At 46.3% G+C, this 55,888-nt stretch carries 64 protein-coding genes (2 of these 64 running past the window's edge); 18 read left to right on the top strand and 46 right to left on the bottom strand.

Annotation, left to right across the window (positions count from 1 at the left end):
- The 27 genes from truA to rplC all read right to left on the bottom strand — a co-directional run.
- On the bottom strand, window positions 1-115 hold the 5' end (the start) of the coding sequence (truA, locus tag JGK07_RS03615; protein WP_293175974.1) for a tRNA pseudouridine(38-40) synthase TruA. It extends 728 nt beyond the left edge of the window; the window shows 115 of its 843 coding nt (coding positions 1-115); its start codon is at window positions 113-115; its stop codon lies beyond the left edge, outside the window.
- A 29-nt stretch (window positions 116-144) separates the two neighbouring features.
- The gene (gene rplQ / locus JGK07_RS03620; RefSeq protein WP_293133831.1) at window positions 145-495 is read right to left on the bottom strand and encodes a 50S ribosomal protein L17; all 351 of its coding nucleotides are present in this window, start codon (window positions 493-495) and stop codon (window positions 145-147) included.
- A 131-nt stretch (window positions 496-626) separates the two neighbouring features.
- Complete coding sequence (locus tag JGK07_RS03625) at window positions 627-1,571, bottom strand: DNA-directed RNA polymerase subunit alpha (protein ID WP_293133983.1); 945 nt, start codon at window positions 1,569-1,571, stop codon at window positions 627-629.
- A gap of 174 nt (window positions 1,572-1,745) precedes the next feature.
- Window positions 1,746-2,147 carry a 30S ribosomal protein S11 gene (gene rpsK / locus JGK07_RS03630; RefSeq protein WP_265233150.1) on the bottom strand — a complete coding sequence of 134 codons (402 nt, stop codon included), beginning with the start codon at window positions 2,145-2,147 and terminating at the stop codon, window positions 1,746-1,748.
- 87 nt (window positions 2,148-2,234) lie between these two features.
- Entirely contained in the window at window positions 2,235-2,618 is a 384-nt protein-coding gene (rpsM, locus tag JGK07_RS03635; protein WP_293175976.1) for a 30S ribosomal protein S13, read from the bottom strand.
- A gap of 88 nt (window positions 2,619-2,706) precedes the next feature.
- Window positions 2,707-2,820, bottom strand: a complete 114-nt coding sequence (gene rpmJ / locus JGK07_RS03640; protein WP_015178722.1) for a 50S ribosomal protein L36 — start codon at window positions 2,818-2,820, stop codon at window positions 2,707-2,709.
- A 362-nt stretch (window positions 2,821-3,182) separates the two neighbouring features.
- Complete coding sequence (infA, locus tag JGK07_RS03645) at window positions 3,183-3,407, bottom strand: translation initiation factor IF-1 (RefSeq protein WP_006276978.1); 225 nt, start codon at window positions 3,405-3,407, stop codon at window positions 3,183-3,185.
- Between the two features lie 413 nt (window positions 3,408-3,820).
- A complete protein-coding gene (locus JGK07_RS03650) occupies window positions 3,821-4,402 on the bottom strand; it encodes an adenylate kinase (protein WP_293175978.1) in 582 nt (193 codons plus the stop codon).
- Between the two features lie 5 nt (window positions 4,403-4,407).
- Window positions 4,408-5,712, bottom strand: a complete 1,305-nt coding sequence (secY, locus tag JGK07_RS03655) for a preprotein translocase subunit SecY (RefSeq protein WP_293175980.1) — start codon at window positions 5,710-5,712, stop codon at window positions 4,408-4,410.
- Window positions 5,713-5,815: 103 nt separating this feature from the next.
- Window positions 5,816-6,262: a 50S ribosomal protein L15 gene (gene rplO, locus JGK07_RS03660; protein ID WP_293133857.1), complete on the bottom strand. Its 447-nt coding sequence runs from the start codon at window positions 6,260-6,262 to the stop codon at window positions 5,816-5,818.
- Between the two features lie 136 nt (window positions 6,263-6,398).
- Window positions 6,399-6,944, bottom strand: coding sequence for a 30S ribosomal protein S5 (rpsE, locus tag JGK07_RS03665; RefSeq protein ID WP_293175982.1), 546 nt, complete (start codon window positions 6,942-6,944; stop codon window positions 6,399-6,401).
- A 144-nt stretch (window positions 6,945-7,088) separates the two neighbouring features.
- The gene (rplR, locus tag JGK07_RS03670; protein WP_293175984.1) at window positions 7,089-7,451 is read right to left on the bottom strand and encodes a 50S ribosomal protein L18; all 363 of its coding nucleotides are present in this window, start codon (window positions 7,449-7,451) and stop codon (window positions 7,089-7,091) included.
- Between the two features lie 2 nt (window positions 7,452-7,453).
- Window positions 7,454-8,002: a 50S ribosomal protein L6 gene (gene rplF, locus JGK07_RS03675; RefSeq protein WP_293133866.1), complete on the bottom strand. Its 549-nt coding sequence runs from the start codon at window positions 8,000-8,002 to the stop codon at window positions 7,454-7,456.
- Window positions 8,003-8,251: 249 nt separating this feature from the next.
- Window positions 8,252-8,656, bottom strand: a complete 405-nt coding sequence (gene rpsH, locus JGK07_RS03680) for a 30S ribosomal protein S8 (RefSeq protein WP_194010353.1) — start codon at window positions 8,654-8,656, stop codon at window positions 8,252-8,254.
- Window positions 8,657-8,679: 23 nt separating this feature from the next.
- Complete coding sequence (gene rplE / locus JGK07_RS03685) at window positions 8,680-9,225, bottom strand: 50S ribosomal protein L5 (RefSeq protein ID WP_293150725.1); 546 nt, start codon at window positions 9,223-9,225, stop codon at window positions 8,680-8,682.
- Window positions 9,226-9,352: 127 nt separating this feature from the next.
- A complete protein-coding gene (gene rplX / locus JGK07_RS03690; RefSeq protein WP_293175986.1) occupies window positions 9,353-9,715 on the bottom strand; it encodes a 50S ribosomal protein L24 in 363 nt (120 codons plus the stop codon).
- A 1-nt stretch (window position 9,716) separates the two neighbouring features.
- Window positions 9,717-10,085, bottom strand: a complete 369-nt coding sequence (rplN, locus tag JGK07_RS03695; protein ID WP_193973611.1) for a 50S ribosomal protein L14 — start codon at window positions 10,083-10,085, stop codon at window positions 9,717-9,719.
- Between the two features lie 130 nt (window positions 10,086-10,215).
- Window positions 10,216-10,464 carry a 30S ribosomal protein S17 gene (gene rpsQ, locus JGK07_RS03700; protein ID WP_293175988.1) on the bottom strand — a complete coding sequence of 83 codons (249 nt, stop codon included), beginning with the start codon at window positions 10,462-10,464 and terminating at the stop codon, window positions 10,216-10,218.
- Window positions 10,465-10,535: 71 nt separating this feature from the next.
- Window positions 10,536-10,778, bottom strand: coding sequence for a 50S ribosomal protein L29 (rpmC, locus tag JGK07_RS03705; protein ID WP_293133890.1), 243 nt, complete (start codon window positions 10,776-10,778; stop codon window positions 10,536-10,538).
- A gap of 136 nt (window positions 10,779-10,914) precedes the next feature.
- A complete protein-coding gene (gene rplP, locus JGK07_RS03710; protein WP_293175990.1) occupies window positions 10,915-11,334 on the bottom strand; it encodes a 50S ribosomal protein L16 in 420 nt (139 codons plus the stop codon).
- A 105-nt stretch (window positions 11,335-11,439) separates the two neighbouring features.
- The gene (rpsC, locus tag JGK07_RS03715; RefSeq protein ID WP_293133893.1) at window positions 11,440-12,168 is read right to left on the bottom strand and encodes a 30S ribosomal protein S3; all 729 of its coding nucleotides are present in this window, start codon (window positions 12,166-12,168) and stop codon (window positions 11,440-11,442) included.
- Window positions 12,169-12,283: 115 nt separating this feature from the next.
- The gene (rplV, locus tag JGK07_RS03720) at window positions 12,284-12,643 is read right to left on the bottom strand and encodes a 50S ribosomal protein L22 (RefSeq protein ID WP_193973606.1); all 360 of its coding nucleotides are present in this window, start codon (window positions 12,641-12,643) and stop codon (window positions 12,284-12,286) included.
- A 97-nt stretch (window positions 12,644-12,740) separates the two neighbouring features.
- On the bottom strand, window positions 12,741-13,022 hold the full coding sequence (gene rpsS, locus JGK07_RS03725) for a 30S ribosomal protein S19 (RefSeq protein WP_041623488.1): 282 nt from the start codon (window positions 13,020-13,022) through the stop codon (window positions 12,741-12,743).
- Window positions 13,023-13,153: 131 nt separating this feature from the next.
- Window positions 13,154-14,017, bottom strand: coding sequence for a 50S ribosomal protein L2 (gene rplB / locus JGK07_RS03730; protein ID WP_293175992.1), 864 nt, complete (start codon window positions 14,015-14,017; stop codon window positions 13,154-13,156).
- Between the two features lie 155 nt (window positions 14,018-14,172).
- Window positions 14,173-14,481: a 50S ribosomal protein L23 gene (locus JGK07_RS03735; RefSeq protein ID WP_293133910.1), complete on the bottom strand. Its 309-nt coding sequence runs from the start codon at window positions 14,479-14,481 to the stop codon at window positions 14,173-14,175.
- On the bottom strand, window positions 14,474-15,106 hold the full coding sequence (gene rplD / locus JGK07_RS03740) for a 50S ribosomal protein L4 (protein ID WP_293175994.1): 633 nt from the start codon (window positions 15,104-15,106) through the stop codon (window positions 14,474-14,476). The genes JGK07_RS03735 and rplD overlap by 8 nt, the downstream gene beginning before the upstream one ends.
- Before the next feature lie 137 nt (window positions 15,107-15,243).
- On the bottom strand, window positions 15,244-15,879 hold the full coding sequence (gene rplC / locus JGK07_RS03745; protein WP_293133914.1) for a 50S ribosomal protein L3: 636 nt from the start codon (window positions 15,877-15,879) through the stop codon (window positions 15,244-15,246).
- Window positions 15,880-16,311: 432 nt separating this feature from the next.
- On the opposite strand from rplC, the gene JGK07_RS03750 reads away from it, so the two are divergent.
- From JGK07_RS03750 to JGK07_RS03760, 3 genes are all read left to right on the top strand, one after another.
- Window positions 16,312-16,788, top strand: a complete 477-nt coding sequence (locus JGK07_RS03750; RefSeq protein WP_293133916.1) for an NAD(P)H-quinone oxidoreductase subunit N — start codon at window positions 16,312-16,314, stop codon at window positions 16,786-16,788.
- A 122-nt stretch (window positions 16,789-16,910) separates the two neighbouring features.
- Complete coding sequence (locus tag JGK07_RS03755) at window positions 16,911-17,516, top strand: VWA domain-containing protein (RefSeq protein ID WP_293133918.1); 606 nt, start codon at window positions 16,911-16,913, stop codon at window positions 17,514-17,516.
- Between the two features lie 76 nt (window positions 17,517-17,592).
- Window positions 17,593-18,096 (top strand): hypothetical protein, encoded by a 504-nt coding sequence (locus JGK07_RS03760; protein ID WP_293175996.1) that lies wholly within the window; start codon window positions 17,593-17,595, stop codon window positions 18,094-18,096.
- A 122-nt stretch (window positions 18,097-18,218) separates the two neighbouring features.
- Here the strand turns inward: JGK07_RS03760 and JGK07_RS03765 are convergent, their stop codons facing one another.
- The 4 genes from JGK07_RS03765 to JGK07_RS03780 all read right to left on the bottom strand — a co-directional run bounded on the left by JGK07_RS03765 (window position 18,219) and on the right by JGK07_RS03780 (window position 22,484).
- The gene (locus JGK07_RS03765) at window positions 18,219-18,770 is read right to left on the bottom strand and encodes a dCMP deaminase family protein (RefSeq protein WP_293176028.1); all 552 of its coding nucleotides are present in this window, start codon (window positions 18,768-18,770) and stop codon (window positions 18,219-18,221) included.
- 457 nt (window positions 18,771-19,227) lie between these two features.
- Window positions 19,228-20,097: a hypothetical protein gene (locus tag JGK07_RS03770; RefSeq protein ID WP_293175998.1), complete on the bottom strand. Its 870-nt coding sequence runs from the start codon at window positions 20,095-20,097 to the stop codon at window positions 19,228-19,230.
- A gap of 38 nt (window positions 20,098-20,135) precedes the next feature.
- On the bottom strand, window positions 20,136-21,572 hold the full coding sequence (locus JGK07_RS03775) for a thymidylate synthase (protein ID WP_293290738.1): 1,437 nt from the start codon (window positions 21,570-21,572) through the stop codon (window positions 20,136-20,138).
- 288 nt (window positions 21,573-21,860) lie between these two features.
- Window positions 21,861-22,484, bottom strand: a complete 624-nt coding sequence (locus JGK07_RS03780; protein ID WP_293189576.1) for a Uma2 family endonuclease — start codon at window positions 22,482-22,484, stop codon at window positions 21,861-21,863.
- A 77-nt stretch (window positions 22,485-22,561) separates the two neighbouring features.
- On the opposite strand from JGK07_RS03780, the gene JGK07_RS03785 reads away from it, so the two are divergent.
- The 3 genes from JGK07_RS03785 to JGK07_RS03795 all read left to right on the top strand — a co-directional run bounded on the left by JGK07_RS03785 (window position 22,562) and on the right by JGK07_RS03795 (window position 25,265).
- Window positions 22,562-23,137 (top strand): HD domain-containing protein, encoded by a 576-nt coding sequence (locus JGK07_RS03785; protein ID WP_293189575.1) that lies wholly within the window; start codon window positions 22,562-22,564, stop codon window positions 23,135-23,137.
- Window positions 23,138-23,278: 141 nt separating this feature from the next.
- On the top strand, window positions 23,279-24,412 hold the full coding sequence (locus JGK07_RS03790; protein ID WP_293176006.1) for an ABC transporter ATP-binding protein: 1,134 nt from the start codon (window positions 23,279-23,281) through the stop codon (window positions 24,410-24,412).
- Window positions 24,413-24,854: 442 nt separating this feature from the next.
- The gene (locus JGK07_RS03795) at window positions 24,855-25,265 is read left to right on the top strand and encodes a hypothetical protein (protein WP_293176008.1); all 411 of its coding nucleotides are present in this window, start codon (window positions 24,855-24,857) and stop codon (window positions 25,263-25,265) included.
- 86 nt (window positions 25,266-25,351) lie between these two features.
- On the opposite strand, the gene JGK07_RS03800 is transcribed toward JGK07_RS03795, so the two are convergent.
- The 3 genes from JGK07_RS03800 to rbfA form a co-directional block, all read right to left on the bottom strand.
- Entirely contained in the window at window positions 25,352-25,582 is a 231-nt protein-coding gene (locus JGK07_RS03800; protein ID WP_293150704.1) for a DUF4327 family protein, read from the bottom strand.
- A 356-nt stretch (window positions 25,583-25,938) separates the two neighbouring features.
- Window positions 25,939-27,585, bottom strand: a complete 1,647-nt coding sequence (locus tag JGK07_RS03805; protein ID WP_293241345.1) for a glycoside hydrolase family 3 N-terminal domain-containing protein — start codon at window positions 27,583-27,585, stop codon at window positions 25,939-25,941.
- Window positions 27,586-27,697: 112 nt separating this feature from the next.
- The gene (rbfA, locus tag JGK07_RS03810; RefSeq protein ID WP_293217163.1) at window positions 27,698-28,153 is read right to left on the bottom strand and encodes a 30S ribosome-binding factor RbfA; all 456 of its coding nucleotides are present in this window, start codon (window positions 28,151-28,153) and stop codon (window positions 27,698-27,700) included.
- Between the two features lie 148 nt (window positions 28,154-28,301).
- Here rbfA and sipA point away from each other — a divergent pair, with 148 nt between their 5' ends.
- Window positions 28,302-28,523: a regulatory protein SipA gene (gene sipA, locus JGK07_RS03815; RefSeq protein WP_293176014.1), complete on the top strand. Its 222-nt coding sequence runs from the start codon at window positions 28,302-28,304 to the stop codon at window positions 28,521-28,523.
- 268 nt (window positions 28,524-28,791) lie between these two features.
- On the opposite strand, the gene JGK07_RS03820 is transcribed toward sipA, so the two are convergent.
- Window positions 28,792-32,115 (bottom strand): EAL domain-containing protein, encoded by a 3,324-nt coding sequence (locus tag JGK07_RS03820; protein ID WP_293241347.1) that lies wholly within the window; start codon window positions 32,113-32,115, stop codon window positions 28,792-28,794.
- Between the two features lie 571 nt (window positions 32,116-32,686).
- On the opposite strand from JGK07_RS03820, the gene JGK07_RS03825 reads away from it, so the two are divergent.
- A complete protein-coding gene (locus tag JGK07_RS03825) occupies window positions 32,687-33,127 on the top strand; it encodes a pentapeptide repeat-containing protein (RefSeq protein WP_293223802.1) in 441 nt (146 codons plus the stop codon).
- Window positions 33,128-33,305: 178 nt separating this feature from the next.
- On the opposite strand, the gene crtH is transcribed toward JGK07_RS03825, so the two are convergent.
- A complete protein-coding gene (crtH, locus tag JGK07_RS03830) occupies window positions 33,306-34,850 on the bottom strand; it encodes a carotenoid isomerase (RefSeq protein WP_293176020.1) in 1,545 nt (514 codons plus the stop codon).
- A 501-nt stretch (window positions 34,851-35,351) separates the two neighbouring features.
- Between crtH and upp the strand changes: the two genes are divergently transcribed.
- From upp to JGK07_RS03845, 3 genes are all read left to right on the top strand, one after another.
- A complete protein-coding gene (gene upp / locus JGK07_RS03835; RefSeq protein ID WP_293176030.1) occupies window positions 35,352-36,002 on the top strand; it encodes a uracil phosphoribosyltransferase in 651 nt (216 codons plus the stop codon).
- A 217-nt stretch (window positions 36,003-36,219) separates the two neighbouring features.
- Window positions 36,220-36,690: a TMEM165/GDT1 family protein gene (locus JGK07_RS03840; RefSeq protein WP_293176022.1), complete on the top strand. Its 471-nt coding sequence runs from the start codon at window positions 36,220-36,222 to the stop codon at window positions 36,688-36,690.
- 189 nt (window positions 36,691-36,879) lie between these two features.
- Entirely contained in the window at window positions 36,880-37,182 is a 303-nt protein-coding gene (locus JGK07_RS03845; protein ID WP_293176024.1) for a TMEM165/GDT1 family protein, read from the top strand.
- 79 nt (window positions 37,183-37,261) lie between these two features.
- Here the strand turns inward: JGK07_RS03845 and JGK07_RS03850 are convergent, their stop codons facing one another.
- Window positions 37,262-37,768, bottom strand: coding sequence for a DUF4149 domain-containing protein (locus JGK07_RS03850; protein ID WP_293176026.1), 507 nt, complete (start codon window positions 37,766-37,768; stop codon window positions 37,262-37,264).
- A 265-nt stretch (window positions 37,769-38,033) separates the two neighbouring features.
- Between JGK07_RS03850 and JGK07_RS03855 the strand changes: the two genes are divergently transcribed.
- A complete protein-coding gene (locus tag JGK07_RS03855) occupies window positions 38,034-38,354 on the top strand; it encodes a nucleotidyltransferase domain-containing protein (RefSeq protein WP_293185527.1) in 321 nt (106 codons plus the stop codon).
- A gap of 281 nt (window positions 38,355-38,635) precedes the next feature.
- The gene (locus JGK07_RS03860; protein ID WP_293185529.1) at window positions 38,636-39,895 is read left to right on the top strand and encodes an MFS transporter; all 1,260 of its coding nucleotides are present in this window, start codon (window positions 38,636-38,638) and stop codon (window positions 39,893-39,895) included.
- Between the two features lie 163 nt (window positions 39,896-40,058).
- On the opposite strand, the gene hisIE is transcribed toward JGK07_RS03860, so the two are convergent.
- On the bottom strand, window positions 40,059-40,709 hold the full coding sequence (gene hisIE / locus JGK07_RS03865) for a bifunctional phosphoribosyl-AMP cyclohydrolase/phosphoribosyl-ATP diphosphatase HisIE (RefSeq protein WP_293189573.1): 651 nt from the start codon (window positions 40,707-40,709) through the stop codon (window positions 40,059-40,061).
- 326 nt (window positions 40,710-41,035) lie between these two features.
- Between hisIE and hemL the strand changes: the two genes are divergently transcribed.
- Window positions 41,036-42,334, top strand: a complete 1,299-nt coding sequence (hemL, locus tag JGK07_RS03870; RefSeq protein WP_293185532.1) for a glutamate-1-semialdehyde 2,1-aminomutase — start codon at window positions 41,036-41,038, stop codon at window positions 42,332-42,334.
- A gap of 392 nt (window positions 42,335-42,726) precedes the next feature.
- Here the strand turns inward: hemL and JGK07_RS03875 are convergent, their stop codons facing one another.
- The 4 genes from JGK07_RS03875 to JGK07_RS03890 form a co-directional block, all read right to left on the bottom strand.
- Entirely contained in the window at window positions 42,727-43,782 is a 1,056-nt protein-coding gene (locus JGK07_RS03875; protein ID WP_293185533.1) for a tetratricopeptide repeat protein, read from the bottom strand.
- A gap of 467 nt (window positions 43,783-44,249) precedes the next feature.
- Entirely contained in the window at window positions 44,250-45,026 is a 777-nt protein-coding gene (locus JGK07_RS03880; RefSeq protein ID WP_293185534.1) for a BMC domain-containing protein, read from the bottom strand.
- A 340-nt stretch (window positions 45,027-45,366) separates the two neighbouring features.
- Window positions 45,367-46,062, bottom strand: a complete 696-nt coding sequence (locus JGK07_RS03885) for a carbon dioxide concentrating mechanism protein (protein ID WP_293185535.1) — start codon at window positions 46,060-46,062, stop codon at window positions 45,367-45,369.
- Between the two features lie 359 nt (window positions 46,063-46,421).
- Window positions 46,422-48,050 carry a ribulose bisphosphate carboxylase small subunit gene (locus JGK07_RS03890; RefSeq protein WP_293185537.1) on the bottom strand — a complete coding sequence of 543 codons (1,629 nt, stop codon included), beginning with the start codon at window positions 48,048-48,050 and terminating at the stop codon, window positions 46,422-46,424.
- Window positions 48,051-48,093: 43 nt separating this feature from the next.
- Between JGK07_RS03890 and JGK07_RS03895 the strand changes: the two genes are divergently transcribed.
- Window positions 48,094-48,258, top strand: coding sequence for a hypothetical protein (locus tag JGK07_RS03895; protein WP_293223798.1), 165 nt, complete (start codon window positions 48,094-48,096; stop codon window positions 48,256-48,258).
- Here the strand turns inward: JGK07_RS03895 and JGK07_RS03900 are convergent.
- The 3 genes from JGK07_RS03900 to JGK07_RS03910 form a co-directional block, all read right to left on the bottom strand.
- Entirely contained in the window at window positions 48,255-48,560 is a 306-nt protein-coding gene (locus JGK07_RS03900; protein ID WP_293185538.1) for a EutN/CcmL family microcompartment protein, read from the bottom strand. The two genes, JGK07_RS03895 and JGK07_RS03900, sit on opposite strands and share 4 nt — an antisense overlap.
- 421 nt (window positions 48,561-48,981) lie before the next feature.
- Entirely contained in the window at window positions 48,982-49,323 is a 342-nt protein-coding gene (locus tag JGK07_RS03905) for a carbon dioxide-concentrating mechanism protein CcmK (protein WP_006635058.1), read from the bottom strand.
- A 108-nt stretch (window positions 49,324-49,431) separates the two neighbouring features.
- A complete protein-coding gene (locus tag JGK07_RS03910) occupies window positions 49,432-49,743 on the bottom strand; it encodes a carbon dioxide-concentrating mechanism protein CcmK (RefSeq protein ID WP_006635059.1) in 312 nt (103 codons plus the stop codon).
- 626 nt (window positions 49,744-50,369) lie between these two features.
- Between JGK07_RS03910 and JGK07_RS03915 the strand changes: the two genes are divergently transcribed.
- From JGK07_RS03915 to JGK07_RS03925, 3 genes are all read left to right on the top strand, one after another.
- Window positions 50,370-52,244 carry an NAD(P)H-quinone oxidoreductase subunit F gene (locus JGK07_RS03915; protein ID WP_293185539.1) on the top strand — a complete coding sequence of 625 codons (1,875 nt, stop codon included), beginning with the start codon at window positions 50,370-50,372 and terminating at the stop codon, window positions 52,242-52,244.
- Window positions 52,245-52,661: 417 nt separating this feature from the next.
- Entirely contained in the window at window positions 52,662-54,176 is a 1,515-nt protein-coding gene (locus tag JGK07_RS03920) for an NADH-quinone oxidoreductase subunit M (protein WP_293189627.1), read from the top strand.
- A gap of 174 nt (window positions 54,177-54,350) precedes the next feature.
- Window positions 54,351-55,517: a CO2 hydration protein gene (locus JGK07_RS03925; protein WP_293241350.1), complete on the top strand. Its 1,167-nt coding sequence runs from the start codon at window positions 54,351-54,353 to the stop codon at window positions 55,515-55,517.
- A 271-nt stretch (window positions 55,518-55,788) separates the two neighbouring features.
- Here the strand turns inward: JGK07_RS03925 and JGK07_RS03930 are convergent, their stop codons facing one another.
- On the bottom strand, window positions 55,789-55,888 hold the final stretch of the coding sequence (locus JGK07_RS03930; protein WP_293189565.1) for a XisI protein. Its footprint extends 233 nt past the window's final position; 100 of the gene's 333 nt are visible here — the last part of the coding sequence; its start codon lies beyond the right edge, outside the window — the gene reads right to left on this strand; it ends in the stop codon at window positions 55,789-55,791.

Consider the following 55,888-nt stretch of genomic DNA (forward strand, 5'->3'; position numbering starts at 1 on the left):
GCTGGTTCGGCTGTCGCTGCCAACCGTGAAAGTCAGTGCCGAGGTATTGGATTACCAAAGCAATGCGTTGTGTCGATCGGGCATTTTCGATTGGGGATTTTGGATTGTCAGTCATAAATCAAAAATCTCCCACCCAAAATTGCATTAAACCAGTTCAACGATCGCCATTTCGGAATTGTCTCCTTGGCGGGGGACAGTTCGCACTACGCGGGTGTAGCCCCCGTTGCGCGAGCCGTACCGTTCTTGGGCAGCCTCAAACAAGGCGTGTACTAACTGTTTGTCATAGATATAGCCCATAGCTTGCCGGCGAGCGGCCAAGGAGCCATCTTTGGCCAAGGTAATCATTCTGTCCGCTTCTGGACGCAGCGCTTTGGCGCGGGCGAGAGTGGTAGTGATTTTACCGTGGCGGATTAATTCGGTGGTCAGCGAGCGCAACATGGCGCGGCGCTGGTCAGCCGGTTTGTTTAGTTGGGGGACGCGACAGCGGTGACGCATAGCAGTTGGTAATTGGTAATTGGTAATTGGGCGCGGGGATAGACAGTCTGCGAACTCGGGGGTGAATTCTTCTTGGTTCTGAAGAACTCACGCACTGAAAATGCAGAACTTTTTTACCCGTTACCCGTTGATTAACTTTTAGCTGATTTTTCCTGTGGCAAAGTAATGCCCAAGCGTTTTTGTAAAGCTTCAATCACTTCTTCTGCGGACTTCTGCCCGAAGTTCTTAATCTCGAGCAAGTCTTCTTGGGTATAATCCAATAAGTCTGCAACTGAGTTGATCTGAGCCCGCTTGAGACAGTTGTAAGCCCGGACTGACAACTGCAATTCTTCGATCGGAATTTGGCTCGTAGGATCGGCCTCACCTGGATACTCGGGTTTGAGAGAATCTTGGGTGATGTCTTTGAGAGGTGCAAATAAATCTACCAGGATGTGTGCAGATTGACTCAGAGCTTCTTGAGGAGTCACGCTGCCATCAGTCCAGATTTCCATAACCAGCCGGTCTTTCTCAGAACTGCCACCGAGCCGAGCATCTTCCACGCTGTAGTTGACTCTGCGAATCGGCATAAAGATGGCGTCAATTTGGAGAAAATCCAAAGCCGACCCATCATCGCGACTGCGGTCTACTGCTCGATATCCGATGCCTTTTTCAATTCTGAATTCCATTTCCAGAACAGATCCCGGTGAGAGAGTCGCAATGTACTGCGATTTATCGATCAATTCCACCTCAGAGGGCAAATCGAATCGATCGGCAGTAACTGTAACTGGCCCCTCAATCCGCAACCTACCGATTTGTGGCTGCTGGGAATGAGTTTTTAGAACAACCTCTTTCATGTTCAGGAGAATTTCCAGAACGTCCTCACGTACCCCTTCGATCGTGGCAAACTCGTGATTGACGCCCGCGATGCGGACTGAAGTTACTGCTGTTCCTTCCAAATTTGACAGCAGAACTCGCCGGAGCGCATTCCCAACAGTTGTTCCCTGACCGCGATCGAGCGGTTCTAGAACAAATTTTCCGTACTGACTGCGGTCTTTGTCAGTGTTAGACTCTATACATTCAATTTGAAACTGCGCCACGGAGTGACCTCCCTTTTCCACTTTGGATTTTTGATTTTGGATTTTAGATTGCAGAGCATACCCCTGAACGGATTTCGGATTTTGGATGGACGGGGCAACAGTTAGAACCATTAGTTTTTGACTTTAAGCAGTTAGCCAATATCCAAAATCTAAAATCTAAAATCTCAAATCGTTTTAGACTCTACGCCGCTTGGGAGGGCGACAGCCGTTGTGAGGAATTGGGGTAACATCTCTAATCAGGGTAATTTCCAGTCCCGCCCCTTGCAAGGCCCGAATTGCAGTTTCTCGACCTGCTCCCGGCCCGCTTACCATTACTTCTATTTGGCGCATTCCCTGGTCATTGGCTCTGCGGGCTGCACTTTCTGCTGCTGTTTGAGCTGCAAAGGGAGTACCCTTTTTAGCTCCTTTGAAACCGCTGGAACCTGCTGATGCCCAGGATATTACTTCGCCATTTAGGTCGGTAATAGTCACAATCGTATTGTTAAAGGTAGACTGGATGTAGCCTACCCCATTCGGTACGTTACGCTTCTGCTTTTTTGCACCAGATTTCTTGCCTGTTTGTTGTCGTGGCGGCATATTAGTCTCTTTATCGTTTTCATTGAATTACTCTCCCCAAAGGCGGGGAAACAGTCAGCAGGAACATAAATTTCCTGCAAACTGCTGTTATTTCTTGGACGGTGCTTTTTTCTTGCCCGCCACTGTACGGCGGACGCCGCGACGGGTTCTGGCGTTGGTACGGGTTCGTTGACCCCGCACCGGCAGACCCAAACGGTGACGCCGACCGCGGTAAGTCCCGATATCCATCAGGCGCTTGATGTTCATTGACTCCCAGCGCCGGAGGTCTCCTTCGATTTGGTAGGTGCTTTCTACATGAGCCCGTAGAGTAGTCACGTCGGCCTCTGTTAAATCCTTGACGCGAGTGTCAGGATTTACGCCTGTTGCAGCGATAATTTTTTGGGCCCGCGACAGACCTATTCCGTAAATGTATGTCAGACCTATTTCGACGCGCTTATCGCGTGGAAGGTCTACACCGGCAATCCGTGCCACACTTTTTGTCTCCCTAGTTTTCCTATTTGGCTACAATATTGAATTAGGCAGCACCTGCGTGCATTGCCCAGCCCAATTTTCCCGTTTTCTAACCTTGGCGCTGTTTGTGTTTCGGGTTAGTACATATCACCATCACTCGACCGCGACGGCGGATGACGCGACATTTTTCACAAATTTTTTTGACAGATGCTCGAACTTTCATCTTTCTTCCTGCCTGGAGAACCCCGCTCTACCGGAGAGCACGCACGCTGGCCCGTAGAGCGGTGGGAGGAGAGGCTGGGCAAGGTGTAGGCCTCTCCTCGATTAAATTGTATAAAGTGCGGGTTGTTTTTTGAAGGAGATCGCTTGCACCCACTCCCATTGCTGGGTAAAGTTCGCTTGCGCCAGAATGTTGGCGATCGATACTTAAACGGCGTAGCAATGACTTAACCCGGTACGCCGCTGGGTTGTTGACGCCCTTCTCGGCAACACTACAAACGTAGCATTATAGCATAAATTTGAAGCTTTTTACCAAATTCTCTCTAATTAAACTTAGAATTAGTTTTTAGAAAGTTTTATCTAAGCCTATTTTTTCCGAAGGCGATAAGTAATCCTGCCTTTGGTCAAGTCGTAGGGAGTTAATTCAACTTTGACGCGATCGCCAGGCAGAATTTTGATGTAGTTGCGGCGGATCTTGCCGGAAATGTGAGCTAGCACGTTAAACCCATTATCTAGGTCAACGCGAAACATCGCATTCGGCAGTGATTCCGTCACTGTCCCTTCCATTTCAATTAAATCTTGCTTAGACAATTTGGTATTTACCTCAACTCTACATTTGATTAACTAGGAGTGTCCCAGCGTTTGCTTCAAAACCTATTTACCAAGTAAGGAGCGGCCGATTTTAGATTTTAGATTTTAGATTTACTCCACAGATGCATCAAAGGAGCAGGAACTTCGGTCTAAAATTTGGGATCTCGACGATTGTCGGTGGCTTGTATCCGTTTTGGGCGGGTTGAAGGCGAACGGGGCAATAATTCGGGTAACTCGATCGACTGCTTGACTCAATTAACCCCTTGCTTCAGCTTTACTTGAGTAAAGTTGTAGCAAGTAAAATCGAGTTCAATCCTGTTTCTAGCAACCCTCACAAAACCTGATAGCACAAAAAGCTCCTAGTTAACATATCTTAGCAAAAGCTGGTGAGTAACAAGCTGTATTGCGAGGGTTCAAGAGTCGCCAGAGAGCGCTTGTTGCAGTTCTGCGGTGACTACTTCCATATCGCGATCGCCATCAACCGCAACTAACTGTTCGCGAGCGCTATAAAACTCAATCAAAGGCTCAGTTTGCTCGCGATAAACTTGCAACCGGCGCCGGATCGTCTCCTCATTGTCATCCTGGCGGCCCCGCGACAGCAGGCGAGTCACCAAAACATTGTCAGGTACGTCCAAATTGACAGCTCGCAGATCGCAATCCTTTCCAGACTTACTTCCCTCAGTACCAACATCACACAGCAGTTTGTCAAAAAACGCTGCCTGCGCCACAGTACGGGGAAATCCGTCGAGAATCCAGCCCGCACCAGCATCTGGTTCATTCATGCGTTCTTGGACGATATCCATCAATAACTCGTCGGGAACCAACTCACCAGCATCCATGTAGGATTTAGCTTTTACACCCAAGGGAGTTTTCGCCACCACGCAGGCGCGAAGGATGTCACCCGTAGAAATGTGGGGTATTTTCCAGAGAGCGGCTAAAACCTGAGCCTGAGTTCCCTTTCCCGCCCCTGGAGGCCCCATAAAAATCAATTGCATTGCGATTACTTCACCATTCCTTCATATCGCTGGGAGATGACGTAAGTTTGAATTTGCTTGGCAGTTTCGATCGCCACACCCACTAGAATCAGTAGGGAAGTTGCACCAAACCCTCTAAAAGTTTGGACGCCGATCGCGCTTTCGACAGCCGTTGGTACAATAGCTACCAGACCGAGAAAAATCGCTCCCAAGAAAGTCAAACGGTTCAAAACCTTCTCCACATAATCGCTGGTTTTCTGACCGGGACGAATCCCAGGAATACTGGCACCCATTTTCTTCAAGTTCTGAGACATATCTACGGGGTTGACAATCAACGAAGCGTAGAAATAGCTGAAGAACAGAATCAAAGTCAGATAAAACAGCGCGTAAGCCCAAGGCGCAGGGCCGTTCGGACTCAACACATTAGCAACTTGAACCAAAAACGGCTGATTGAGAGACTGAGCAAGGAAAGAAGGCACAATCAACACCGAAGATGCAAAAATAATCGGCATCACTCCGCCTTGATTCAAGCGCAGGGGTAGATAACTGCGACTCTCCCGATAAACTTTGCGACCGACTTGGCGGCGGGCAGAAATAATCGGAATGCGGCGAGTACCTTCCTGAACAAAAACAATCCCGACAATCGTCACCAAAAAGACCAGCAGCAGAACAACTACGCGGCCGACAACTTGCGTGTCGCCACTTTGAGCCAATTCAAAAGTTTGTCCCAAAGAGCGCGGTAAAACCGACACAATGTTGATAAAAATCAACAGTGATGCTCCGTTTCCAATACCTCGCTCCGTCACCACTTCCGATATCCACATCACAAACATCGACCCTGCTGTCAGAGCCAAAGCAGTCTGGGGGATGAAAAAAGCCGATGGAGTCTGAGCAAAAGGGCTGACCCAAATCGCAATGCCAATGCTTTGCAGAATAGCCCAGCCCAAAGAAACGTAGCGAGTAATTTGAGAAATCTTGCGCCGCCCTGCTTCGCCGTCATTTTTCTGCATATCTTCTAAACTTGGCAGAGCCGCAGTTAGGAGTTGCACAATAATTGAAGCATTGATGTAGGGCAAAATCCCCAGCGCGAAAATCCCCAAAGCTGACAGCCCGCCTCCTGAAAACAAGTCCAAAAAGCCAATTAAAGGGCTATTTTGGACGTTTTGGGCAAAGGCGGCGCGATCGATGCCGGGGACTGGCAAGTGAACACCCAGGCGCACTAAAATCAATAAGCCAATGGTGACGAGGATGCGGCCCCGCAAACCAGCAGCTTGAGCCATCTGCATGAACGTCTCTTGTGCAGTTGGCGCTTTCTCTTTACTAACGTCCATAGTTACGATTTTGGATTTTAGATTTGGGATTTTCGACTAAATCATTTTCTGATAGCAAGAAGAGAGGATTTGAGATTTGGACAAACTCTCAAACCTCAAATCTTCACGCAACTACTTCGCAACTTCCGCCGGCGGCTTCAATTTTGGTGCGAGCACCTGCGGTAAAGGCCGCCGCGCGCACTTGCAGAGCCACATTCAGTTCGCCATCTCCTAAGATTTTCAGCGGCCCGTCGTCAGTAGTGACAATTTTTGCTTCGATCAAAGAGGTGAGAGTAACTTCTGTGTTTGCTGGCAGTGATGCTAATTTACTTACATTAATGGTAGTGTACTCTTTCCGGTTCACTAAAGGGAAGCTCTTCAGCTTGGGCAGGCGGCGGTAAAGAGGATTTTGACCACCTTCAAAACCGGGTCTAGTGCCGCTACCGGCTCTAGCTTTTTGACCGCGCATCCCTTTACCGGAACTCGCGCCTTGACCGGCAGAAATACCTCTACCCAAGCGACGCGGGCGTTTTGTGGAACCCGCTTTTGGTCGGGCGTCTTGCAATCTCATAGTTTTGATAGTTGGTAATTGGTAATTGGTAATTGGTAATTGGTAGTTTTGAGTTTTGAGTTTTGAGGAATGAAAGATTTTTATTCAAAACTCAATACTTAATACTCAAAACTGACAATTTCCAGTTCCCTAGTCCTTAACCGTAGAGGTTTTCTACTGGAATTCCGCGCTCTTGAGCAACTTCGGATAAGGTGCGAAGAGTGGAAAGGGCGTTGACTGCGGCTCTAGCGTTGTTTAAAGGATTTCCTGAACCTAGCTGTTTGGCTAAGATGTTGCGGACTCCTGCTAGTTCGAGAACAGTTCGCACTGCTCCCCCTGCAATTACCCCGGTTCCGGGTGCTGCTGGACGCATCATAACTTTGGCTCCGCCACCTGCACCGTTGATCGGGTGAGGGATGGAGTTTGATTTGGTGAGGGGAACTTCAATTAGGTGCTTTTTGCCGTCAGCGACGCCTTTTTTAACGGCACCGATTACGTCGCTAGCTTTGCCGACTCCCACTCCAACTTGACCGCGTTCGTTGCCGATAATGACTATGGCGCGGAAGCTGAGTTTTTTACCGCCTTTAACTACTTTGGTAACGCGACGAATCTGAACAACCCGTTCTTGCCATTCGGATTCTTTTTCGCGCCCTTTGTTGTTATTGCTTTTTTTCTTGTTGCGCTGTTCTTTTTGTTCTGCCATGTTTTGTCCTTGGGGAATTGAGGATTAGTAATTGGTAGTTGGTATAGAGAAATTAACAATTAGGAATTAAGAATTTTGTTATAGATTCTCTTTTCCTTCTTCCTTCTTCCTTCTTCCTTCTTCCTTCTTCCTTCTTGCTTCTTCCTAAAAGTCTAACCCGGCTTCGCGAGCTGCGTCGGCGAGGGCTTTAACGCGACCGTGATAGAGGTTGCCTCCGCGATCGAATACGACTTTGACTATGCCAGCGCTGGAACACCGTTTGGCAATCAACTGACCGACTTGGGTGCTGGCGTTGCAGTTGGCTCCCGAACTGAGTTCGGCTTTCAATTCTGGATCGAGGGTTGACGCAGCAGCCAAAGTGTGCTGTGCCGTGTCGTCGATTACCTGGACGTAGATGTGATTGGACGATCGAAATACCGCTAATCTGGGACGTTCGGCGGTGCCGAATACCTTGCGCCGCACGCGGCGGTGTCTGCGGTGGACTGATTCTTTGCGAGTAAGCTTCATTGTTACTTCTTACCTGTTTTGCCTGTTTTACCAGCTTTGCGCCGGACGACTTCGCCGCTGTAGCGAATGCCTTTGCCCTTGTAAACTTCGGGCGGACGCACCGCGCGGATGCGGGCTGCTGTGTTGCCTACGAGTTCTTTGTCAATACCGGAGACAATGACGTTGGTGTTGCCTTCAACTGCCATGGTGATGCCTTCTGGAGGAGGCATTTCAACGGGCTTGCTGTAACCGACGTTTAAAATCAGGTTCCGTCCTTGAACCTGTGCCCGATAACCTGTGCCGATAATTTCCAGACGACGCTGAAAGCCTTGGGATACACCTTCGACCATGTTGGCGACAAGGGTGCGACAGAGGCCGTGCAATTGTCTGGCGACGCGAGATTCGTCCCGGCGGGTAACGAGTAAAGTCTCGCCTTCCATTCCTAGGAGGATTTCGGCGGGGATTACTCGGGAAAGTTCACCTTTAGGGCCTTTGACGGCTACTTTTTGACCGTCTAGGGTGATGGTGACTTTTGTGGGGATGCTAATCGGACGCTTGCCAATTCGCGACATAGTTTTTGTCCTTTGTTTTTAGTTTTTAGTGTTTGATTATTAGTATCTAGTTATTAGTCTTTAGCGATCGACTTTTGAGTGTTTTTCCATGGTATGCGTGATTAATGACTCGTAATAAACAAGTACAATTCGCCGACACTCATGAGTGGATAATCCCCAAATCTTAGACTTTTGTTTAAGCTTGCAGATTGAATGCTGCAAGTTAATCTAAAATCTAAAATCGACTGACTAATGACTAATGACTAATGACTACCAAACATAACAAAGCACTTCACCGCCTAAACCTTGGCGTCGAGCTTCTCGATCGGTCATAATGCCGCTGGAGGTGGAGATAATGGCAATGCCAATTCCGCCTAATACTCTGGGCAGTTCTTTGCGGTTCGAGTAAACGCGCAGTCCTGGTTTGCTGACTCGCTTAAGTGCCGTGATAATGGGCTTGCGAGTTTTACCTTTGTACTTTAGAGAAAGCACTATAGTTCGCTTTACGCCTTCTGGTTCTGCTTCTTCAAATTCGCTGATAAAGCCTTCGTTTTTGAGAACTTGGGCGATGCTACGGGTCATTTTTGTAGCTGGAATTTGTGTTGTTTGGTGGCGCGCCATGCAAGAATTGCGAATGCGCGTCAACATATCTGCTATGGTATCGTTAGCTGCCATGTGAAAGATCCTTACTCTACTGCTTAGTTGTCCCGGAAGGGCATTCCCATTTCTTTGAGCAAGGCGCGTCCTTCTTCGTCGGTGTTTGCTGTGGTGATAATTGAAATGTCCATGCCTCGAATTTGATCGATGCGGTCATATTCTATTTCTGGAAAGATTAGCTGTTCTCTCAGACCCAAGCTGTAGTTGCCGCGCCCGTCAAAGCTTTTGGGACTGATGCCGCGGAAGTCGCGGATGCGTGGGAGTGCGAGGTTGATGAGCCGATCGAGAAAATCGTACATCCGATCGCCCCGCAGCGTCACCATCACGCCGACTGGTACTCCTTTGCGGATTTTGAAGCCTGCGATCGCTTTTTTCGCGCGAGTCACCACTGGTTTTTGTCCGGTGATGATGGCAATTTCATTCAGCGACGAATCCAGTGCCTTAGCATTTTGAGAAGCTTCTCCCAAACCGCGGTTAACGGTAACTTTGATAAGTTTGGGAACCTGATGGATATTAGTATATTTAAACTGATCCATCAGTGTGGGAACGATTTTACCTTGATAAAGAACTTTGAGTTTGTCCGGCATAGTTTTGGTGTTTCGTTAACTGTCCCTGGGCTTGGTCAGGGAATTGTTCTTTGTCAGTTGTCAGTTGATAGTTGTCAGTTGTTAGTTGCCAATTAAGGACTAATGACTAATGACTGAGGACTAATGACTAATTATCGAGGATTTCTCCGGTTTTTTTGAGTTGTCGCAGTTTGCGGCCGTCTTCACTAAATGTATAGCAGACGCGGCTGGCGACTTTCTCTTTTTCGGAATAGTGCATCACATTTGAGCTGTGAATGGGAGCCTCAAAGGTGACGATTTTTCCCGATTCCCCTTCTTGTTGGGGTTTGACGTGCTTGGTTCGGATATTTACGCCTTTAACAATTACTTTGCTGACTTTAGGATATGTCTTTAAGATTTGTCCGACTTTTCCTTTCTCTTTGCCAGTAATTATTTGCACGGTGTCGCCTGCTTTGACGTGCATTCTGTAGCGCTGCGGTTCGCTAGTTGGTTTACCCTTTTTTCCGTACATTTTAAAGTACCTCTGGGGCTAAGGAAACGATTTTAGTAAAGTTTTTGTCGCGCAGTTCGCGGGCTACTGGGCCGAAAACGCGAGTGCCTTTGGGGTTGCCTTCGGGATTGATAATCACGGCTGCATTGTCGTCAAAACGAATGCTCATGCCGCTGTCGCGACGCAAGGCTTTGCGGGTTCTGACAATGACGGCTCTGACGACATCGGATTTTTTGACTGCCATATTGGGGATGGCGTCTTTGACGACGGCAATGATGACATCGCCGACTCCGCCGTAGCGACGGTTGCCGCCTCCCAATACGCGGATGCACATGAGCTTGCGGGCTCCGCTATTGTCGGCGACATTGAGGTATGTCTGGGGTTGAATCATGGTGATTGGGGAAAAGGTAATTTGATGCTTGCTAACTGCTAAGTGCTAATTGCTGCTAATTGATGGTTAATCACAGGGTCGATCGATCGAGAAAGCCGATCGCACTACGCGAGCAATTAGAAATTAACTGTTAACCCTTTGTTGCACCGAAAATCTCAGCAACCGTCCAGCGTTTGGTTTTGCTCAGAGGGCGAGTTTCAGTGATGCGGACACGATCGCCCGATTTGCACTTATTTTCTTCGTCGTGAGCTTTGTAGCGCTTGGTGCGGACTACGATTTTGCCGTATTTGGTGTGGGAGGAGCGGTTTTCGATCGCTACCACGACGGTTTTGTTCATTTTGTCGCTGACTACTACGCCAACTCGTTCTTTAACTGCCATACCTACCTATTGTTGTTGTGCAATTGAGTTTTTTTGAACTACTGTGCGAACCTCGGCTCGGCTGCTGCTAACTACTCGCTGACTGCGGTGGGAGCAGACTTGAGAGCTGCCTCAGCAGCGATTTGGCGTTCGCGTTCAACTGTCATTAATTGAGCCAGCCGGTGTTTGGCGTGCTTGAACAGGTGAGGCTTTTCCATGCGGCCGGTAGCTTGCTGAAGCCGCAAGTCCATTAGTTGGCGCTTGACGGCTAAAATTTGCTCTGCTACTGCTGCATCGCTTAATTCTCTAGCTTCTTTAATCTTGGTCAAAGACATAGTTGTGTGCTTTATCGTTAGCGGTCTAGTGAAGACAGAATTCTTTCTGATGCTGAAGACCGAAGGGAAAAAAAGTTGTACGTGCCAGATTTTAAATTTCTGACGAATGCAGACCTAATTCTACCTTCGATCGCCACTATGACGGGCTTTCTTCGCGGGTGATGAACTTGGTTTTAATCGGTAATTTGAAAGATGCCAAACGCATTGCTTCGCGGGCAATTTCTTCAGTGACGCCACCAATTTCAAACATAATCCGACCGGGTTTGACGACGGCCACCCAAAATTCCGGTGCGCCTTTACCAGAACCCATCCGGGTTTCTGCTGCGCGCTGGGTGACTGGTTTGTCGGGGAAAATGCGAATCCAGATTTTGCCACCCCGGCGGATATAGCGGGTCATGGCACGCCGTCCGGCTTCTATTTGGCGGGAAGTGATCCAGGCTGGTTCGACGGCTTGGAGGGCAAAGTCGCCAAAGCTAACTGAGCTGCCGCGGGTGGAAATACCGCTCATTCGCCCGCGCTGTTGTTTGCGGAATTTTGTTCTTTTAGGGCTTAACATGACTGGGGAATTCAGTAATTGGTAATCGGTATAGCGGACAGCACGAACTTACTCGCCCGGGATCTGTCAACTGTCAACTGTCAACTGTCAATTGTCAATTGACTGTTAGCCTTCGTTCGATCGATCTTCAAAGTTCTGACGGCGGCGCTTTTGTTTGGTGCGGGGCACGGCTGCATTTGGTGCGGCTTCTTGTTCCTGTCCGGGAATAATTTCGCCTTTGAAAACCCAAACTTTAATCCCGAGAATACCGTAGATGGTTTGAGCGGTGCAGTAGGAATAGTCGATGTCGGCCCGCAGGGTGTGCAAGGGGACTCGGCCTTCGCGCGTCCATTCTGTACGGGCGATTTCTGCGCCGTTGAGGCGTCCGCTAACTTGAATTTTGATGCCTTGAATGCCGACTTTTTGAGCGCGGGTGATTGCTTGGCGGACTACTCGGCGGAAGGATACGCGCCGTTCTAGTTGCTGGGCGATATATTCTGCGATCAGTGTGGCATCGGCGTCTACGCGCTGAACTTCAACGACGTTGATGCGAATTTGGCGGTTGTTGCCGAGTTGCTGCTGCAAACCGACGCGCAAAGTTTCGATACCTGCTCCGCCACGGCCTACGACTACGCCTGGTCTGGCGGTGAAGACTTCTAGGTCGATTTGATCGGCTTTGCGCTCAATTCTGACCGAGGAAATACCAGCATTACTGAGGGTTTTGCGGACGTACTTGCGAATTTTGAAGTCTTCTTGCAAGAGTTCTGGATAGTTTTTCGGGTCAGCAAACCAGCGAGAGCGGTGCTCTTGGGTAATGCCGAGACGAAAACCAATTGGATGTATTTTTTGGCCCATAATATTTGATGAGTTAATTGGTAATTCGTAATTGGTAACTGGTAATTGGTAATTGATGATTACCGATTTTTGGTCAACTTTAAGCTGTTTATTACCTATTACGTTTTTCCGTGGTTTAGTCTTCTAAAAGCGGAGCAACTATTACCGTAATGTGGCAAGTTGGCTTGCGGATTTGGTAGGCGCGACCTTGAGCGCGGGGTCTAAAGCGTTTGAGGACTGGGCCTTGGTCTGCGTAAGCTTGAGAGACTACGAGCTTGGTTTTGTCCAATCCTGCGTTGTGTTCGGCGTTGGCTACTGCCGATCGCAAAACTTTAACGATTGGTTCGCAGGCGCGGTAGGGCATGAATTCGAGTAAAATCAGCGCTTCTTGGTAGCTTTTGCCGCGAATTTGGTCGAGGACTCGGCGCACTTTGAAGGGCGATGTCCGGATGTAACGGGCGATCGCCTTAATTTCGGATGTGGTATCTATAACCATTTCGATTTGGGTAAGTAGGTAATTGGCAATTGGGAAAAAGGTAATTGGTAATTGAATGAAAAAATTTCGATTACCTATTACCTGTCACCTAATTTGGCTATCTTTTCGCCTTTTTATCACCACTTTTCGCGTGACCTCTAAAGGTGCGAGTGGGGGAGAATTCTCCGAGTTTGTGACCTACCATTTGGTCTGTCAGGTAGACTGGGACGTGCTGTCTGCCGTTGTGAACTGCGATCGTGTGACCTACCATTTGAGGCAGGATTGTGGAAGATCGCGACCAAGTTTTAATTACTTGTTTTTGGCCTGCGGCGTTGAGTTTTTCAATCTTTGTCATCAGATGATCTGCGACAAATGGGCCTTTTTTTAACGATCGAGACATGGTTTTGGTAATTAGTAATTAGTAGTTGGAATTGAATAGGGAAGAAAGTTGCAGGAATAAAAGAGTACGGACAACTTTTTCGTTGTTCCTTCTTCCTTCTTCCTTCTTCCTTCTTCCTTCTTCCTTCTTCCTTAACTTTGTCTGCCGCCCTTCCCACGCTTGGAAGATTTGCGACGGCGCCGGACGATTAAAGCGTCGCTGCGCTTGTTTTTGCTTCGAGTTTTGGCACCCAATGCTGGTTTGCCCCAAGGAGTCATAGGCCCCGGACGCCCGATGGGCGCTCTGCCTTCGCCACCACCGTGCGGGTGATCCACCGGGTTCATTACACTACCGCGAACGGTTGGTCTGCGACCTTTCCAGCGGGTACGGCCTGCTTTACCAAGGCTGATGTTTCTGGCGTCTGTGTTGCCAACTTGACCGATCGTAGCGTAGCAGTCGGCGCGGACTTTCCGTTGTTCGCCGGATGGCAGTTTGAGGGTGACGTAGCTACCTTCTTTTGCCATTAGCTGAGCGCTGGAGCCTGCGGAACGGACGATTTGTCCGCCTTTTCCTGGTACTAGCTCGACGTTGTGGACGCTGGTACCGAGGGGAATGTTCTTCAGGGGTAGGGCGTTGCCAATTTCGATCGGCGCGTCTGGGCCTGAGACAATTACTGTACCGACGTTTAAGTTGAGCGGGTGCAGGATGTACCGTTTTTCGCCGTCTTTGTAGAACAAAAGGGCGATGCGGGCGTTGCGGTTGGGGTCATATTCGATCGCCTTGACGGTAGCAGGAATGCTGTGTTTGTCGCGGCGGAAGTCGATCGTTCTATAAAGCCGTTTGTGACCGCCTCCCCGGTGGCGACAGGTAATGACGCCTCGGTTGTTGCGGCCTTGTTTGGTGTGCTTGTTGCTAGTTAGAGACTTTTCAGGCTCTGACTTGGTAATCTCAGCGAAGTCCGAGACGGTATGTTCCCGGGTGCTGGAGGTATAAGGTCGGTAAGAACGAATGCCCATAATCGCTTTTAGATTTTAGATTTTAGACTTGGGATTTTGGACTTGACAGTTTTGGATTTTAGATTTGGGATTAAGTTAACTTGCGAGTTTCCTGGATGGGAAGTTTGCATCAGTTAACTGGAATCTAAAATCTAAAATCTAAAATCCAAAATTGGCTAAACTTCTGGGAATAGGAGTTTGCGGATCGAGTCTCCGTCTAGCAGAGTTACTGTTGCTCGCTTGTAGCAAGGTTTAAAGCCGACGAATTTACCTACTCGGCGCTTTTTTCGCGGCGGGTTTTGGGTGTTGACGCCAATGACTTTGACCTTAAATAGTTCTTCGATTGCAGCTTTGATTTGAGGCTTGGTCGCTTTTGGCGCTACGTCAAATGTGAATTGATTTAATTCCATCATTCGGGTAGCTTTCTCGGTGAGAATCGGACGCTGGATCAAATCTGCGTAGTCGCGGGGGTCGATTTTACTCACCGTAAATCTCCTGAATTTTTGCTATGGCTGTAGAGGTGACGATTATTTTGTCAGCCGCGAGAACGTCGTAAACATTCAGAGAAGTTGCCAAGATGACGTTGACTAATTCGATGTTGCGTCCTGACAGGTAAACGTTGAGTTGCGGTTCTGGCAAGATTAACAGAACTTTTTTATGGGCTTCGATACCCCAACGGGCGATCGCACTTAGCAATTCTTTGCTTTTCGGTCTCGGAAATTGCTCTGCAAATTCTTCAACCACAATGATGTCTTCGGTACGGCTAAAGAATGCTGTCCGCAAAGCGAGACGGCGTTCTTTTTTGTTCATTTTGACTTCAAAGTCTCTGGGTTTCGGTCCGAAGATGACACCGCCGCCCCGCCACAACGGAGAACGGATCGAACCTGCTCTGGCTCGACCTGTGCCTTTTTGACGCCAGGGTTTGCGGCCGCCGCCTCTAACTTCCGATCGAGTTTTGGTGCAAGCATTCCCTTGACGGGCGTTGACCATTTGCCGTCTCAAGGCTCTGTGAACGATGTGAGACGCATTTTCTTCTTTGGCTACGCGAAGCTCTAAAGTTGTTTCTCCAACTTCTTCGCCTTGCCAATTTCGCACTACACAGTTAACCATATCTTTTGTCCTTTTTCCTTTGTCAGTTGTTGGTTGTTAGTTGTTAGTTGTCAGTTGTTGGTTGTTATTTGTTGATTGTTAGTTGTTAGTTGTTGCTAATAACCAATAACCAATAACAAATAACCAATAACCAATAACTACCACCCAACTTTTTTCTCAGGAACAACATTGACTAAGGCGCCAGCTTTTCCGGGAACTGCTCCCTTGATCAGCAACAAATTCTGCTCTGCATCCACCCGGACAATTGTCAGTTTGCGGACGGTAACTTGAACGTTGCCCATGCGTCCTGCCATTCTTTTACCGGGATAGACGCGTCCGGGAGTGGTTCCAGGTCCGATCGATCCAGGTTCGCGGTGATTCTTAGAACCGTGAGACATGGGGCCGCGTTTGAAGTTGTGGCGCTTTTGAAAGCCTGCAAAACCTTTACCGATGCTGGTACCGATGACATCTACGATTTGTCCCGGTGTAAAAGCGTCTGCTTTTACTTGTTGGCCTAATTCAAAGGAACTGGTATCTTCCAAGCGGTATTCGTGCAAGTGGCGCAATGGATTCGCCCCCGACTTGGCAAGGTGTCCCAATTCTGGCTTGTTGAGAGCCTTTGGTTTTACTTCTTCGTATCCAATCTGAATGGCAGTGTAGCCATCAGTTTGTTTAGTTTTGATTTGAGTTACTGTACAAGGCCCTGCTTGTATGACGGTGACGGGGATTGCTCTCCCTTCAGCGTCAAACACTTGAGTCATGCCTAGTTTAGTGCCAAGAATGCCTACAGACACGGATTTTTTTCCTTTTATTTACGCAAGAGGTTTCGGATTGCGAAGTTTACGTCAATCCGCTTGCTCTTGTGCAGAAACATCTATTTCAGTGTTCCTGCAATTAACTGTTATCAACCAACAGCTTTCCTCGGTGTTTAAAATTTGAGTTTTAAATTTGGGAGCGAGCTTGTGGAAGTCTTGCAAGGGTTGAGATTCTAGGTTTTTTACCTATTCGATCTCCGAGTTTAATGTCGGTCTTGCTTATTTGGGCTAGGACTTGAATAGCAAGCTACTCAGTATCCTTTCACAGCGCCAGTTAACAATATTACATGAAGTGTTTGTTATTTGTCAAGGCCTTTTTTGATAACTTTTCGCCTCAGCTTTAGCATTTATAATACTTTAAGCTCGCAATGGGCGATCGACCAAATTTTAAACAGCAGGCTAGACAAATTTATGGGACTGATTACAACTGGTGCGGATATGATTCGGGATTTGGAAAAGTCGGGGTCGCTAGCCCTGTACGTTCCTTTAGAGGGAGGATTTGAGGGCCGTTACCTGCGACGGCTGCGGGCTGCCGGCTACGGTGCGTACACGATTACGGCGCGGGGTTTGGGCGATTTGGCGATGTATTTGACCGGAGTTCACGGGGTGCGACCGCCGCATTTGGGCAAGAAAACTACTGGCAATGAAGGGGCTGTGGGTTACACCTACTACGTACCTCCAATGTTGCAAACTCAATTAGATAATTTGCCGCCGAAATCTAAAGGACTGGTGCTTTGGATTATTGAAGGGCAGGTTTTGTCGAGTCAGGAAGTTGAGTATTTGACTGTTTTGCCGACGCTAGAGCCGCGAGTTAAAATAGCAGTAGAGATGGGGGGCGATCGAGCTTTTAGCTGGAAGCCGCTTAAAAACGCTTTAGTTGCAGCTTAAATTCGGGTATTTGCGATCGCAAATCAACTAAAAAACGCAGCGAGCAAAATCAAGCTCAACCGCTTATGCTCGCTGGTTTTGCTCTTTTTTGGAAAAACTTCTTAATTAACAGGAAAAATCTTATGCTTCAGAACCGCGATTATACAATCATCATTGACAAAAGCGGCAGTATGTACACCAAAGACCAGATGGGAGGAAAAAGTCGCTGGGCGCTGATGCAAGAATCGACTGTCGCACTGGCGAATAAATGCGAAGAACTTGACCCAGACGGCATCACAGTTTACGTTTTTTCTGGTCGCTTCAAACGCTACGAAAATGTAACATCAGCTAAAGTAGTGCAAATCTTCCAAGAAAACGAACCTTCCGGGACTACAAATTTGGCTGCGGTGCTGCTAGATTCTCTCAACAATTATTTTCAGCGCAAAGCATCCGGTAAGACCAAGCCAAATGGCGAAACCATATTAGTGGTGACGGACGGCGAACCGGACGATCGCAAGGAAGTAATGAAAACAATTATAGAGGCATCGCGGAAGCTCGATCGAGATGAAGAGCTGGCGATTTCCTTCATTCAAGTAGGGAATGCCCCGGAAGCGACTAAGTTTCTCAAGATATTGGATGACGAACTGCAAAGCGCCGGAGCTAAATTCGATATCGTTGATACAGTGACGATGGATGATATCGAAGGAATGACCCTGACGGAAGTATTGCTGAATGCAATAACTGATTGAGGAGGCTGCGGGTTGTTTGCGGGACTATATTTGTGCCTGGTTGCTGGGCAGGATTTTTTAAAGGGGGTTTTAAGTCATGGAATCGATCGATCGCCTGTTAGCTGAACTTAGGGCAGAATATCAAGCATCTCAAAAAAATCGCGACGCGCCAAGTCAGCCGCCAGTGGAAGCACAACCGCTTTCCCAACCAGCAGCAGTGCCGTCAAATCAAACTTTTAAAACAGCAGATATCAAGTATTCTGGTACTTTTGACAAGGATTTAGCTGAAATCAAGGCTGAATACGAAGCACAAAATAAAGCTCAGGAAGTGGCTGCACAACAACCGCTTCAGCCTCTGCACGAAGCAGAAAATAAACCTCAGGAAGTGACGGCACTAGCACCGAAGCCAGCAGAAAAGATTGTGCAGTCAGAGTTAGACGTACAAACGCACAGGCAGAAAGTTAGGCAAGCTCAGGTTTGGCTGAAGAATTTGGATAAAAATTCCGATGAGAGATATTGGTTCGATCAGTTTGCTTTTAAGTATAGTTCGAGGATAGATGCGGCGATCGACTATTTGCAAGCTGTGAATGAGTTTGATTGAAAAGGTTTGTAGTGAGGACTTTAGTCCTTCTTTAATGCGGACTGAAGTCCTCACTACCAACCCAAGAGAGAAGGTTTGTAGTGAGGACTTTAGTCCTTCTTGAATGCGGACTAAAGTCCTGACTACGAACCGAATGGTCGATCGTCTTTTGGAACAGATGTAGGATTCAGCAGAAATGAAGCCGATCTTTTTGCTGTACTTTCAGATAGCTTAATTTGTTTGAATTCAACAATACCATCGGCTATAAAAGAATCTCTCAAGGCCGCCTTTTCTCCGCTGTTAAAAACAGTTTCGTAAAATACTTCGCGAATGCCGGCGGAAATAATTAATTTCAAACAATAAATGCAGGGTTCTAAAGTCACATAAATGCTAGCTCCAGCCGTAGATATGCCGTGTTTGGCAGCAGTGGCGATCGCATTTGCTTCAGCGTGAACCGCCCGCGACGGCAAAGTTTTGCTAGCATCGCAACTGCTCAAACCCGGATAGCAGAAGCCTTGAGCCGTGCAGTGTACCGAACCTGAGGGGGAACCGTTGTAACCCGTAGCTAAAACTTGCCTGTTTTTAGCGATTACCGCGCCGACGGGAAATGCCAGACAAGTCGATCGCGTTGCGGCCAATTTTGCCAACATCAAAAAGTATTCATCCCAATTTGGTCTTTGATAGGTTTTATTCATAAGCTGCTGTATTTTTTTCTGTTCCAAAACGTTTTTAAGTTGGTTCAAAGCATCTTCATAAGTCTGAAACTGAACTTCAGCAATTACTGTAGGGATACCCAGTGGAAATCTTGATATAACTTTATCTTTTTCATAAATAATCACAATAGGAATATTATTCATTTCAGCATAAGCTAGCTCCATTCCCACACCAAAAGAGAAGGAGCCAAGGTAAGCAATGACTAAATCTGATGTACTAACTTGATGTTTGTCTCTCTCAAATACTTGGCTAGGACTAATGTCAGGGTTATTGATGGGATCGGTATACATATGTGGAACATACGCTTGAAAACCTATTTCTTGGCAAAGCAGACCAATGGCTTCATAGAAACTCTTGACTTCTGCTGGTTTCTCAATTCCTGTTAAAGCACCAGATATATATACTTTGTTCATTGATTTTTACGCTTTCTCAACAGTATTATTTTGGAACAGAGGTTGCTTTAGGGGTGGGTGCTATTTGTGTCTTTGGTGTGATGATTGGTTTTGGATCAAAAGAAGGTGGTGAAGAAGGTTTCAAAACTGCTACCCATGTCCCAATTGCTCCCCCAATTGCTGCTAATGCCGCGACAATCGTAGCCCAAACCATCGGTTCCCACTGTGGCAAATACTTAAAAACTAAACGGTAGCGAATAGATTTCTGTTTAAGCTCATCCTTGGCTTTTTTATATTCAGACGATTGCTCTAACGCTTTTAAAATATCATTTTTATCTCCTTTTCTCCACAGATTTTGTGAATCGTTTAACCAGCTTCTAAGTTCCGGCGGTGTTGGATAGTCTTCAGGAATAGCATCATGAAGCTTACCAGGATCGTCTCTATATGCCGAAGAAAAAGAAGATTTTGAACTCAACCTATGAATTCTTAAATATGCAATAGTATCACCTACTTTAATCTGTATATCGTTGTCTGATAAATTATGAAGAGCTATAGCCATCACACCTCCATAATTAGGATTAACTCTTGTTCCAAGATGTCCTATTCCCTGTGACACTAATTTTACTTGTGAATGAATTACTCCACATAAATAATTGTTAACAAATACTGACTCATTAGTCCATATTATAGCTGTTTTTCGGCTGGGAATTTTAATAAGTTTATTATCCTGCCGATCTTTTAAAAGCAAGGTTTGTTTCTGTTGAGTTTGTTGATCTATGTTAAATGTATAAGCATATTCACTTGCCGTTAGGCGTAAACAGCAACCTCTGATGCTATGTTCTTTCCCTTTAAAAGGATAAATAAATATCCCTCTACCTAGCTCATTGATAATATCCCACTCGCTTAGAACCGACATAAACTATTTCCTATGCTTTAACTTTACGACGCTTAGATTTATTGATCCTGAATATATTTTTTGCCAGTTGCAATGCAGCCAAAAGCCTTCTGGATTTCTAGCCCTAAGTAACCTGAATGTTCAGGCTGTATTGCCGGAGAATTAGCACAAATTTCTCGTAATAGCTTGAGAGGATCTCTGCCACTATAATGCTTGGTAATTTCACCACTACCAGGAGTTGTTTGGGAAACAACTATTTTTTTATCCTCCAATTTGATGATGAAGTTTCCCACTGAATCGCAATCAGAATAACTTGGATCGAAATAACGTCTACGTTCTGCATCAACTATTTTTTGATAGTGCTGGTTGATAATCCGGTCAACTGAATCGAAAGTATCATCGTAGATATGAGCACTCTGACTAATCGTAATCAGTGGACCCATCTTTAGATCGTACTCCGATCGATCGGCGATCGCGTCTCGAATGTGTTCTTGCAATTTTCGCAATCCTATAGCGTTAGCAGGCCAGGCGCTAAACATATCGTTACTGCGGAAAGTAGCAGTCATTGACAGTTCGTTATCCACAACTCTTAGCCAGATATGGTTAAGGCATGGACTGCCACCTGAATCGTGATCGGCTACATCCCACAGCGACATAACTGCACTAGCAGCGTCAATCTCACCTATTAATTTATTAATAACTTGTTCAATCTGGTCGCGTCCATTAAACCAAGAACGAAGACGCTGCCCATAAGTGTATTTAACACCTTCTCGTTTCACTGAATCATCTAATATTTGTGAAGTGTATTCTTGAACAAAAGGACGGTCAATGGGCAGATAATTTGGTTCGGGGAAATAAAAGCCTGGTGGCTCATTTTTCACCACAGCTATTAAATCAATTAATTCTTGCCATTTGCCATCGTAGCCAGTCGGTCGAATTGTACCTGTTGTTTTGATGCGATGAATAATTTTAACCCAAGTTTCTGCAATAGTTGTTCCTTCTATCCGATGACCGTAACGCGGTCCAGGTTGAATAGTAGGAACGATTTCAGAGATAGGAAATTCTAAGTAATTACCCCACGGTTCAAGTATGTTCTGTTGTGAGTAAGACTTGACAGAGGCTACAGCTTCAGAAATGGATTTTGCTTCTACAGGTTCCTCTATCGATTGTCGTAATTGTTCCAAAGCACTAGCTGGAATTTCAATATCAATATACCCAGTAATAGGAGAATTAATCACCCAACATTTTCGTCCGGTATCACTGGTTCCTTCTGTAAACCCATTACGGAAGAAGTCCAGCAGGCATTTACATCCACCAGCATTGAGGTCTTCTTTTGTAGCGTTCATGATTACTAAAAAGCGGACATGGGGATTGAATAAAAGATTCCGAATCAGAAAGCTAATTCCACGAGTTGAACTGTACAACTGTCCAATCACAGCAAACTCATGGGCGTGAAGGTGTTTGGCGATCGCTTGCTTTACAGTCCATCCAGTCACTACAGCGGTTTGACCAGTTCCGCAAATCAGTTGGTTTGGCTTGTGTAGTGGTTTGTACTGGAATAGGGTTGCCTGCTGACTCATTACTGTGATGGTGACTACAAGTCAAAAAAAACTGCTAGAACAGCTTAACAAACTTTGAGGACATTTTTGCTAAAATTTTACCAAGATTTTTATGAATGAACCGCATGGTAGAGGGGGCAGAGGGTGCAGTGGAGGAGAAGAGAGAGATTAAGCAATCATTAATTTCAATAAAATCTGAATATTTAGCAAAACAATTTAAGTTTTTTAAATGAGTAGTTCGTTGACAGCTACGCTAAAACCTGCAAGTACAGTTTGAGTGTTAACAACTTCATCTGCATTAAACAACAGCCAGCGTTCCCCGGCATTCACAAATATTAATCTAGCTTCAGGAAAAAGCAGCCAGACTTCTTGACAGCCCGACTCCAAATATTCGTGAGCTTTTGCAAATAATTCTTCGCCGCTATCTTCGGGAGAAGCAACTTCTGCTATCAAGGGAAAACTTTGGGAAAATGCTGTAAAATTGCCTGATTGTGGCAGCAGTTCGGGAGTAATGTAAGCGATATCTGGTCGGCGGCCCTGCTTGTTAGTGCGACAAAGTATTTCGGTCAGAACTTCTCCTCCCTGTCCGCTGGAATTTTGGTAATTTCTCCAGGATGTAGATAGTTTAGATTGAGCCAAACTGTGTTTGAATGTCATTCCTGTTTTCTCTACTAAGTTGCCGTCAACCCATTCCATTCTATCAGGCGGTTTGACTAAAAAATCTTCGAGAGATATGATTGTTTGTGGATCAGATTTGGGTTGAATTTGTGGTGTATTTTCTAATTCGGGCGGTGATTCTGGCTGTGATTTTTTGTCGGCATTTTTTGGTATGATTATAGTAGCTGTCACGATCGCAACCTCTCTTTGAATATTTTAAGTTTACAGGAGATTAGCCTTTGATGACTGGATTAAATAAGGTAACTTCTATGATACTATCAAACCGATTTTCTGAAGCCCTCACCTATGCCGCCGAATTGCACGCAACTCAAGTCCGCAAAGGTTCTGGTGTTCCGTATATCGCTCATTTATTGGGTACTGCTAGTATAGCTTTGGAATACGGGGCTTCGGAAGATGAGGCGATCGCAGCTTTGCTTCATGATGCGATCGAAGATCGAGGCGGCCCCACCACCCGCGAAGCCATCCGCAACCACTTTGGGGATATCGTCACAGCGATTGTAGACGGCTGTACCGACAGCGATGCGACGGCGAAACCCCCTTGGCGCGATCGCAAACAAGCTTATATCGATCGCATTTCTCAAGCTTCCCACTCCGTCAGATTGGTCTCGGCGGCTGATAAACTTTATAATGCGCGATCGATCCTGAAAGATTACCGTGAATTAGGCGATCGCGTTTGGGAACGCTTCAAAGGCAAAAAAGATGGTACTCTCTGGTATTACAATTCTTTAGTAGAAGCATTACGCCAAGCTGAATCTACACCAATCGTTGAAGAATTAGCCCGCACAGTTTTAGAATTGAACAAGCTTTCCGAAGATAAAAGGTAAAAGCCATAGGACTAATGCCAACTGGCACATATCGTAGGTGCGTCAAATCTGGAACCCTAGATAATCGTTGTATAACTTCGTCTGACGCACCCTAGAGGTCTAGCAGATAACTAATAACCAGTAACCAATAACTACTAACAAATGGCAAACGTTCGCTTAGAAAATATTACTAGACGCTACCAAAATGTCACCGCGATTGAAAACATCAGTTTCAAAATCCCGGATGGAGAATTTTGGGTATTAGTCGGGCCCTCCGGCTGCGGAAAGTCTACAATTATGCGGACAATTGCAGGTTTGGAAACTGCAACTTCTGGCAATCTTTATATTGGAGATAATTTAGTTAATAACATTCCGGCGAGACAGCGCGATGTCGCAATGGTATTTCAAAATTACGCGCTTTACCCGCACATGACTGTCGCCGAAAATTTGGCTTTTGGATTGCGGATGCGGAATGTTGATGCTGCAAAAATTAAAGAAAGAGTCGAAATTGTAGCCCGATCGCTCTCGATCGATCACCTCCTCAACCGCAAGCCGAAACAGCTATCAGGCGGACAGCAGCAGCGGGTAGCACTCGGAAGGGCGATCGCCCGCGAACCCAAAGTATTTCTTTTAGACGAACCGCTTTCCAACCTCGACGCCCAACTGCGAGACGACACTAGGGCCGAACTCAAACAACTCCATCAAAGGCTGGGAATTACCACAGTTTATGTCACCCACGACCAAGTGGAAGCGATGACTTTAGCTGATAAAATTGTAGTTTTAAATGGAGGCAAAATTCAGCAAATCGGAGACCCGCAAAGCATTTACGCTAAACCAGCTAATCGGATGGTTGCCACATTTTTAGGCAATCCTGCTATGAACATTTTACCTGCAATTTATGCAAACGAATCTTTTCAGGTAGGAAGTCAATCTTTAGCCTGTCCGCCCTCGATTCATAAAAGATTGCAGGCGAAAGAAGGACAAGCATTTGATTTGGGAATTCGTCCAGAAAATATAGAAATCTTTACGCCACAAACAGCAGAAGAGGATGATTTCAATAGGGATATTTGGGCTTTAGAAAAAGTCCCTCTCGATGTAGAGGTAAAAGTAGTTGAACCTCTGGGGCGAGAAATTTTAATCCGGGCGAGTTTACCTGCGTTGGGTGCTGAAACTACTGTACAGTTACAAGTACCGGCGGGTGTTCGCTTGCGTCCGGGCGATCGGCTGACGGTACAGCTTGACTTCGATCGACTATTTATTTTTGACCCATCCACCGGCGAGGCGCTGTATCCCTAACCGCATTAAATCTCAAAGGTCAAATAGATTTGATTTATGCACTTGCAACCTCAGAAACCCGGTTTCTACGAATATTTCTCGTTTCTCGTTGCAAATTTTTCTCAGAAACTGGGTTTCTAGCCCCGGCTTTCTGCGATCGCAGTCGGTAACTCCTGTTCCATCTCAAATCTCAAATCTCAAATCTCAAATCGCTCGACTGTTCCATCCACAGGCTAGGTCTCAGTCTTCTTCACAAAACTTTACACTTGACGTTTCGGAATTTACGCAGTAATGATAGAATGATTGTATTGCGAAAAAAAATCATCCCTCTAAAGGCGTACTTTTGTGAACGGGCATCGCGACCAACAACTTCGCATCTGCGCTCGAAAAGCGGCAATCCCGCCGCATAGGGATTAACTGGCGAACCAAAAACTCCGAAAAACTTTCTAGCGGCATTTCTTAGATGAATCCCGATAACCTGCCTCAAATGCTGCAAACTGGATTTCACCTAACTTTAGGTGCAACTTCCTTTTTACTTGAGACACTGCAAGATCCCCAGAAGCGAGAAGAAAATCTGGACAAACTTCGTCAGTCGGATTTAAGTCCACTAGCTTCGGAGTTGGTTGAAAAAGGAGAAATGACCGATCGAGAAGCCCGTAATTTTGTCGATACTATTTTCTCTCAACCAGGCGATCGGGAGAATGCACGCAGCGAGGAATCCGGATCGCATCAGCAATCGGATACAGCAACTGACACTCCTCCCGAGTTGGTTGTACAGCCTGATGTAAAACTAGAGATTCAAGAATTAACTGCACAGATGGCAGCGCTCAGAATAGAGTTGGAAAATTTGCGCGCTGAAAATTACCCTGATTAAAGGATCAAGCATCTTTAACACAGCCCGAATTTAGTTGGAAACCCACTTGCAAACCCACTTGCAAACTTATTAAACAGAACCACAATTTAGTCGTTGTCCCAGTTTTCAGTACCGATTAAGTCGGCGATGCGATCGCGCAACAAGAAATCGCATTTTTCCAATTCTCCTTCTACGCAAGCCCATTCTCGGGGCGGAATGAACTGACACAGTGTGTAAATAGGCTGTTGCCTGCTGAGTACGCCTTCATGGACGAGGTGGCGTGCTTCGTCTTGGATAACATCTAAAGAGTATTGGATTCTGATAGTTGACTGAATCATAATGCGCCCTCAAGGTTTTACTACTAAAAAATTATGGCCCTGTTAATAATATAATCCAAACTTAGGATTATGGAAGTTAATTTTTTTTCTGTATACTGAGATACTGTTTGCAGATTAATTTGAAAAACTTATAGAGATGATGAGCGAGCAATGGGATCTGCTTGGGGATTTTGAGACGTGGCAGATATTCCAGGCTAACACGCGAATATACGGCAAAGCTTCATTCAGGACTTAGAAAGTTGCGACAGATTCCCGGTTTCTGGATGCTGCGCCGCAAAAGCAAAATTTTTGACAGAAACCGGGTGGATCGATTTAAGTGCTGATGAAGCCAAGGAAAGACTCAGCAGTCTGGCAGATCAAGCATTCCCCGTTTTGTTAATGCCGAACAGCAACTCTAGAGTGAGAGATTGCGCTGCGGGCATTTGTCCGAAACAAAATATATAAGGAATAGTCGGAGGCAAGTGCGGCAAAAATTGTTCTAAAACGTAGGGACTTCCGTAAACTACCACAGCTTGCAGTTCTCCCGTCTTTAATAAATTCTTAAACCAATCTTGAGCCGCTTGGGTCAATCCGGCACTACCTCGGAAGCAATTGCCGCGAATGAAAATTTGCAGCAGTGTCGGAGAAAAATGCTCTGCGCTTGAATTATGACTCAAATCGCCTGTCCGATCGTCAATTAGTTGCAATTCGTAACCAAACTGTTCGGGAATAGCGATCGCCGGAGTGTGTTTTCCCAAAAACTCGCAACCCAAAACATCATCTACCACAATCAAATTCCGCAAAATTTGCTTGTCCGAGGGTTTTTTAGCCACTAAAGGCAAAGCGCCACCAAATTTTAAAGAATCTCGCAAAATATCGGCAGCCGTCGCCCTTGCCTCTGCTGTTGCCAGCAAAATTAAGTCGCTGGAACTCCCACCCTTGCTCAGAGGCGGTTGAGGGGGGTCGAATTTGGGATTTGTCGCTGTTTGGTCGATCGACAAACCCACTTTAATTTTCGCCTTCCAGATTCGATTGACAGATTCCTTGATTTGTGCTATGTCGAGTCGCCCTTGAGTGACAGCTTCGCAGACAGCCAGAATCGCCCCTTCTGGGTCAAGCGGCATCAGCAAAACATCAGCACCAGCCTCAGCGGCCAAAACAGCAGCTTCATTAGCGCCGTACTTATTGGCGATCGCGCCCATCACCAAAGCATCCGTTACAATCAAACCATCAAATCCCAACTCTTCCCGCAGCTTCCCGATCAAAATTTTGCGAGAAAGAGTAGCCGGAAACTGGTCATCCCAAGCCGGAATCAGCAAGTGAGCACTCATCACAGCATCGACCCCGGCGGCGATCGCCCCTACAAAAGGAGGCAACTCGATCTCAGCCAATCGATCGGGCGAATGCGACAAAACCGGCAATTCCAAGTGAGAATCAACCGCCGTATCTCCGTGGCCGGGAAAATGCTTAGCCGTAGTTAAAATCGGGTGTTCACCTGCACCGCGAATAAAAGCACTTGCCAATTTTCCGACAATTTCCGATGTCTCACCAAAAGCGCGGACGTTAATCACAGGATTGTCGGGATTGTTGTTAACATCGACCACCGGTGCGAGAATCCAATTGAGACCGATCGCCCTAGCTTCGATCGCAGTCACAGCCCCCATTTGTTCGGCATAGCGATCTGCCTTACCTGCATCGTGCCGCGCAATTTCAGCAATAGCCATCGGCGGCCCAAACCAAGTCGCTCCGGCGAACCGCTGGCCGACACCTTCCTCAATATCAGCAGCCAGCAGCAGCGGAAATTTTGCCCAAGACTGCAATTGGTGCGATCGAACAGCCAATTCCGCAGCACTTCCCCCCACCAAAATTACCCCACCCACGCCCAAATTTTCCAGATAATAGCGGAGTTTGTCGGCCGTTGGTTCCCAGGCTCGATAGCGAATTTGGTGGTCAAACAAGTAGCCTGAAGCGCGCACCACGAACATCTGGGCTACAAGTTCGGGTAAGGAAAGATTGTCAATCATTCGATTTTAGATTTGGGAATTGGGAATTGGGAATTGGGAATTGGGAATTGGGCATTGGAATCATAGATTTGGACACTCGCATTACATAATTCCAATGCCACCGGACTTGAGATTAATCCTCGTCTTCTTCTAAATCATCATCATCATCATCATCATCATTTGCCAATTTTTCGCCATCATCCGTCAATTCTTCGTTGTCAAACATACCTGGTTTGCGATCGGCAGAAAGCTGATTCAGCAGTATCACCATTTTATCACCCCGTTCCAGGGAACGGTCTTCGAGAAATATCACTTCCGGCGTCCGACGCAGTTGTACCCGCTGGCCTAACTGGTTGCGGACATAGCTAGTTGCCGATTTCAAACCTTCCATAGTCTCGGCCTTGGCCTCATCAGTACCGTAAATGCTGACAAAGATTTTTGTATGCTGAAGGTCTCCCGAAACAATGACATCGGTAACGCTAACCATACCTGCACCGACTCGATCGTCCTTAATGCCGTTGATCAACATCAGGCTGACTTCCCGCTTAATCATTGAAGCTACGCGCTCTATGCGACGACTTGTAGCCATACCAATTATCCCCTACTTTTATATCAGCCATTTTCTATCAATTCTTAGTTTGACACAAAGCCGTAGGCGGGAGTTCTGCCAAAAGTACGCCACAATGAATTTTGGCTAACCTAGCCGTGTCCCGATCGCCAATAAAAACATAAAAACTATGGATAAAGAATTTACCATCGGTCAAAAAGTCCGAGTTGTGGCGATGCCACCTTTCGTGAAAACTGCCGAACCGATGCCGATGCTGCGGCCTGCGAATGTAATTGCGATCGGGGCCCAGGGTGTTGTGATCGATCGGCGTCCCGGCAATTATTGGGGCATTCGATTTGAAAAAGGTGCTTTTCTCTTAGACAGTCAGTACATTGAAGCTGCTATCAGTTGACTGTTGGCAGTTGGCAGTTGACAGGAAAGCAGTTGGCGGTTGGCTTGTTGAATAGTTGTCATTGGTAATTGGGAATTGGTAATTGGGAAATTCTCCCTCTTCCTTCTCTCAACGGGAGCATCTCAGTTTTGCAAGAAGCATTTTTTCTTACAGTGCGAGCGTCCCCGCTCGCGTGTGTACAAGCACGCGAGCGGGGACGCTCGCACTATAGCAAAACTGAGATGCTCCCCTCTCAACTGTCAACTGTCAACTGTCAACTGTCAACTATTCAAGAAGCTAACTTGGTCTCAAAACCCAAAGAATCAACCGAAAATTCTCCCAAAACTTCCTCTACAATAGGAGAGCCAAAAGTAAAAGTTTGAGGCTTTCCCAAATAATAACCTTGACCGTAATCTACCCCAAGTTCCTTGAGTTTATCCATAACTGCTTGACTTTCCACATACTCGGCAATAGTTTTAATTCCCATGGCGTGGGCAATTTTGGTAATAGCTTCAACCATGACAATATCAATAGGATTCTCGGCAAGATTCTTAATAAAATTGCCATCTATTTTGATATAGTCAACAGGCAAATTTTTCAGGTAAGCAAAAGAAGACATCCCGCTACCGAAGTCGTCCAAGGCAAACTGGCAGCCGAGTTCCTTGAGTTTCCAAATTAAGCAGGCTGCTTTGCTGAGATTCGCGATCGCCACGGTTTCGGTAATTTCAAAACAAATTATTTCCGGCGGTATTTGATAGAGAGAAAACTGCTCTTGAATAAAGTCGATGAATTTTTCTTCGTTAATGCTGTCCCCAGAAAGGTTGATCGCATAAAGGCTAGAATATTTGTCAAATGAAGCTTGTGAATTAGACAAGGGGCAGCAAGCAGGTAAGGTAACTATATTATCGTCTGCCCCGTGGTTTTGGACTAAGAGATTTGCCGTGAAAATTTGAGATAAATTGCTAAATAAAGTGCGAATTACCCAGCGATCGATCGCGTGCATCAAGTTATAGCGTTCGGCTGCCGGAATAAATGCCATCGGTGAGACTAACTGACCGCTTTCAAGCTGGAGGCGGAGGAGGATTTCGCAGTGGGTGCCGGTGGTGGGGAGATCTCGCAAATGTACGATCGGCTGAGAGTACAAGCGAAACCGATTATCTTCTAAAGCTTGATTGATTTCGACCACCCACTGGGTTTCGCCGTGCTGTTTGATTAATTCGCGATCGCCCGGTTGATAAACCTGCACCCGATTGCGGCCTTTATTTTTAGCAGCATAGCAGGCTAGATCTGCCGCGCTCAACACCGCAGAAGTCGATACTGTTTTGCGATTAATTGCCACCAAACCGATACTGACGCCGATCGCAAAAGTTTTGTCCTGCCACGCAAACCGAAATTCCTGAATGTTTTGCAGTAGCAATTTTGCAACATCTAAGCCCTGTTCTGGCGGACAATTGTACAGGAGTACAGCAAACTCATCGCCGCCCAGGCGCGCCAAAATATCGGTTTTGCGGATATTGCTTTTAAGTAGCTGGCTGACTTGGCGCAGCAGTTCGTCGCCTGCAACGTGACCAGAAGTATCGTTAACTATTTTGAAGCGATCGAGATCCAGGTAAAGCATCACGTGTTCTTGACCGTAACCTTGAGAACTGTGCAGGGCGTGTTCTAGCTGGTACTCAAATTCGTGACGGTTAACCAATTGCGTCAGGGGGTCGTGAGTTGCCTGCCAGGTGAGTTGTCGCGCTTGAGTTCGCACTTGGGTGACATCTCGAAATACAACGACGGCCCCGACAATTGTGCCGTTGCTGGCGTGGATGGGGGCGACGCAATGGTCGATCGCAAATTCGCGGTTGTGGCGGGCAATCAGCAAGCTGTTGTGTCCTTGGTCAACAATCCGACCTTCGTACAAAGCAATTTGAGCGATATTTTTGATCGGCATCCGAGTAGTTTCGTCAACTATTCTCAACACGCCCGCGAGGGGCAAACCTTTAGCTTCTGAGGTTGACCAACCCGTGAGTTTTTCGGCAACTGGATTGAGGGTAGAAATGTAGCCGTGGCTGTCAGTAGCAATTACTGCATCGCCGATCGATTGCAGAGTAACTTGAGCTAGTTCTTTTTCCTTAAAAAAAGCTTGTTCCATGCGCTTGCGATCGCTAATATCCCGCTGCACGGATACCCAGTGAGTCAGGTTTCCCGACTCGTCAGCAATGGGTACGCTGTTGAGTTCCACCCAATAAGTTGAACCGTCTTTGCGGTAGTTGATCAATTCCAAGCGCAGGGGTTCTCGGCGAGAGAAAGCGCGGCGAATTTTGGCAACTTGAGCGCCATCGCTGTCGGGCCCGCGCAGACAACTCGGTGTTTGGCCGATAATTTCTGCGGGCCGATAACCGGTCATTTGGGTAAAAGCTTCGTTGACATAGATGATGGTGGGATCGGAGATATCGCTGTATCCCGCATCCATAATTACGATCGCATCGTTAGCGTTAACTACGGCAGATTCTAACAGTTGCAGCCGCACCTCTGCCTGCTTGCGGGTAACGATTTCCTGTTCCAGTCGGCTGTTAGTCAAGCTCAAAGATGCGATCGCTTTTTGCAATTCGCTAGTCTGTTCTTGGACGCTGGCGTGCAAAATATCGATCGCCCCGGACATTTCCATCGGGTCAAGTACGCTCAGTAAAGTGCTTTGAGTAACTATTCCCAGCAGTTCTCCGCCTTCGGCAGTGACTACTAACCTGCGGACTAAACGCTGCTGCATTTCCTGATGAGCCACCCAAAGCGAGTCTTCTGGCTTGAGACTAAATAAAGGGCTACTCATTACAGTTTCGGCGATCGTCTGCGACAAATCTATATCTAAAGCTTGAAATTCGACAATATCCCGTTCCGTGACTATACCTAGAGGAATTGGGAACGACAAATTCATCGATAATTCTGTTGGCGCTGTAATTACCACGCAGCTAACGCGGTGCTGCGCCATCAACTCGGCTAAACTCATAACTGACGAGGTAACAGGCGCTTGAATAACTTGTGCAGTCATTACTTCTTTCACCAGGCGCATTTTTAAGATATTTGCCGGTTCCACCATGCCTTGGCGAATGCTTTCTGGCGTAATTACTCCTAAAAGTTGACCGTCACTGTCTAATATTGGCAAATGGTGAATTCGTTGTTGCCCCAACAGAATTAAGGCGCTAAAAATGTCTCTATCTTCACCTTTCGTCAGAGTTGCAGCAGGCTGCTGCATAACTTCTGCGATCGTAACATTTTTTAAGTTTTTGCCCGATGCAATCAAATCGACGAGATCCCTCTCGGTGAAGATTCCTTGCAATTGGGAATTTTGAGCAGATTGGGAGTCGGATTTTTCGAGGGATTGTTCGACGACAAAGACGCAGATACCTCTGGCGTCTCTGAGGGCGCTTGAGGTGAGGGGATTTGGGATTTCTGTGAGTTGCGGGTAGATATCGGTGGGTGGAATGTCTGCGTTTAGAGAGCAACTTCCGCGCCGTTGGCCCATCAGGGTAATGACTTCTGCTAATGGGGTATCGGGCGCAACTGTCAAGGGGTAGCGGTCAATTACTTGATCTAAAGTCGGCAGATGCTTGGAGGAATCATTTTTTATCATAGGATTTAATTCATTTTGGCGATCGTCGCACAGACTCTACCACAGTCATAAAAAGCCCTGCTTTCCATGCAGTGCGTGGATTTTTACAGCGCTGCTGAGACATAATTAAATTTTTTTGTTAAAAATCCACCCGATCTGTGGTTGGCGAACTGGCCGGTGACAGCTCTGCCTCTACCTCTAAAGTTATAACCGTATATGGATTTTAAGTGTGCAAATTCTGTCCAATGACAGTTTTATTAACAAATATGTATTGGGGGAACTTTTTTCGATAGAATCAACCTATAACATCATTCATCACTAATCATATCCATCTTTAGAAGCAAACGTCTGTTTGCTGTCCGGGCTAACCTAGAAAAGGTAACTACAAAAACAGACCGTATTAAGTTCGGCAGTGTTAAGTTTTACGATATTAAGTTTTGCGAGCTTTTCTAGACCACCTGCCAGTTGCGGAGGACAATGAATATCACAGCAGGTCTGTGAATTCGATCGCAAATTTGCGAAAACGACCGTGGTAAGCTTGTAGATATAAACAGAAGAACTTAAACACCAAGTCTGGCGAGGAAAAGGGATTATGAAACGCCATCTATTAGCCGCAACTTTTTTAATTACTCCCCTACTGTTGGCCGGGCCCGCTAGCGCTGCAAATCCCGCTCACGTCAAGCAGCTACTCTCCACTGGGCAATGCTTTGGGTGTGACTTGTCAGGAGCAAATTTGGCGGAGGCTCATTTGATTGGTGCAGATTTGAGAGAAGCGAATTTGCAAGGCGCAAACCTCTCCAATGCTAACCTCGAAGGCGCTGACTTGACCGGCGCTAACTTGACGGGTGCCAACTTAACCGCAGTTTTCCTGACTAACGCCAGTTTAAATGGCGCAGATCTCGATCGGGCAAATCTGACAGCCGCCATCATCAACACCACTGACGTATCAGGCGCATCAATGGAAAACATGACTATTACTGATGCCAAAATCTACAATACCCAAATCGGCGTAGGCGGCAGCTACGAGCAGTAAACTCTTTTAAATAATGCGAAGTGCCAATTTTAAGTTAAAAAACCCGGTTTCTCTCCAGAAACCGGGTTTTTAGTCTTTAGGTTTGTAGTGAGGACTTCAGTCCTATCTTGTTGGATAAGGACTGAAGTCCTCACTACAAACCTGATTGGGGTTATTTTAAATGTGACGAACCCTACCACTAAAAACCCAAATCCACAGCAATTCGATGGGCGCAAGCAAACCCAGAAAATGCCACCGCATTTAAACCCTGTCCGGGAAACGTACTATCGCCGACACAATACAAACCTGGCATAGAAGTTCGATTAAACGGCATTCCCAACAAACCCATTAACTTCTGGCGGGGAATCGGCCCGTAAGTTCCATCTTCGCGGCCCAAAAAGCGGCGGTGAGAACGCGCCGTCCCAACTTCCATATAATCCAAACCAGCATCTAAACCCGGAAAAATCTTTTCTAATCTGTCAATAATTCTGCCGCCAGCCTCTTCTTTTTTATCCTCGTATTCCTGTGGCGAAAGTCCTTCCCACTCTTCCATCCAACTCGAAGTAAAAGCATGAACAATGTGATATCCTGCCGGAGCTAAATCTGGGTCGAGTACCGTCGGAATTGATACTAAAATAGTTCCTTCTGGCGCTTCCATTTTGTCCCAATCTTCTAACAAAATGTGGTGGCAGGCAGTACCAGCAGGGATGACGCTGGCTTCTACTCCTAAATGCAAGCTCAAGAAACTGGGGGCTTTTTGATAGCGCTGCTGCCATTTCTTCTCGCTAGCTGGCATCTCTTCAGCAGGCAGCAGTTTCTCAAAAGTATCCCAGCGGGTGGCGTTAGAAACTATCCGCTTTGCCCGGTAAACTTCGCCGGTTACTAGCTCGACTCCGACAGCGCGACCGTTTTCTGTGATAATTTTTTTGGCTTTAGCTTTGTACTGAATTTTGCCGCCGCATTTTTCTAATCCTTCTACTAATTTTTGGGCAATTTGACCGACTCCGCCTTTGGGATAATTGATGCCGCCGTAATGTCTGTCAGAAAATACCATTCCGGCGTTAATCATCGGCGTTAAGTCTGCGGGTACTACAGACCAGTAGTAGCATTCCATGTCGATAAATTTCAGCAAAGTCGGGTCTTTTATGTAGCGCCGCGCTATGTCGCCAGTATTTTGAGGGAGATATTTTACTAATCCCAAACAGGCTAAAGGATTCTGAAAAAAGACTCGAACTAGATATCCAGGTTCTTCTAGGGATAGCAATTCCATGCCGTTGAGGCAGTTGAATACGTTCCAGCATTCGCCGTAAAATTTCTGGATGCCTTCGCGCTCGTGAGGAAACCTGTCAATTAATTCTTGCAAGTATTTGTCATAAGGCTGGGGAACTTCCAGATCGAGACCTGAGGGTAGGTGATAGTGAAGCTGTACCGGATCGGGGATTGTTTCTAGGGTGACGTTGACGGCTTTGAGGGCGCGGGTGAGGAGGTTGGTGGTGCCGCGCTGTCCGAACCCAAATATCATGGAGGCTCCGACATCAAATCTGTAGCCTTCTCGATCGAAATATCCAGCACTACCCCCCGGAATTGTGTAGCTTTCGAGCACCAAAACTTTGGCCTTCTTGGCTGCTAGCTGGGTTGCAGTCACGAGTCCGCCAATGCCGGAACCGATGACTATCACATCAAACTCTTGCTCTGTCGGGCGGGAGTTGGCGGAGAATAACTGGGATTGGGTAGGGGCTGACATTAGGTTAAAAATCTTAATATTTCTACAATTTTACAGTCGATCGCTCCAGAAGGAAGAAGTCCTTAGTCCTTAGTCATTAGTCAGCAGTCATTAGTTATTTGTTAGTGGCTACCAATTCCCGATGCTATAAGGCCCAATGCCCTGTTTGGCCAATGCCCAATTACCAATTCCCCGTGCCCCTGCTTCAAAAAAAATGCGGGAACAGTCTACCATTGCCGACTGCCCCCGTCTGCCTATCCTTTGAGAGGAGAACACTAAAAATTACTATAGCCTTGTTGCTAATTTATGTCAATACTATTGAAAATATATTTCAATAAAGTGACGAAGGTCTACAAACAAAGAGACTTATAGGATTTTAGATTTTAGATTCAAAGAATGGAAGATTGTGATAAGTTGCACAGAGCGATCGTTAGCGAAGTCCGCCCCTACGGGGGGCTACGCCAACGAAAACGATCGCACCGCATCAAATCCTTCAAATCTAGCAATTTCCCCAATTTCCTCATGCCCCTGCAACTGCGCGTTTACGTTCCGCCCCACCCGTTAATTAAACATTGGCTGGCTGTCGCCCGCGACGCCGCCACCCCATCGGTACTTTTTCGTTCTGCGATGACAGAATTGGGACGCTGGCTGGCCTACGAGGCAATTCGAGATTGGCTACCGACAGTGGAAGCAACGGTGCAGACGCCTTTGAGCCCATGTGCGGCGACGTTTATTAACCCGGAAGCTCCGTTGGTTGTGGTACCGATTTTGCGGGCTGGTTTGTCACTGCTGGAAGGAATTCAGACGGTTGTGCCGCTGGCTTCGATTTACCATCTAGGTATGGCGAGGAATGAGGAGACGCTGGAGCCGACTTGTTATTTGAATAAATTGCCGGCGCAGTTTAACCCCCAAACGCGGGTGATAATTAGCGAGCCGATGCTGGCGACTGGCGGGACGATTGTGGCGACGATGCAGGAATTGATTTCACGGGGAATTGATCCGAGTTTGATTCGGATTATTTCTGTGGTGGCTGCTCCTCCGGCTTTGAAGCGGCTGAGTACGGAGTACCCGAGTTTGGTTCTTTATACGGCAACGATCGACGAAATAGTCAACGAACAGGGGTTTATTGTACCTGGTTTGGGTGATGCGGGCGATCGAACTTACGGCACATAAACCAGGGAATTTTGGATTTTGGATTTTGGATTTTGGATTGACTCGACAGATAACTGTGGGGCTTATATCCGTGTTTGGGTGAGGCGAGCAGTTTCTGGAATTGGTTGCGGAATCTCCGGCAAAAAAAGATGGGCCTGGCGCAGGTAAAAGCAGGCACAGATAAAGTTAAAATCCAAAGTAGAAGTCAAAAATAAATAGCGTTTAGCACTCATTGCCCGTGAAACTTGATTCTGTACCGCCAAACTCGTCTGCTTCTGACTCAGAAACCCCCAATTCTGATTTGCAACCACAAGTACAACTACAAAAACTTAAAGAGACTTCTGAGATTTGTGCTGCTTTAACCCCGGAGCAGGCAGAAGTTTCAGTGAGTGCAAACCCCGATATCTGTCAGGAAGAAAAGCAACTGAAGCCGAAGCACTGGGCAATTTTTGCTTCGACTTTTGTAACTATCTTTTTAGCTGAAGTTGGAGATAAAACTCAAGTTGCGATTTTGTTGATGACGGCTGAATCTCGGAATCCTTGGATTGTGTTTGCGGGTGCGGGTTCGGCTTTGATTGCAACGAGTTTGTTGGGAGTTTTGCTGGGAAGGTGGCTGGCGACTCGAATCGATCCGAAAACTTTGGAGAAGGCTGCGGGAGTGATTTTGCTGGCGATTTCGGCGGTTTTACTTTGGGAAGTGCTGAGTTAAACGATTTTAGATTTTGGATTTTGGATTTTAGATTTGGGAATTACTGATTATGTTTGGGTAAGTCCAAAGAAACCGGGTTTCTGGCTAAATTTAGCGATTAAACCGAGGATTTTGGACAGAAACCCGTTTTCTGGGAGCCTGTGGGTAAGTTGTAGATTTCTAAAAAGCTAACTGATAACTAAAAAAAATATGGATTGGCAACTTTTAGGCATAACTTTTATTACGGTGTTTTTGTCAGAATTGGGTGACAAAAGTCAATTAGCTGCGATCGCCCTTGGTAGCAGTTGCAACTCGCCGCGGGCTGTATTTTTTGGTACGGCGTCGGCGCTGCTGCTGGCGAGTTTCCTTGGTGTTTTGGTTGGACAAGGTACGGCGGAGGTGTTACCGGAGAGGTTGGTAAAGACGATCGCTGCGATCGGATTTGCGGTGATGGGCTTGCGTTTGTTGTGGCCGAAATCTGAATTATCTGATGTGTCAGAAGAATCCGAATAAGAGGACACGGCAGTGCCGTTTCCCTACCCCAATTCATTGTAGGGAAACGGCACTGCCGTGTCCTAATTTTTATGGTTGATTAAACTTCGTTTTGGTAGCACCAGCCAAGCAGCGTACCGCCGACAGCCAACTTTAGCGCTTCCAAAACAAAATATCCTTGGTGCAGTGTATTCATGCCGGCGGGCACTTCTGCTGCGGAGTCGAACAGATTTAGCTGCATTCCCAAGGCGCTCATTTGAGGTGTGAGCCCGTAGGTGTCAATCAGGGCGATCGCCAGAAGTACCAATGATAATACGATTGCTGTGCGAGTACGCTTGCCGGAGTCACCCATTAAATTGCTCAAAACCATCAAACCCGTTGCTACGAATCCCGAACAGATTAACTCAACGCGGTTAAATCCCCAGAACATTAAATTTCCGGCTGTTGCAAAATCAGAAGATACCATCATGCCAGATACGTAGAGACTCGGCATAATAACTAGATCGATAATCAGGCTACCGCTGAGCCAGAAAATTAAGGCTACCATGACAATTGCTTGCCAGCGGGGTCTGATTGATTCTACTCTCGACGATGTAATAGCTGTCATAAAAATTAGACCCTCTAAAATTTTCTTCTGCCTTTTCTAGAGCTTAACGAACTTTTTCCTAAAATCGTGTTAAGTATTTTTAAATTAATGGTAACTTTTGTGTAACTGAATTAGAAGAATTGTTAAGCTTGTCGGCGAAAAGTAACAGTTGAAAAATTGTGGCGATCGCCAAAAACGATTGATAATTACTCATTCCAGCAATATACCGATCAAATTTATGTGTTATTATTACAGTTAAATTGCCAAATATCAAAGATATTAGCCAATGATTGAAATAAACAAAATTCTGGAATTAAGTGCGGCAATAGCCAATCAATTTAAACCAGAAAAAATAATTTTGTTCGGCTCTTACGCCTATGGGAATCCCACGAGCGATTCGGATGTTGATATGTTGGTAATTTTATCTTCAGAAGGTAATAATTTTCGCAAAACTTGGGAAATACTAAGTAAAATTCAACCGAAATTTGCTCTAGATTTATTAGTGCGAACTCCTGCTGAAATTGAACAACGGCTAGCTTGGAATGATTTATTTCTCAGGGAAATTATCGAAAAAGGAAAGGTGATTTATGAATCCGCTGACACTTGAATTCATCGAAAAGCTTGCAAACAAATACGGTTGAGGTTTGGTTTGACTCGACAATACCTAAATTATGCTTTAATTTTATTTTAATTCTTCAGTCTGCGGAGGCAGACATCGTTTATACATACCTGGTTTCAACCGCAGACTCTTATAAATATAGCCTTTCTCAAAAAAGTGATGTATGCCCGCTAGTCCTATGCCCTATGCCCTATGCCCTATGCCCTATGCCCTATCCCCTATCCCCTATCCCCATGAGTACCTCATCTTTCTGAGAAAGGCTATAATATATGCCTAAATTTCAATTCTCATCTTGGCTTCCCCGTCTCCCCACTCAAGTCTGGATTCTCGCCGCCGGCAGATTCCTCTCGCAAAGCGGTAGCGGCTTTACTTTATTTTACGCGCCGATCTTTTTTGTCGATCGCGTCGGCTTGTCTGCAACTGCTGTTGGGATTGGTTTGGGTAGCGGTTCAATCTCGGGAATATTCGGCCGCATTTTGGGCGGTTCTTTTTGCGATTCCCAATTTTGGGGAAGGCGGCGAACTTTATTGCTGGCGGCAATGATTTCGGCTGTCGCTTCTTTTCTGTTGGCGGCGACTCATGATTTTCCAGGTTTAGTTGCTGCTAATTTATTGATGGGTTTTGGTGTGGGTTTGTATTGGCCTCCAACGGAAAGTATGGTTGCGGATTTAACTGAGGGCGCACAGCGACAGGAGGCTTTTGCTGTGACGCGGCTTGCTGATAATTTGGGTTTGCAAGTTGGGATTATTTTGGGCGGTGTTTTGATTGCGGTAACGGGGAATTATCGATCGCTCTTTATGATCGATGGTATCTCGTTTTTAGTGCTGTTTGCGGTGGTTGCAAGTGCGATCGCAGAAACCTACAAACCAGCTAATTCAACGGATACAGGCAAAAAAAGTCTCAAAAATGGCTGGATGGTGGCGTTGGGCGATCGCACTTTGCTAGTCTATGCTTTAGTCAATACTCTGTTTACTCTCTACATTTCCCAAATTCAAACCACGATGCCGTTGTATTTTAGCAAGTTTGTGCAGGCGGGGACATCGGGAAGAGGCTTTTCTACGGGTACAATTACGGTTTTGTTTGCTTTTAGCACATTTTTAACTGTGGCTTTGCAGATGCCGATTGTTAAGGCTTTGAGGCGGTTTTCTCATCCCCAAGCTTTGATGATTTCGGCGCTGCTGTGGGGAATGGGGTTTATTGCGATCGGCTTGACGGGAATGGCTGCAACTGGCAATCTATTTTTAGCAGTTGTTGGCTTGACTTTTTTGTCGGTGGCAACGGTTGCTTATACGCCTTTTGCTTCGGCTTTGGTGGTGGATTTAGCACCGGAGTCTTTACGCGGCGTGTATTTAGCGGTTAATTCTCAGTGTTGGGCGATCGGCTATTTAATCGGCCCACCGCTGGGCGGTTTCGCTTTGGATCGAGGTAAATGGGCGGCGGATAATTTCTGGTTGGGCTTGGCTATTAGTGTGATACTGGCGATCGCAATTTTGCAAAAGGTCGATCGAATGTTAAAAAGTAGAATCTAATCATATCAAATAGAATAAATGGCGATTGATGTCAAATCCGTTGGCAATGGAGTAAGATTAAACGAACCGCGAAGGCGCTAAGGACGCGAAGGAAGAGAAAGAAGATGATCCGGTTCTTCCTTCGCGCTCTTTGTGTCTTCGCGGTTTAATCATTCCGATTAACTTATTTTCGCCGATCGCCCAATTTGCGATAAACCGCCCTCAAATCAACCTGATGGTGAGCCAAAGCAACCAAAGCGTGATAAAATAAGTCCGCAACTTCCCCGGCGATTCCGTCTTTATCATCATCTTTGCAAGCCATCACAACTTCCGCCGACTCTTCGCCAATCTTCTTGAGAATCTTGTTATCCCCGCCCTCGAACAACTTGCAAGTATAAGAAGTTTCGTTAGGATTGTCCCGTCGATCGCAAATTACGTCAAACAATTGAGATAACATATCCCCCGGCGGCGCCACAATTTCCCCGTCAACTTGGTGAAAACAACTTCTTTCACCCGTGTGACAAGCAATATCTCCCACTTGTTCGACAGTCACCAGCAAAGCATCGCTATCGCAGTCGTAACGCAGCCCTTTGACATTTTGAACGTGTCCCGAAGTCGCCCCTTTGTTCCAAAATTCGGCGCGAGAACGGCTCCAGAACCAAGTTTGACCGGTTTCCATGGTTTTTTCGAGCGACTCCCGATTCATCCACGCCATCATCAACACTGTGCCGTCTAAGTAATCTTGGACGATCGCAGGCACTAAACCGCGATCGTCATAACGGATCTTTTCAATTGGGATCGATCGGCTCAAACTAGATAAATCAGTACCAGACATAATTTTATTGCAGCTTTTCATATAAATTAACGCTTTCGTGTCGGATATTTTTTTTATTAACCGCAGAGAGCGCAGAGGACACAGAGAGAAGAGAGGAGATTAGGCAAGTGATTGGCCAATTGTCAAGAACTATTTTACAAATTATTACAATTGAGACCTAGGAGTGCTAGTGCGACAAATCCTAAAAAACCCGAGCTAGTATTGCTACTGATTGGTTTGTATCCTAAAATCTACTACTATAGTTTCCTTGAATCGGCTTAGCCTTTAACCAGAAGTCGCTATATTAAGTATCCTACCAACAACAGACCTTCACTAAGGAGAAAACATTGGTTTCTACAACCTTGAAAACCACCAAATCAGAAGAAATATTCGCCGCCGCCCAGAAATTGATGCCCGGTGGCGTTAGTTCCCCCGTCCGCGCCTTCAAATCCGTAGGCGGACAGCCCATCGTCTTTGACAGGGTAAACGGAGCCTACATTTGGGATGTTGACAGCAACCAATACATTGACTACGTAGGTACTTGGGGCCCCGCCATCTGCGGCCACGCCCACCCCGAAGTCATCAAAGCCCTCCACGAATCCTTAGAAAAAGGTACGAGTTTCGGCGCACCCTCCCTCTTGGAAAACGTCCTCGCCGAAATGGTCATCGATGCCGTTCCCAGCATTGAAATGGTACGATTTGTCAATTCCGGTACCGAAGCTTGTATGGCCGTTTTGCGGCTGATGCGAGCCTTCACCGGGCGCGACAAACTGATTAAATTTGAAGGCTGCTATCACGGACACGCCGATATGTTCCTGGTAAAAGCAGGTTCCGGCGTGGCAACTCTCGGCCTTCCAGACTCTCCCGGCGTGCCGAAATCTGTCACCGCGCACACTCTCAACGCTCCGTACAATGATTTGGAAGCAGTCAAAGCTTTATTTGCCGAACATCCTGGCGAAATCGCAGGCGTGATGCTAGAACCTGTTGTAGGAAATGCCGGTTTTATTGTACCGGATGCAGGTTTTCTCGAAGGTTTGCGGGAAATTACCAAAGATAACGGTGCTTTGTTGGTGTTTGACGAAGTAATGACTGGTTTCCGCATCGCCTACGGCGGAGCTCAGGAAAAATTCGGTGTCACCCCAGATTTGACAACCTTGGGTAAGGTTATCGGCGGCGGTTTGCCCGTGGGAGCTTACGGCGGAAGGCGCGATATTATGGGGATGGTGGCTCCCGCAGGCCCGATGTATCAAGCTGGTACGCTTTCGGGAAATCCTTTGGCGATGACTGCTGGGATTAAAACTTTGGAATTGCTGCAAAAACCCGGCACTTACGAACAGTTGGACAGGATTACGAAAAAACTGTCCGAGGGATTGCTGAAAATTGGTAAGGAAGCGGGACACGCTGTTTGCGGCGGACAAATTAGCGGGATGTTTGGCTTGTTTTTTGCGGCGGGCCCGGTTCACAATTACGATGATGCGAAAAAGTCTGATGTAGCAAAGTTCGGCCGCTTTCACCGGGGAATGTTGGAGCACGGAATTTATCTCGCTCCTTCGCAGTTTGAAGCTGGATTTACTTCTTTGGCCCATACTGACGAAGATGTCGATCGAACTTTAGCAGCCGCGCGCGAAGTGATGGCTAGTATTTAAGGCTTTGCAGTCAGGAATGCAAGTTCTTAAAACTCAGAGATAAAAAATTAAAGTCCTGACTGTTTTTTGCAGTCAGGACTTTAATTTTTAACAAATAGCCAATCCGCGTTAAAAACCTCTCGGGGCTGTAGCAAAAGGCGAGAAACCCGGTTTCTACAAAATTTTGTGTTTAGTAATGAGAAATCTATGAAGAAACCAGGTTTCTGAGAATTTTTTATTTTTTCGACAACCTATTTAATAACTAATGACTAATGACTGCTATTCGATCGCGGGGACAGCACTATGACTAATGACTAATGACTAATGACTGCTATTCGATCGCGGGGACAGCACTATGACTACTGTCAACTGTCAACTGTCAACTGTCAACTGTCAACTGTCAACTGACTAATTTACTCATTAAGAAATTCACCTTCACAGATAATCGAGTCTCTGTTCTCCAAATCTTCTTGATTCCAAATCGCATTTAATGCTGCCGAACTTAAAGAACTTGAGATCGTATTTAATGTGGTGTTGTAGTATTCTACAGCATTATTAAGTTCCATCTGTGGGGCTTCTTTGAAATAGGAATTAATATCAGGCGTGCAGCGCTGGGCTTGATAGTACAAATAAGCTTCAGCATTAATACACATTACGTGGTAAAAATCCCTATTTGCTGTTGCAATATCTCCCAATTTGTACAGCGCTAAACCCCGGTTGAGATAAGCTTTAACGTAGTTGGGTTCGAGTTCCACTGCTTTGTTAAAGTCTTCAATCGCCAGCTCCATTTGTTTTAATTTATAGCGAACGCATCCTCTGTTATAATAGGCATAAACATTGTTGTGGTCGATGCCGAGTGCTGTGTTATAATCGGCGATCGCCTGGGTGTTGTCTCCTAATTGGTGATAACAGAGTCCGCGATTTATGTAAGCTTTGATATATCTTGGATTCAACCGTAGCGTTTCGTTAAAGTTCTCCGTTGCTGCTTGTTTTTCTCCCAAAAGGTAGTAAGCGCGGCCTCGGTTGTAATAGGTTTTATAATTTTGCGAATTGATCGAGAGAGCTCGATCGTAGTCTTCTATTGCTTCTTCGTAATGTCCTAAATTAGCAAGTACGAGTCCCCTGTTGTTGTAGATAGCGTGGCTGTCAGGCTTATTTACTAAAGCACAGTTGAGATCGTCAATGGCTTTTTCGTTTTCTCCGAGATGGCGCCAAGCATTGCCTCGATTCAAGTATGCCTCGAACAAATTAGGATTGATATCTAGTGCTTGGCTGAGGTCTGCGATCGCCTTTTGGTAGTCTTTCATATAATAGTAAACCAAGCCGCGATTGTTGTAAGCTTTGGCATCGGCGGGATTGACTTGCAGTATCTGATCGAAGTCCTCAAGTGCCGCTTCGTAGTTGCCTTGCTTGGCGCTGTGCAACCCGCGCTTATAAAAATGGTTGAGGTTCGATTCTTTGATGTTCATAGGTCAACTTTCATTCCTTGCTGGATTCTGGATTGATTCCTTTGCACTCAGTGTTGAGTTCGACAGAGGTTAATCTGTTGAAAGAGCATCCACACAGCACCCCGATTAACTCTTAACTGATTCCAGGAAATCTACCCGAAACAGGATTTTAGGTTTATCTTAACAGCAGTTAAATCCTGTTAAAAGAGCCTGTAGCTCGGCTGCATTTACTTCGTGAGTTCGATTTTTTACCCGATCGACTTTTGAGCAAAAATCGAGTTTTCGTTGGCGTTATCTGTCTCTAGATGCCGAGGCGATCGGCTAATCACCAAATTCAGCTTACGAGGCTGCGAGGCTACAAATCACTACACGTACTCTGTTCTGGTAAGATTTATATCTCGATTCTCAAATTGGTCTCAGTATTTTCCGCACCTAGTCTCTACAAACTTTTGTTGGGTAATTACCAATTCCCGATTACCCATTACCAATTAGCGATTGATTTCCTCTTCCACATAAACTCTCAATTTCTCCAAATCGGGAAGTTCGACCAATTCTTTTTCCTTTTCCTGAACAGAGATAGGCACCCTCACAGGTGTGCGCTGTTCTATCCAGCAACTCGCCAGCGGCAAAGTTTGTTCCAAATCTTCCAAAGGCCTGGGAATTACCATCACGGCGTTCAACTCGCCAATGCGCTCAGCTTCGTACATCCCGGCTTCTACGGCGACTGCGACATCTGCGACTGCACCGCGAATAATTGCCGTGCACAAACCGGCGCCAATTTTCTCGTAGGCGGCTAAGTGTACGTCGGCGGATTTGAGCATAGCATCGCAAGCGCCGACCATTGCGGGAAATCCCCGCGTTTCGAGCAAACCGATCGCCTGATTGCTCAGTCGAGAATAACTACCGCTTTCCGACAGTTGAGTTAGGCGAAAGCCGATCGGCAAAACCACTTCCAAATTAGCCAAAGGCCTAGCAATCACCAGCTTAGAAACAAACTGTCCGAATTGTTCGGCTGTCTGAGCTCCTGCTTCCACAGCCAAACGCACGTCGGAAATGCGCCCGCGGACGATCGCCGTACAGTGACCGGAACCTATTTTCTCGTATCCTACTAAAATGACCCCTGCGGACTTCAGCATCATGTCAGCAGTCCCGACAATTGCCGGAAAACTCTTGGTAGATACCAAGCCCAAAGCGGTGTCTTTGAAATATTCCTGGCGCTGCGATCGCCCGGAGTCACTGCTGTTACGATCTATTTGTCCGTCCATCTTCGATTACCCTTAGAAACTTCCAAAAATAAAAATTTGTTGATAGTTTTAGTGTCTCAGATGAGAAGACAAACTGCACGAGCTGCAAGATACATATTTATGCTGCAAGACCTTAAAAATTGCTGAGCTACAAATAATATGAGATTACCTATTTATATTTTTTTGATTCTTCCTTAAGCATAACTGCCTTTTGTAGAAATTACCATGCCCCAAAATGGATACCAGCACCAGACACTCATGAGGGTCGAGATCGAAAATTTAGACAATATTTTAACGTCTCAGATTCATCTGTGGAATAAATCTCAAATCGAAAAATGGAAAATCTCAAATCCAATGACCTCTATCCGGTACCGCCCGAGAGAGTTTGACCGTTGTCCTGCGATCGATTAAAAGCTTGTCGGTGCGGAAACAGCGTCCCCAGCAACTGATTGATGTGAGCTTGACCGTACAGAATAGTTGGGACTTCTCCTGGTTGGGGAGGCGGATTGGCGGCGGTTTCTGGTGATGGATCTGGGGCTGTCTCTGGCGGTGTTTGAGGCTGTGTTTGGGCGGGTTCGGGCGGGTCGTCGATCGGGCGATCGACGGTTGGTTCAACTGGTGGCGTAGTGCCTGTGGGGGTTTCCGGTGCAGCGGTTTGGGCTTCTGCGGTTTCTGCGGTTTCTGCGGTTGGTTCTGCTGCGACTCGGCGGCTGGTATCTCCGATCAGAGAACCTGCGGGCAAAATTTGCATTTGGTCGATCGCAGGATTAATCAGCGTTGTTCCCGCGCCAATACAGGCATTTGCGCCAATCTTCCCCGCACCTACCACCAACACTCCTGCACCCAGCATTGCGCCCGCCTCGATTTCGAGAGTACCTTCGCGGGCGTGAAGAATCACTCCCATACCGATACAGGCACCGGCGGCGATCGAGATCCGGCTACCCGGATCTGCTTGGAGGATGACTCCTGGGGCGATCGCCACACCTTCATTCACAACTACATCGCCACTCAGGAAAATCTGAGAGTTGCTACTTAATTGCAGTGGCGATAAATACATTCAACTTCACCTTGAAATGAGCTATGATTTTAGATAAAACGACTTTAATTTATCGCTTTTTAGAATGATTTCTTTAACTCTATCAATCTAATAAACGATTATTTACTAATAATGAAAAGCTCGATTTGGACTTACAAATTACCCGAAATAATTGGTTGAAAGCCGGAAGCCTTTTAAGGAGAAATTAAAATCAGACGATTCATTACTCCAATCCCATTTCTTCTTTTGTCAACTGTCAACTGTCAACTGTCAACTGTCAACTGTCAACTGTCAACTGTCAACTGTCAACTGTCAACTGTCAACTGTCAACTGTCAACTGTCAACTCTTAACGGGAGAAAGCAGCTAATTACCTGACAAATTATGGTCGTTGGATAATTTCTTCGAGTACCCGGCGCTTGGCCTTGGAGTCGATACCGAGCAAGCGGACGTAATCGCCACTGTGTTCTGTCATACAGCTTTCGAGAGCCGAAATTACTTCGGATTCGCGGTTGGTGGCGATCGGCGCGCAACTGCTCCAAGAACCTGTGCGGAAACGGCGCGCGTCGGCGTGTTCCGTGCCAATTTTGTAGCCTTGGGAAAGCAGGTTGCGGATTTGGTCGATCGTCTTGCCGGTCAACTTTCCACTTCCAGCCGAACCAGTCGTCGTGGCTTTGAATGCTGATGTTGCACCCGGTTTAGCCGATTGAGCCACAGGGCCATCGGGACGCTGAATCAGTTCTTCAACTACGCGGCGCTTAGCTTTCGGGTCAATCCCGATCAAGCGCACGTATTCGCCCGGATATTGGTTCATCACAGATTCTAAAGCGGCGATCGCCTCAGATTCGTTTCTGACTTGCAGCGAAGCCCCGCTTTGCCAAGAACTGGTGCGGAAGCGGCGCGCGTCGGCGTGTTCTGTGCCAACCTTGAAGCCTTGAGCTAGCAAGCCGCGAACTTGAGCCACTGTTTCCGCGCTCAATTTGCTGGATGCGGAACCGCCATTTTGATAGGCAGTTTGTGCAACTTTACCGTTAGATTTGTGAGTTGTGGCGCCGTTACCGTTAGAGCCGTTTTCTCCCGGTCTTTGGACGATTTCTTCGAGTACGCGACGCTTGGCTTTGGTGTCAATCCCGATCAAGCGGACGTATTCTCCTTGGTGATCGGCCATACAAGCCGACAAAGCTGCGATTACTTCAGAGTCGCGAGTTGAGGAAATTGGGCCGCAAGTGCGCCAAGAACCGGTACGGAACCGACGGGCGTCGGCATATTCCGCTCCCACGCTGTATCCTTGGGCTAGCAAATTGCGGATGCTATCGGCTAGAGAGGAACTCAATTGGGTGCCGGCATAGGTAGAATAATTCATTTGAGTGATATTTGAGTTTTTAGCTTGCTCGTTGCGAATTGGTGCTAGACAAGCGATGTTGTCAGCGCAGCGATAACCCGTTCTCAGAGCGTCATTGATGCCGATGACGTGGGTCGCAAATTTAACATCTGAATCTTGAACGTCAGGCAGGCGATCGGCTTGCTGCTGATTAGTGATGATGGCTCCCGAAGGTATGTACTTACCGGGAGGAATCTCCACATCTTGAATTAATACGTGCATCATGACAATGCAGCCGTTGCCCACTCTGGCATTGAACACCGTAGAGCGAAAGCCGATAAAGCACTCGTCGCCCACGTATGCCGGGCCGTGAATTAAACTCATGTGGGTGAGGGAAGTATTTTTCCCCACCCACACAGAATAGGATTTGTCGTCGTCTCCTGTGACTCGGCCTTGTTCTAAACCGTGAATCACTACTCCGTCTTGAATGTTGCTTCCTCCTCCGATATAAAAAGGAGTGCCTTCATCGGCGCGGATAGATGTCCCGGGGGCAATCATCACATTAGAACCGATATGCACATCCCCAATAATGTTAGAAAAGGAATGTACGTAGGCGGTGTCATGAATTTTGGGCTCAGCCAAGTTTTTCGACCAAGGCGTCGGGGGAGCCGCAACGTTGCGGACTGCCATAAATTAAGTTCTCCTAAAACTGAAAATTTTTTTTAGTTGTTAGTTGTTAGTTGTTCACTGTCAACTGTCAACTGTCAACTGTCAACTGCCAACTGTCAACTGTCAACTGCCAACTGTCAACTGTCAACTGTCAACTGCCAACTGCCAACTGCCAACTGCCAACTGCCAACTGTCAACTGTCAACTGTCAACTGTCAACTGTCAACTAGCGGTACGGGTCGTCTTTTTTACTGTAAATGAGGCGATTTTCTACATTGACAGTATCTATAATGCCTACTACCAGAGCATCGATCGGACGGTTTTCGCTCCCTGGCGCGATCCGGGCCCCGCTGCCGCGGGTGACTAAAACCCATTCATCTATACCAGCGCCCACACAGTCAGCGGCTACTTCATAGCCGGGAACTGGCGAACCTTCTTCATCGATGAATTGCAGCAGTAGAAATTTCGATCCTCTCAGCGTCGGCTCTTTTTGGGTACTGACAACTGTGCCGAGAACTTTGGCCATTTGCATTTTAGGTAATAGGTAATAGGTAATTGGTAATTGTCATTTTTACACCGTCACTTGTCTTTTTTTTATGAGTTTTTTTTAGTCTAATTTCTGCATAAAATAGTAGTTTCTTCTACTAACTAATGACTAATGACTCATAACTCATAACTCATGACCCGTAAAACAAACGGATACAAGCTCTAGACGATTTTGACTGTCGATTCCAAAATCTTAGATTTAAACTTAAATCTCCCAGATTAATCTGTGGAGTCAATTTTAAAATCTAAAATCTAAAATCTAAAATCTAAAATCGACTGACTAATAACCAATATCCCATGACTACCTCAATTAAAAATTAAAAATATTAAATCAAAAACATCGCGATTTTTAATTTTTAATTTTTAATTTTTAATTACCAAACGCCCCTAACAGCCTCGGGCTTGTATTAAGATCTGTTGAGAGGACGAATGCCGCTCACGCCTTCGCGGAACTGTTCTACAGCTTCGGTGTAGCGAATGGGTAGCACGTATTCCAAGTTTTCGTGAGGGCGGGCGATAATGTGGGTGGACATCACTTGTCCGCCGTTAACGCGCTTCACTGACTCTACTCCGGCGGCTACGGAAGCTTGCACTTCCGAGACATCTCCTCTTACAATGACAGTAACGCGAGCGCTACCGATTTTTTCGTATCCTACCAAGGTGACGCGGGCTGCTTTGACCATCGCGTCAGCGGCTTCTACAACTGCGGGGAAGCCTAAGGTTTCGATCATGCCAACTGCAATTGCCATTGGTTTTACTCCTGATTGAATATTTTGGGAACTAAACTGTAAATTTTTGACGATCGCGCTGCTTTTCGTCAAACGTTTCGTCAAACGAATTTTTAGCGCGCTAAGAACTTAGTAGCCTCGGAACTGCTCTACTGCTTCTGTATAACGAATTGGTAGAACGTATTCTAGGTTTTCGTGGGGGCGAGCGATGATGTGGGTAGAGACGACTTCTCCGCCGTTCACCCGCTTGACGGATTCCACTCCTGCTGCAACTGAGGCTTGGACTTCCGACACGTTGCCGCGCACAATTACGGTGACGCGAGCGCTGCCGATTTTTTCATAGCCCACGAGGGTAACGCGAGCAGCTTTAACCATAGCGTCGGCAGCTTCCACAACAGCGGGAAAACCTTTTGTCTCAATCATTCCCACGGCAATTGACATTTTTGAATCTCCAAGTTGAGGATTAGCGGAATTACCGTAACAAATCTTTGAGAAATCTAAAAATTTGGACGGGGAGGCCCACATTATTTAGGAATGCAGTGTAAAGCTTCCTATCCTTATAGAATAGGGGAAGCTGTCCACCTTGACAATATAAACTAACATCATAATGTTTAATAACAAAAATTAAATTTTTTTATGTTACTTCAAATATTTTAATATTTATTTAATAATCTTAATATATAGAGGAGTAGATGCGGGCGGCGAGCAGGCAGTCAAGTGAGCATAAATACCTGTAAACTAGAGTTCGGTGGGTAAAAGCTGGGGCGATCGGTTTTAGGAAATTTGGGGATTTCCAAAGGGGGATCGCGGATAAACTGGCAAAAAAAGCTGTCTTGACTCATCTGCGGGCATTTTTTTTCTGTGAGTGCCGATGCTGAGAAAACTATAATTTTGTCTTGACATAATTCTCAGTTTTGATGTTTTAATGTATAGTTAATTTTGGGTGCAAATTATTTTGCTAAAGCTATACGATCGGGTTTAGTCAAAGTTTTACGTTGTGGCGCGATCGCCCGGAACTGCCTTTGTATAAAGGTAGCCGGTAATTTGAAGTTTAAGGAATAAATTAAATGACAGAATTTCTCCTCCAAACCTGTTGGTGGATACCTTTATATGGCTTAATAGGCGCGATTCTAACTTTGCCGTGGTCTACGGGAACCGTTCGCACAACAGGGCCAAGACCTGCGGCTTACTTCAATTTACTGATGAGTGTGTTGGCTTTCATCCACGGGTCAGTGATTTTTACAGCAACTTGGGATCGAGCGCCCCAACATTTGCTCCTCCACTGGGTGCAAGCAGCAGATTTAGATTTGTCTTTTGCCATAGAAATCTCCACGACCAGCGTCGGAGCAATGGAGCTAGTGACAGTTTTGAGTTTGCTAGCACAAATTTACGCTCTCGGCTACATGGAAAAAGACTGGGCGCTAGCTCGATTTTTTGGGCTGCTAGGTTTTTTTGAAGCGGCAATTAGCGGGATTGCGATTAGCGATTCGCTGCTGCTAACCTACGGTTTGCTGGAAGTGCTGACACTCTCAACTTATTTGCTAGTCGGGTTTTGGTACGCTCAACCGCTGGTAGTGACGGCGGCTAGAGATGCGTTTTTAACCAAGCGTGTAGGAGATGTACCGCTGCTGATGGGAGTAGTGACGCTTTCAACTTTAGCCGGAAGTTTGAATTTTTCTGATTTAGAAGAATGGGCGGAAACTGCAACTTTATCTCCTTTAGTTGCGACTCTTTTAGGCTTGGCTTTAATTGCCGCACCTACAGCCAAGTGCGCTCAATTTCCGTTTCACCTGTGGCTCGACGAGGCGATGGAAGGGCCGAACCCGGCTTCGATTATGCGGAATACGGTAGTTGTGGGTGGTGGGGCTTATGTTTTGATTAAACTTCAGCCTGTTTTAGCGCTGTCCCCGATAACTGGTTTGGTGCTGGTGGTTTTGGGTGCGGTGACGGCTGTTGGGGCTTCCTTAGTGGCGATCGCCCAAATCGATATCAAAAGAACACTATCGCATTCTACCAGCGCTTCTATGGGTTTAGTGTTTATCGCGGTCGGGCAGAATCACGTTGACATTGCATTGCTGCTGCTGTTCGCGCACTCGATCGCCAAAGCACTATTATTCATGAGCATAGGGTCAGTAATTGTCACAACCAACACTCAAGATTTAACAGAAATGGGTGGGTTGTGGTCAAAGATGCCCGCCACGACAATGGCTTATTTAGTTGGCGCTGCGGGGATGGTAGCCCTATTGCCGATGGGCAACTTTTGGGTAATGCGACGGTGGCTGAACGGTTTTTGGACAGTGCCATTGTGGTTGGTAGTTGTGCTGCTGTTAGTTAACGGTTTAACTGCGCTCAATTTAACTCGCGTATTCGCCTTAGTATTTGTCGGAAAACCGCAACCCAAAACTCGCAGAGCACCCGAAGTCGGTTGGCCGATGGCTTTGCCGATGGTAATTTTGACGGTGATTGGGCTGTTAGTGCCTTGGATGTTGCAGCAGTGGCAACTTTTAATTAGTTGGACTGGGCCTTGGGCGGAAACTGGGGATTTTGATAGTTTAAATTTGCTGTTGAAGACTCTGGATACTCCACTGTTGGTGTTATCTGGCTTGATTGGGGTTGGGGCTGGCGTGGCGATTTATTGGTACAACGTTTTACCTCGACCGGTACGACTGCCGATTCCAGCGGTGCAGGATTTGTTTGCTTACGACTTTTATATCGATCGAGTTTACCGCTTGACTGTGGTTTGGGCCGTAGCTTCTATTGCGAAAGTCAGCGCTTGGACTGACAAGTATGTAGTAGATGGGGCGGTGAATTTGTTCGGTTTTGCCACAATTTTCAGCGGTGAAGGTTTGAAATACAGCGGCACCGGTCAATCGCAGTTTTATGTGTTGACTATTGCGGGGGGAGTTGCGGCGTTACTGGCGCTGATTATTTGGCAATTCTAAACCGCAGATTTTGGTGGATGAACGGGGATAAACGCAGATAAATTGTTTTTGGTTTGTCTGCTTTGTCCCTAGTTTTATTCAAAGTCGATCGGCCACAATTCTATAACCGGAACTTCCCAACCGGGTAAAAGTTCGGGCAGTGAAATTATGTCGTAGTGCTGTCGCCCCCGAGCGAGTATTGTACACCTTGCTCGGGGGGGACAGCACTCCCAGAAAAGATATTTTTTGCAAAAATGAGATGCTCCCATTTAACTTGCAAATCTTCTCGATCTGTAAGACTAGAAGTCATAGGAGGATTTTCGAGAAATTTGCATCTATTGTAATAAGAAAATTAACCGATCGCTATTTTATGCAGTGGCTTTGGGTTAATCTTAAATATAGTTCTAAATATTGTGTAATAAAGGAAAGTTTTAATTGATGCTCAGTGCTTTAATCTGGATACCAATGTTGGCGGCCGCCCTGATTGGGTTTTGGCCCGGTGCGATCGCCTCTAAAATAGTTCGGAATGCCGCGATCGCCATTGCGGGTGTAACTTTTATTCTATCGGTGTTTGTGGCAGCTCAGTTTGATGCCAACAGCAGTCAATTACAGTTTTCGGAATTTATTCCTTGGATCGATGATTTGGGATTTAATTACAATCTCGGCGTTGATGGTTTGTCTCTGCCCTTAGTAATTTTAAATACCCTACTGACAGGTGTAGCGATTTACGCTACGGATGAGGCGATCCGCAGACCTCGACTTTATTATTCTTTGATGCTGTTAATTAGTGGCGGCGTCACCGGAGCTTTTTTATCTCAAAACTTGTTGCTATTTTTCCTGTTTTTCGAGGTAGAACTAATTCCGCTTTACCTGTTAATTGCAATTTGGGGAGGCGAGCGCCGAGGCTATGCCGCTACTAAGTTTTTAATCTATACGGCATTTTCGGGAATAGTATTGCTGGCTGCTTTCTTGGGTGTAGCTTGGCTCAGCGGTGCTTCTAGTTTTGATATGGTTGGTGCAGCCGGTGCATCGCATTTGGAAGGAGGCTCGCCGTTGCCTTTGGTCAGACAAATTGTGTTGCTGGCAGGGATATTGCTCGCTTTTGGGATTAAGATTCCTTTGGTGCCTTTTCATACTTGGCTGCCGGATGCTCACGTAGAAGCTTCGACTCCGGTTTCGGTGCTGCTGGCGGGGGTGCTGTTGAAGCTGGGAACCTACGGGATGCTGCGCTTTGGTTTGGGTTTGTTCCCGGATGCGTGGGCGGTGGCTGCGCCTTGGTTGGCGAGTTGGGCGGTGGTGAGTGTGCTTTACGGGGCTAGTTGCGCGATCGCCCAAAAAGACATGAAAAAAATTGTAGCTTACAGTTCGATCGCGCACATGGGCTACATTTTGCTAGCTAGCGCCGCAGCTACTGAGATTAGTATGATAGGAACTGTGTTGCAAATGGTTAGCCACGGTTTAATCTCCGGGTTGCTATTTTTGAGTGTCGGGATTGTTTACAAAAAATCCGGCAGTCGCAACATAGATGTGCTCAAAGGTTTGTTCAATCCCGATCGCGGTTTGCCGGTAATTGGCAGTTTAATGATTGTCGGTGTAATGGCGAGTGCCGGCATTCCCGGGTTGTCGGGATTTATTGCTGAATTTTTGATATTTAGGGGCAGTTTACCAGTGTTTCCGATCCAAACTTTGCTCTGCATGATCGGGACTGGTTTGACTTCAGTTTACTTCTTAATTATGGTCAACCGCGCCTTTTTCGGCCGCCTTTCCGATTTGGTGGTGAATTTACCGCAAGTCCGCTGGGGCGATCGCATTCCTTCGCTAGTTTTAGCCGTAATCATCACCATCATGGGATTGCAGCCGGGAGTTTTAGTGGCTTTGAGTGAGAAAACTGCGATCGGCTTAGTATCGACTGTACCCGCACAAGTTAAACAAGTTGCTCAAAACTTGGAGTGAAATCTTTCATAGGTATGTAGTTGCGCTTGAGCGCCGGCCGGCGAAGAGAGCAACTACAAACCTAAAACATAGTTATTCAATGTAGTTGTGCGTTGACTCGCTCTCATGAACCCTCAAGCGCAACTACGAACCAAAGCTAAAACATAGTTATTCAATTAAGGTTGAGGAAATCAAATGACAAGTACCGTATTAAAACCATCTTCCCATCCCCTATCCGCCTACATTGACATCTTGGAATCAGGCAAAGCTTTACTTCCAGAATCTACCGAAAATGTAGTAGAAGTGGTTGGAGTTCTCAAAAGTTACGCCATAGTTCTTGATGCGTATTCTCGCAATTTAAACTACATCGCTGAAGAACAATTTTTAGTGCTTTTCCCGTTTTTCAAATATTTCAACGGAGAAGTGACAGCGCCGAAATTAATGCGCTATTTGTGGCACGATCGCATTAATTTTGAGTATGCTGAGTATTGCATGAGAACCATGCTTTGGCACGGCGGCGGCGGTTTGGACAGTTATGTTGATTCTCCAGAATTTAGCAATTTGGCCGAAAAGGCGATCGCAGCTAAGTTAAAAGGCAACTTTTTGATGCAGGGACTCCACAAAGCATTCCCAGAGTTTTTACCCGAACAAGTGCGGATGTTGGCTTATTACACGGGTTTGGGGCAGTTTTGGCGGGTAATGAGCGATTTATTTATCGATTTGTCCGATCGCTACGAAGCCGGTACAATTAAGTCGATCGCAGAGATAGTAGATTTCGTCTTAGCCGGTTTAGTAAGCGCCGCAGCCCTACCAATCACCTACAGCGTCAAGATTCGCGGCGAAGTCTACGATATCCTGCCCGCATCGGCCAACTTGACATTTTTAGCAGATGTAGCAGTACCTTATGTAGAAGCAGTTTTCTTTAGAGGAACAGCTTTTTTTGGCACAGTTTCCTACAACGCCCAAGCACATCAAATCCCAGAAGAACAAAAAGAATTTAGCTACGGGGCTTTGTTTGCAGATCCTTTACCCATCGGAGGTGCAGGAATTCCACCAACTCAATTGATGCAAGATATGCGGCATTATCTGCCCGATTATTTGCACGAAATTTATCGAACTAGCTGTCGCGGTGAAGACGATTTGCGCGTACAAATTTGCCAAAGTTTTCAGAAGTCGATGTTTTGCGTGACAACAGCGACTATTTTCGGTTTAGCACCTCATCCGATGAACACCTCCGATCCTGAGGAAAAAAAGGCTAATCGGGCTTATTTAGAAGGTTGGATGGATCGATTTGGCACTTCTCGCTTGGATTGGGCAAATCAGCCAACTATCAGGGCTTGTCAGTTGTTCCCGGAACGTTAGTCAGTTGACAGTTGACAGTTGACAGTTGACAGTTGACAGTTGTCATTATTCATTAGTCATTTGTTGTTTGGTAATAACGAATGACTAGACCTCTTGAAAAAATAGCTGGGACGGGCAAGATGCCCGTCCCACAAAAAGTTTTTTCTCTTGTGGGATGGGCCGGAGAACCCGTCCGAAAATTTGATTAAAAGGACTTTTGCAAGAAGTCTACTAATTCCCAATGCCCAATGCCCCATGCCCAATGCCCCATGCCCAATGCCCAATTCCCAATTTATCCTACTGCAAATTCAGTTAAATGTCGCCAGTTAGGCGGGTCAAAAGCCAGTATAATATCTTGTTTGGGAACTCCTAATTCAACAAGTTCGTTAGCA

Source organism: Microcoleus sp. PH2017_24_DOB_U_A (genome assembly GCF_020738205.1).
GTDB lineage: Bacteria > Cyanobacteriota > Cyanobacteriia > Cyanobacteriales > Microcoleaceae > Microcoleus.

Bases quoted from the DNA above. Each gene is read 5' to 3' on its own strand.
- JGK07_RS03760 (WP_293175996.1), top strand. From the start codon at position 17,593: ATGGAATCGATCGATCGCCTGTTAGCTGAACTTAGGGCAGAATATCAA.
- JGK07_RS03915 (WP_293185539.1), top strand. From the start codon at position 50,370: ATGACAGAATTTCTCCTCCAAACCTGTTGGTGGATACCTTTATATGGC.
- JGK07_RS03925 (WP_293241350.1), top strand. From the start codon at position 54,351: ATGACAAGTACCGTATTAAAACCATCTTCCCATCCCCTATCCGCCTAC.
- rpmJ (WP_015178722.1), bottom strand. From the start codon at position 2,820: ATGAAAGTTCGAGCATCTGTCAAAAAAATTTGTGAAAAATGTCGCGTC.
- JGK07_RS03855 (WP_293185527.1), top strand. From the start codon at position 38,034: ATGATTGAAATAAACAAAATTCTGGAATTAAGTGCGGCAATAGCCAAT.
- rbfA (WP_293217163.1), bottom strand. From the start codon at position 28,153: ATGGCTACAAGTCGTCGCATAGAGCGCGTAGCTTCAATGATTAAGCGG.
- rplV (WP_193973606.1), bottom strand. From the start codon at position 12,643: ATGGTTATAGATACCACATCCGAAATTAAGGCGATCGCCCGTTACATC.
- rplP (WP_293175990.1), bottom strand. From the start codon at position 11,334: ATGTTAAGCCCTAAAAGAACAAAATTCCGCAAACAACAGCGCGGGCGA.
- rplE (WP_293150725.1), bottom strand. From the start codon at position 9,225: ATGCCGGACAAACTCAAAGTTCTTTATCAAGGTAAAATCGTTCCCACA.
- rplF (WP_293133866.1), bottom strand. From the start codon at position 8,002: ATGTCGCGAATTGGCAAGCGTCCGATTAGCATCCCCACAAAAGTCACC.
- JGK07_RS03890 (WP_293185537.1), bottom strand. From the start codon at position 48,050: ATGGCAGTCCGCAACGTTGCGGCTCCCCCGACGCCTTGGTCGAAAAAC.
- JGK07_RS03850 (WP_293176026.1), bottom strand. From the start codon at position 37,768: ATGACAGCTATTACATCGTCGAGAGTAGAATCAATCAGACCCCGCTGG.
- rplQ (WP_293133831.1), bottom strand. From the start codon at position 495: ATGCGTCACCGCTGTCGCGTCCCCCAACTAAACAAACCGGCTGACCAG.
- JGK07_RS03755 (WP_293133918.1), top strand. From the start codon at position 16,911: ATGCTTCAGAACCGCGATTATACAATCATCATTGACAAAAGCGGCAGT.
- JGK07_RS03900 (WP_293185538.1), bottom strand. From the start codon at position 48,560: ATGCAAATGGCCAAAGTTCTCGGCACAGTTGTCAGTACCCAAAAAGAG.
- JGK07_RS03905 (WP_006635058.1), bottom strand. From the start codon at position 49,323: ATGGCAATTGCAGTTGGCATGATCGAAACCTTAGGCTTCCCCGCAGTT.
- rplO (WP_293133857.1), bottom strand. From the start codon at position 6,262: ATGAGATTGCAAGACGCCCGACCAAAAGCGGGTTCCACAAAACGCCCG.
- JGK07_RS03770 (WP_293175998.1), bottom strand. From the start codon at position 20,097: ATGTCGGTTCTAAGCGAGTGGGATATTATCAATGAGCTAGGTAGAGGG.
- JGK07_RS03920 (WP_293189627.1), top strand. From the start codon at position 52,662: ATGCTCAGTGCTTTAATCTGGATACCAATGTTGGCGGCCGCCCTGATT.
- rplB (WP_293175992.1), bottom strand. From the start codon at position 14,017: ATGGGCATTCGTTCTTACCGACCTTATACCTCCAGCACCCGGGAACAT.
- JGK07_RS03805 (WP_293241345.1), bottom strand. From the start codon at position 27,585: ATGATTGACAATCTTTCCTTACCCGAACTTGTAGCCCAGATGTTCGTG.
- rpmC (WP_293133890.1), bottom strand. From the start codon at position 10,778: ATGTCTTTGACCAAGATTAAAGAAGCTAGAGAATTAAGCGATGCAGCA.
- JGK07_RS03880 (WP_293185534.1), bottom strand. From the start codon at position 45,026: ATGGACGGACAAATAGATCGTAACAGCAGTGACTCCGGGCGATCGCAG.
- rplD (WP_293175994.1), bottom strand. From the start codon at position 15,106: ATGGTTAACTGTGTAGTGCGAAATTGGCAAGGCGAAGAAGTTGGAGAA.
- rpsC (WP_293133893.1), bottom strand. From the start codon at position 12,168: ATGGGCCAAAAAATACATCCAATTGGTTTTCGTCTCGGCATTACCCAA.
- JGK07_RS03795 (WP_293176008.1), top strand. From the start codon at position 24,855: ATGAATCCCGATAACCTGCCTCAAATGCTGCAAACTGGATTTCACCTA.
- crtH (WP_293176020.1), bottom strand. From the start codon at position 34,850: ATGTCAGCCCCTACCCAATCCCAGTTATTCTCCGCCAACTCCCGCCCG.
- JGK07_RS03885 (WP_293185535.1), bottom strand. From the start codon at position 46,062: ATGTATTTATCGCCACTGCAATTAAGTAGCAACTCTCAGATTTTCCTG.
- JGK07_RS03750 (WP_293133916.1), top strand. From the start codon at position 16,312: ATGGGACTGATTACAACTGGTGCGGATATGATTCGGGATTTGGAAAAG.
- rpsK (WP_265233150.1), bottom strand. From the start codon at position 2,147: ATGCCGCCACGACAACAAACAGGCAAGAAATCTGGTGCAAAAAAGCAG.
- JGK07_RS03650 (WP_293175978.1), bottom strand. From the start codon at position 4,402: ATGCAATTGATTTTTATGGGGCCTCCAGGGGCGGGAAAGGGAACTCAG.
- secY (WP_293175980.1), bottom strand. From the start codon at position 5,712: ATGGACGTTAGTAAAGAGAAAGCGCCAACTGCACAAGAGACGTTCATG.
- JGK07_RS03765 (WP_293176028.1), bottom strand. From the start codon at position 18,770: ATGAATAAAACCTATCAAAGACCAAATTGGGATGAATACTTTTTGATG.
- rpsQ (WP_293175988.1), bottom strand. From the start codon at position 10,464: ATGGCAGTTAAAGAACGAGTTGGCGTAGTAGTCAGCGACAAAATGAAC.
- JGK07_RS03800 (WP_293150704.1), bottom strand. From the start codon at position 25,582: ATGATTCAGTCAACTATCAGAATCCAATACTCTTTAGATGTTATCCAA.
- rplX (WP_293175986.1), bottom strand. From the start codon at position 9,715: ATGTACGGAAAAAAGGGTAAACCAACTAGCGAACCGCAGCGCTACAGA.
- sipA (WP_293176014.1), top strand. From the start codon at position 28,302: ATGGATAAAGAATTTACCATCGGTCAAAAAGTCCGAGTTGTGGCGATG.
- JGK07_RS03845 (WP_293176024.1), top strand. From the start codon at position 36,880: ATGGATTGGCAACTTTTAGGCATAACTTTTATTACGGTGTTTTTGTCA.
- JGK07_RS03910 (WP_006635059.1), bottom strand. From the start codon at position 49,743: ATGTCAATTGCCGTGGGAATGATTGAGACAAAAGGTTTTCCCGCTGTT.
- JGK07_RS03785 (WP_293189575.1), top strand. From the start codon at position 22,562: ATGATACTATCAAACCGATTTTCTGAAGCCCTCACCTATGCCGCCGAA.
- JGK07_RS03825 (WP_293223802.1), top strand. From the start codon at position 32,687: ATGAAACGCCATCTATTAGCCGCAACTTTTTTAATTACTCCCCTACTG.
- rplR (WP_293175984.1), bottom strand. From the start codon at position 7,451: ATGAAGCTTACTCGCAAAGAATCAGTCCACCGCAGACACCGCCGCGTG.
- upp (WP_293176030.1), top strand. From the start codon at position 35,352: ATGCCCCTGCAACTGCGCGTTTACGTTCCGCCCCACCCGTTAATTAAA.
- rplN (WP_193973611.1), bottom strand. From the start codon at position 10,085: ATGATTCAACCCCAGACATACCTCAATGTCGCCGACAATAGCGGAGCC.
- rpsH (WP_194010353.1), bottom strand. From the start codon at position 8,656: ATGGCAGCTAACGATACCATAGCAGATATGTTGACGCGCATTCGCAAT.
- JGK07_RS03860 (WP_293185529.1), top strand. From the start codon at position 38,636: ATGCCTAAATTTCAATTCTCATCTTGGCTTCCCCGTCTCCCCACTCAA.
- JGK07_RS03820 (WP_293241347.1), bottom strand. From the start codon at position 32,115: ATGATAAAAAATGATTCCTCCAAGCATCTGCCGACTTTAGATCAAGTA.
- JGK07_RS03875 (WP_293185533.1), bottom strand. From the start codon at position 43,782: ATGAACATCAAAGAATCGAACCTCAACCATTTTTATAAGCGCGGGTTG.
- hisIE (WP_293189573.1), bottom strand. From the start codon at position 40,709: ATGTCTGGTACTGATTTATCTAGTTTGAGCCGATCGATCCCAATTGAA.
- rpsE (WP_293175982.1), bottom strand. From the start codon at position 6,944: ATGGCAGAACAAAAAGAACAGCGCAACAAGAAAAAAAGCAATAACAAC.
- JGK07_RS03790 (WP_293176006.1), top strand. From the start codon at position 23,279: ATGGCAAACGTTCGCTTAGAAAATATTACTAGACGCTACCAAAATGTC.
- rpsS (WP_041623488.1), bottom strand. From the start codon at position 13,022: ATGTCTCGATCGTTAAAAAAAGGCCCATTTGTCGCAGATCATCTGATG.